50 protein-coding genes and 1 pseudogene (1 of these 51 running past the window's edge) are annotated in these 57671 nt (G+C 71.8%); 30 read left to right on the top strand and 21 right to left on the bottom strand.

The genetic code is table 11. The features are described 5' to 3' along the window. The 10 genes from fabG to AB0O67_RS11695 form a co-directional block, all read left to right on the top strand. Positions 1 to 649, top strand: the 3' portion of a protein-coding gene (gene fabG / locus AB0O67_RS11740) for a 3-oxoacyl-ACP reductase FabG (protein ID WP_365448773.1). 137 nt of this gene lie to the left of the window's left edge; 649 of the gene's 786 nt are visible here — the last part of the coding sequence; the start codon falls outside the window, past its left edge; the stop codon is at positions 647 to 649. Between the two features lie 36 nt (positions 650 to 685). Beyond that, positions 686 to 1630 carry an aromatase/cyclase gene (locus tag AB0O67_RS11735; protein WP_365448771.1) on the top strand — a complete coding sequence of 315 codons (945 nt, stop codon included), beginning with the start codon at positions 686 to 688 and terminating at the stop codon, positions 1628 to 1630. Positions 1631 to 1632: 2 nt separating this feature from the next. Further along, on the top strand, positions 1633 to 3942 hold the full coding sequence (locus AB0O67_RS11730) for an SDR family oxidoreductase (protein WP_365448769.1): 2310 nt from the start codon (positions 1633 to 1635) through the stop codon (positions 3940 to 3942). Positions 3943 to 3946: 4 nt separating this feature from the next. Continuing rightward, complete coding sequence (locus tag AB0O67_RS11725; RefSeq protein ID WP_365448767.1) at positions 3947 to 5365, top strand: MFS transporter; 1419 nt, start codon at positions 3947 to 3949, stop codon at positions 5363 to 5365. Between the two features lie 65 nt (positions 5366 to 5430). Continuing rightward, the gene (locus AB0O67_RS11720; RefSeq protein WP_365448765.1) at positions 5431 to 5880 is read left to right on the top strand and encodes an acyl carrier protein; all 450 of its coding nucleotides are present in this window, start codon (positions 5431 to 5433) and stop codon (positions 5878 to 5880) included. Further along, the gene (locus AB0O67_RS11715) at positions 5877 to 6686 is read left to right on the top strand and encodes a 4'-phosphopantetheinyl transferase superfamily protein (RefSeq protein WP_365448763.1); all 810 of its coding nucleotides are present in this window, start codon (positions 5877 to 5879) and stop codon (positions 6684 to 6686) included. Before AB0O67_RS11720 ends, AB0O67_RS11715 begins: the two co-directional genes overlap by 4 nt. 10 nt (positions 6687 to 6696) lie before the next feature. Continuing rightward, a complete protein-coding gene (locus tag AB0O67_RS11710; protein WP_365448761.1) occupies positions 6697 to 8331 on the top strand; it encodes an acyl-CoA carboxylase subunit beta in 1635 nt (544 codons plus the stop codon). After that, positions 8328 to 8558, top strand: a complete 231-nt coding sequence (locus tag AB0O67_RS11705; RefSeq protein ID WP_365448759.1) for an acyl-CoA carboxylase epsilon subunit — start codon at positions 8328 to 8330, stop codon at positions 8556 to 8558. Before AB0O67_RS11710 ends, AB0O67_RS11705 begins: the two co-directional genes overlap by 4 nt. 69 nt (positions 8559 to 8627) lie before the next feature. After that, complete coding sequence (locus AB0O67_RS11700; RefSeq protein WP_365448757.1) at positions 8628 to 9554, top strand: nuclear transport factor 2 family protein; 927 nt, start codon at positions 8628 to 8630, stop codon at positions 9552 to 9554. A gap of 176 nt (positions 9555 to 9730) precedes the next feature. After that, the gene (locus AB0O67_RS11695; protein ID WP_365448755.1) at positions 9731 to 10687 is read left to right on the top strand and encodes an NAD(P)-dependent oxidoreductase; all 957 of its coding nucleotides are present in this window, start codon (positions 9731 to 9733) and stop codon (positions 10685 to 10687) included. An 18-nt stretch (positions 10688 to 10705) separates the two neighbouring features. Here AB0O67_RS11695 and AB0O67_RS11690 read toward each other — a convergent pair whose 3' ends face one another. The 5 genes from AB0O67_RS11690 to AB0O67_RS11670 form a co-directional block, all read right to left on the bottom strand. Continuing rightward, entirely contained in the window at positions 10706 to 11869 is a 1164-nt protein-coding gene (locus AB0O67_RS11690; RefSeq protein WP_365448753.1) for a serine hydrolase domain-containing protein, read from the bottom strand. An 87-nt stretch (positions 11870 to 11956) separates the two neighbouring features. Beyond that, entirely contained in the window at positions 11957 to 12403 is a 447-nt protein-coding gene (locus AB0O67_RS11685; protein ID WP_365448751.1) for an organic hydroperoxide resistance protein, read from the bottom strand. 122 nt (positions 12404 to 12525) lie between these two features. Then, positions 12526 to 13287 (bottom strand): ABC transporter ATP-binding protein, encoded by a 762-nt coding sequence (locus AB0O67_RS11680; RefSeq protein WP_365448749.1) that lies wholly within the window; start codon positions 13285 to 13287, stop codon positions 12526 to 12528. Continuing rightward, positions 13275 to 14036, bottom strand: coding sequence for a cobalt ECF transporter T component CbiQ (gene cbiQ / locus AB0O67_RS11675; protein WP_365448747.1), 762 nt, complete (start codon positions 14034 to 14036; stop codon positions 13275 to 13277). Before cbiQ ends, AB0O67_RS11680 begins: the two co-directional genes overlap by 13 nt. A 1-nt stretch (position 14037) precedes the next feature. Next, a complete protein-coding gene (locus AB0O67_RS11670) occupies positions 14038 to 15093 on the bottom strand; it encodes an energy-coupling factor ABC transporter permease (protein WP_365448745.1) in 1056 nt (351 codons plus the stop codon). A gap of 167 nt (positions 15094 to 15260) precedes the next feature. On the opposite strand from AB0O67_RS11670, the gene AB0O67_RS11665 reads away from it, so the two are divergent. Further along, on the top strand, positions 15261 to 15620 hold the full coding sequence (locus AB0O67_RS11665; protein WP_365448743.1) for an SsgA family sporulation/cell division regulator: 360 nt from the start codon (positions 15261 to 15263) through the stop codon (positions 15618 to 15620). A gap of 34 nt (positions 15621 to 15654) precedes the next feature. Here the strand turns inward: AB0O67_RS11665 and AB0O67_RS11660 are convergent, their stop codons facing one another. From AB0O67_RS11660 to AB0O67_RS11650, 3 genes are all read right to left on the bottom strand, one after another. Further along, positions 15655 to 17325, bottom strand: a complete 1671-nt coding sequence (locus AB0O67_RS11660; RefSeq protein ID WP_365448741.1) for a penicillin-binding transpeptidase domain-containing protein — start codon at positions 17323 to 17325, stop codon at positions 15655 to 15657. Between the two features lie 136 nt (positions 17326 to 17461). Continuing rightward, a complete protein-coding gene (locus AB0O67_RS11655) occupies positions 17462 to 19093 on the bottom strand; it encodes a penicillin-binding transpeptidase domain-containing protein (RefSeq protein WP_365448739.1) in 1632 nt (543 codons plus the stop codon). 94 nt (positions 19094 to 19187) lie between these two features. Further along, on the bottom strand, positions 19188 to 20933 hold the full coding sequence (locus AB0O67_RS11650) for a phospholipid carrier-dependent glycosyltransferase (RefSeq protein WP_365448737.1): 1746 nt from the start codon (positions 20931 to 20933) through the stop codon (positions 19188 to 19190). 62 nt (positions 20934 to 20995) lie between these two features. On the opposite strand from AB0O67_RS11650, the gene rsmI reads away from it, so the two are divergent. The 10 genes from rsmI (at position 20996) to AB0O67_RS11600 (ending at position 33649) form a co-directional block, all read left to right on the top strand. Then, positions 20996 to 21841: a 16S rRNA (cytidine(1402)-2'-O)-methyltransferase gene (rsmI, locus tag AB0O67_RS11645; RefSeq protein ID WP_365448735.1), complete on the top strand. Its 846-nt coding sequence runs from the start codon at positions 20996 to 20998 to the stop codon at positions 21839 to 21841. A gap of 164 nt (positions 21842 to 22005) precedes the next feature. After that, complete coding sequence (locus tag AB0O67_RS11640) at positions 22006 to 22416, top strand: hypothetical protein (RefSeq protein ID WP_365448733.1); 411 nt, start codon at positions 22006 to 22008, stop codon at positions 22414 to 22416. Positions 22417 to 22453: 37 nt separating this feature from the next. Further along, positions 22454 to 23329 (top strand): TatD family hydrolase, encoded by an 876-nt coding sequence (locus AB0O67_RS11635; RefSeq protein ID WP_365448731.1) that lies wholly within the window; start codon positions 22454 to 22456, stop codon positions 23327 to 23329. Between the two features lie 117 nt (positions 23330 to 23446). Further along, entirely contained in the window at positions 23447 to 24907 is a 1461-nt protein-coding gene (locus AB0O67_RS11630; RefSeq protein WP_365448729.1) for a ubiquitin-like domain-containing protein, read from the top strand. Positions 24908 to 24938: 31 nt separating this feature from the next. Then, positions 24939 to 25838 carry a 16S rRNA (adenine(1518)-N(6)/adenine(1519)-N(6))-dimethyltransferase RsmA gene (rsmA, locus tag AB0O67_RS11625; RefSeq protein ID WP_365448727.1) on the top strand — a complete coding sequence of 300 codons (900 nt, stop codon included), beginning with the start codon at positions 24939 to 24941 and terminating at the stop codon, positions 25836 to 25838. Further along, a complete protein-coding gene (locus AB0O67_RS11620) occupies positions 25835 to 26734 on the top strand; it encodes a 4-(cytidine 5'-diphospho)-2-C-methyl-D-erythritol kinase (RefSeq protein WP_365448725.1) in 900 nt (299 codons plus the stop codon). The genes rsmA and AB0O67_RS11620 overlap by 4 nt, the downstream gene beginning before the upstream one ends. A gap of 194 nt (positions 26735 to 26928) precedes the next feature. Next, a complete protein-coding gene (locus tag AB0O67_RS11615) occupies positions 26929 to 28734 on the top strand; it encodes an ABC-F family ATP-binding cassette domain-containing protein (protein WP_365448723.1) in 1806 nt (601 codons plus the stop codon). A gap of 251 nt (positions 28735 to 28985) precedes the next feature. Next, a complete protein-coding gene (locus AB0O67_RS11610; RefSeq protein WP_365448721.1) occupies positions 28986 to 30791 on the top strand; it encodes a PQQ-binding-like beta-propeller repeat protein in 1806 nt (601 codons plus the stop codon). 49 nt (positions 30792 to 30840) lie between these two features. Beyond that, positions 30841 to 32661, top strand: a complete 1821-nt coding sequence (locus tag AB0O67_RS11605) for a PQQ-binding-like beta-propeller repeat protein (RefSeq protein WP_365448719.1) — start codon at positions 30841 to 30843, stop codon at positions 32659 to 32661. A 301-nt stretch (positions 32662 to 32962) separates the two neighbouring features. Continuing rightward, positions 32963 to 33649 (top strand): LuxR C-terminal-related transcriptional regulator, encoded by a 687-nt coding sequence (locus AB0O67_RS11600; protein WP_365448717.1) that lies wholly within the window; start codon positions 32963 to 32965, stop codon positions 33647 to 33649. 272 nt (positions 33650 to 33921) lie between these two features. Here the strand turns inward: AB0O67_RS11600 and AB0O67_RS11595 are convergent, their stop codons facing one another. Then, the gene (locus tag AB0O67_RS11595) at positions 33922 to 34242 is read right to left on the bottom strand and encodes a hypothetical protein (protein ID WP_365448715.1); all 321 of its coding nucleotides are present in this window, start codon (positions 34240 to 34242) and stop codon (positions 33922 to 33924) included. Between the two features lie 19 nt (positions 34243 to 34261). Beyond that, positions 34262 to 35941 (bottom strand): sodium:solute symporter family protein, encoded by a 1680-nt coding sequence (locus AB0O67_RS11590; protein ID WP_365448713.1) that lies wholly within the window; start codon positions 35939 to 35941, stop codon positions 34262 to 34264. A gap of 177 nt (positions 35942 to 36118) precedes the next feature. Here AB0O67_RS11590 and galT point away from each other — a divergent pair, with 177 nt between their 5' ends. Genes galT through galK form a run of 3 tightly spaced genes read left to right on the top strand, consistent with a single transcriptional unit; the run spans position 36119 to position 39340 of the window. After that, a complete protein-coding gene (gene galT, locus AB0O67_RS11585; RefSeq protein WP_365448711.1) occupies positions 36119 to 37180 on the top strand; it encodes a galactose-1-phosphate uridylyltransferase in 1062 nt (353 codons plus the stop codon). Further along, positions 37177 to 38139 (top strand): UDP-glucose 4-epimerase GalE, encoded by a 963-nt coding sequence (gene galE, locus AB0O67_RS11580; RefSeq protein WP_365448709.1) that lies wholly within the window; start codon positions 37177 to 37179, stop codon positions 38137 to 38139. Before galT ends, galE begins: the two co-directional genes overlap by 4 nt. Before the next feature lie 28 nt (positions 38140 to 38167). Continuing rightward, positions 38168 to 39340, top strand: a complete 1173-nt coding sequence (gene galK, locus AB0O67_RS11575; protein ID WP_365448707.1) for a galactokinase — start codon at positions 38168 to 38170, stop codon at positions 39338 to 39340. 11 nt (positions 39341 to 39351) lie between these two features. Here the strand turns inward: galK and AB0O67_RS11570 are convergent, their stop codons facing one another. Further along, complete coding sequence (locus AB0O67_RS11570) at positions 39352 to 39813, bottom strand: N-acetyltransferase (protein WP_365448777.1); 462 nt, start codon at positions 39811 to 39813, stop codon at positions 39352 to 39354. A gap of 297 nt (positions 39814 to 40110) precedes the next feature. Between AB0O67_RS11570 and AB0O67_RS11565 the strand changes: the two genes are divergently transcribed. After that, positions 40111 to 40881, top strand: coding sequence for a response regulator transcription factor (locus tag AB0O67_RS11565; protein WP_365448705.1), 771 nt, complete (start codon positions 40111 to 40113; stop codon positions 40879 to 40881). Between the two features lie 259 nt (positions 40882 to 41140). Here the strand turns inward: AB0O67_RS11565 and tamR are convergent, their stop codons facing one another. Continuing rightward, entirely contained in the window at positions 41141 to 41638 is a 498-nt protein-coding gene (tamR, locus tag AB0O67_RS11560) for a MarR family transcriptional regulator TamR (RefSeq protein ID WP_351835048.1), read from the bottom strand. A gap of 73 nt (positions 41639 to 41711) precedes the next feature. Here tamR and AB0O67_RS11555 point away from each other — a divergent pair, with 73 nt between their 5' ends. Next, a complete protein-coding gene (locus tag AB0O67_RS11555; RefSeq protein ID WP_365448702.1) occupies positions 41712 to 42512 on the top strand; it encodes a trans-aconitate 2-methyltransferase in 801 nt (266 codons plus the stop codon). 190 nt (positions 42513 to 42702) lie between these two features. Here AB0O67_RS11555 and AB0O67_RS11550 read toward each other — a convergent pair whose 3' ends face one another. Together AB0O67_RS11550 and AB0O67_RS11545 are read right to left on the bottom strand one after the other, a co-directional pair. After that, entirely contained in the window at positions 42703 to 43377 is a 675-nt protein-coding gene (locus tag AB0O67_RS11550; protein ID WP_365448700.1) for a TetR/AcrR family transcriptional regulator, read from the bottom strand. Next, positions 43374 to 44393 (bottom strand): fatty acid desaturase, encoded by a 1020-nt coding sequence (locus tag AB0O67_RS11545; RefSeq protein WP_365448698.1) that lies wholly within the window; start codon positions 44391 to 44393, stop codon positions 43374 to 43376. Before AB0O67_RS11545 ends, AB0O67_RS11550 begins: the two co-directional genes overlap by 4 nt. Positions 44394 to 44708: 315 nt before the next feature. Between AB0O67_RS11545 and ppc the strand changes: the two genes are divergently transcribed. After that, on the top strand, positions 44709 to 47441 hold the full coding sequence (ppc, locus tag AB0O67_RS11540) for a phosphoenolpyruvate carboxylase (protein WP_365448696.1): 2733 nt from the start codon (positions 44709 to 44711) through the stop codon (positions 47439 to 47441). A gap of 66 nt (positions 47442 to 47507) precedes the next feature. Here ppc and AB0O67_RS11535 read toward each other — a convergent pair whose 3' ends face one another. The 5 genes from AB0O67_RS11535 to glmU form a co-directional block, all read right to left on the bottom strand. Further along, entirely contained in the window at positions 47508 to 47996 is a 489-nt protein-coding gene (locus tag AB0O67_RS11535; protein WP_365448694.1) for a hypothetical protein, read from the bottom strand. Between the two features lie 54 nt (positions 47997 to 48050). Further along, on the bottom strand, positions 48051 to 48653 hold the full coding sequence (gene pth, locus AB0O67_RS11530; RefSeq protein WP_365448692.1) for an aminoacyl-tRNA hydrolase: 603 nt from the start codon (positions 48651 to 48653) through the stop codon (positions 48051 to 48053). A 78-nt stretch (positions 48654 to 48731) separates the two neighbouring features. Further along, the gene (locus tag AB0O67_RS11525) at positions 48732 to 49343 is read right to left on the bottom strand and encodes a 50S ribosomal protein L25/general stress protein Ctc (protein ID WP_365448690.1); all 612 of its coding nucleotides are present in this window, start codon (positions 49341 to 49343) and stop codon (positions 48732 to 48734) included. A gap of 193 nt (positions 49344 to 49536) precedes the next feature. Then, on the bottom strand, positions 49537 to 50517 hold the full coding sequence (locus tag AB0O67_RS11520) for a ribose-phosphate diphosphokinase (RefSeq protein ID WP_365448688.1): 981 nt from the start codon (positions 50515 to 50517) through the stop codon (positions 49537 to 49539). Between the two features lie 134 nt (positions 50518 to 50651). Further along, on the bottom strand, positions 50652 to 52100 hold the full coding sequence (glmU, locus tag AB0O67_RS11515) for a bifunctional UDP-N-acetylglucosamine diphosphorylase/glucosamine-1-phosphate N-acetyltransferase GlmU (RefSeq protein WP_365448686.1): 1449 nt from the start codon (positions 52098 to 52100) through the stop codon (positions 50652 to 50654). Positions 52101 to 52568: 468 nt separating this feature from the next. Here glmU and AB0O67_RS11510 point away from each other — a divergent pair, with 468 nt between their 5' ends. After that, positions 52569 to 53903, top strand: a complete 1335-nt coding sequence (locus AB0O67_RS11510) for a histidine kinase (protein ID WP_365448684.1) — start codon at positions 52569 to 52571, stop codon at positions 53901 to 53903. A gap of 29 nt (positions 53904 to 53932) precedes the next feature. Here AB0O67_RS11510 and AB0O67_RS11505 read toward each other — a convergent pair whose 3' ends face one another. Both AB0O67_RS11505 and AB0O67_RS11500 read right to left on the bottom strand, forming a co-directional pair. Further along, positions 53933 to 54427, bottom strand: a complete 495-nt coding sequence (locus AB0O67_RS11505) for an SUKH-3 domain-containing protein (protein ID WP_365448682.1) — start codon at positions 54425 to 54427, stop codon at positions 53933 to 53935. A gap of 100 nt (positions 54428 to 54527) precedes the next feature. Beyond that, positions 54528 to 55043 carry a YwqJ-related putative deaminase gene (locus tag AB0O67_RS11500; RefSeq protein WP_365448680.1) on the bottom strand — a complete coding sequence of 172 codons (516 nt, stop codon included), beginning with the start codon at positions 55041 to 55043 and terminating at the stop codon, positions 54528 to 54530. Between the two features lie 319 nt (positions 55044 to 55362). Between AB0O67_RS11500 and AB0O67_RS11495 the strand changes: the two genes are divergently transcribed. Further along, positions 55363 to 56391 carry an SMI1/KNR4 family protein gene (locus tag AB0O67_RS11495; protein ID WP_365448678.1) on the top strand — a complete coding sequence of 343 codons (1029 nt, stop codon included), beginning with the start codon at positions 55363 to 55365 and terminating at the stop codon, positions 56389 to 56391. A gap of 7 nt (positions 56392 to 56398) precedes the next feature. Then, positions 56399 to 57583 (top strand): annotated as a pseudogene (locus AB0O67_RS11490) (hypothetical protein); the annotation flags it as partial. Positions 57584 to 57671 lie beyond the last annotated feature (88 nt).

Raw genomic sequence — 57671 nt, 5'->3', positions numbered from 1 at the left:
CGTCAAGGAGCTGACCGCCGAGGGCCTCGACGTCGACGGGGGCACCCTCGACGTGCGCTCGGCGCTGTCCATCGAGAGCTTCGTCCAGGCCGCCGTGGACCGCTTCGGTCCGGTCGACGTCCTGGTCAACAACGCGGGCCGGTCGGGCGGCGGCGTCACCGCCGACATCGACGACGAGCTCTGGTACGACGTCGTCGAGACCAACCTCAACAGCGTATTCCGGCTCAGCCGCGCGGCCCTCACCACCGGCGGCATGCGGCACAAGAACCGTGGCCGGATCATCAACATCGCCTCCACGGCCGGCAAGCAGGGCGTCGTCCTCGGCGCCCCCTACTCCGCCTCGAAGCACGGCGTCGTCGGCTTCACCAAGGCCCTCGGCAACGAGCTCGCCCCCACCGGCATCACCGTCAACGCGGTCTGCCCCGGCTATGTCGAGACGCCCATGGCGCAGCGGGTGCGCGCCGGTTACGCGGCGGCGTACGACACCACCGAGGACGCGATCATGGAGAAGTTCACGGCGAAGATCCCGCTCGGCCGCTACTCCACGCCCGAGGAGGTCGCCGGGCTGGTCGGCTACCTCGCGTCCGACACCGCCGCCTCCATCACGGCGCAGGCCCTCAACGTCTGCGGCGGCCTCGGCAACTTCTGATCCGCCCGCCACCCGTACTTTTCGAGGAGTTCACGCATGTCCGCATCCGAGCTGCGGGAAGTCGAGCACGACATCACGATCTCGGCCCCGGCCGCCGACGTCTACCGCCTGATCGCCGACGTGGCGAACTGGCCGCGGATCTTCCCCCCGACCATTTATGTCGACCACCTGGAGCGCTCCCGCGACGAGGAGCTGATCCGCATCTGGGCCACCGCGGGCGGCGAACCCAAGAACTGGACCTCGCGCCGCGTCCTGGACCCGGACGCCCTGCGGATCACCTTCCGCCAGCAGGTCTCCACCCCTCCGGTCGCCACCATGGGCGGCACCTGGATCATCGAGCCGCAGGACGAGGGCACCTCGCGCGTGCGGCTGCTGCACGACTACACGGCCGTCGACGACGACCCGGCGAGCCTGAAGTGGATCGACGAGGCCGTGGACCGCAACTCGCGCTCGGAACTCGCGGCCCTGAAGAGCAACGTCGAACTCGCCGCCGCCTCCGAGGAGCTGACGTTCTCCTTCGAGGACACCGTCGAGGTCGAGGGCTCCGCCAAGGACGCCTACGACTTCGTCAACGAGGCCGGTCTGTGGTCCGAGCGGCTGCCGCACGTGGCGACCGTCCGGCTCACCGAGGACTCCCCGGGCCTGCAGACCCTGGAGATGGACACCCGCGCCAAGGACGGCTCCACGCACACCACCCGGTCGTACCGGGTGTGCCTGGAGGGCCGGAGGATCGCCTACAAGCAGACCACACTGCCGGCCCTGATGAACCTGCACACCGGCTACTGGACGTTCACCGACACCGGCACCGGCAGCACCGCCTCCTCGCAGCACACCGTCGTGCTGCGCCCGGAGAACATCGAGAAGATCCTCGGGCCCGGGGCGGGCGTCGCCGAGGCCCGGGAGTACGTGCGCTCGGCGCTGAGCACCAACAGCCGGGCCACCCTCGGCCACGCCAAGGCGTACGCCGAGGCGAGGCGCTGACCATGGCCGGCGCCGACGCTGCCGTGACGGACGTCGTCGTGGTCGGCGCCGGACCCGTGGGGCTGATGCTCGCCGGGGAGCTGCGGCTCGGCGGCGCCGACGTGACCGTACTGGAACGGCTGGACGTCCCCACCACCGAGTCGCGGGCCTCCACCCTGCACGCACGGACCATGGAGCTGCTGAGGCAGCGCGCACTGCTCGACGGGCCGGACGGCTTCGGCGACCCGCTGCCGCCGCACGAGCCACGCGGCCACTTCGGCGGGCTGCCGATGGACCTCACGCTGCCGAGCCCCTACCCCGGGCAGTGGAAGGTGCCGCAGGTGCGCACCGAGGAACTCCTCGGCGCCCGCGCGGCCCGCCTCGGCGTCCGCGTCCTGCGCGCCCACGAGGTCACCGGACTGACCCAGCACGAGGGTCAGGTGACGGTGACGGCCCGGCACGCCGGGCGGGAGGTGGCGTTCACCGCGCGGTACGTCGTCGGCTGCGACGGCGAGCAGTCGGCTGTACGGCGGCTCGCGGGCGTCGACTTCCCCGGCGACGACGCCGGGCGGGAGCTGATCCGCGCCGACGTCGACGGCATCGACATACCGGCCCGGCGGTTCCAGCGGCTGCCGAAGGGGCTCGCCGTCGCCGCCCGGCGCGGCGACGGTGTGACCCGCGTGATGGTCCACCGCTTCGGCACCCCGCCACGGGCCGGCGAGGCACGCTTCGCCGACATCGTCGACGCCTGGCGGGAGGTCACCGGCGAGGACATCGCCCACGGCACCCCGCTGTGGGTCAACTCCTTCGGCGACGCCTCCCGGCAGGCGGAGCGCTACCGCCTGGGCCGTGTGCTGCTCGCCGGTGACGCCGCCCACCAGCAGATGCCGATCGGGGGCCAGGCCCTCAACCTCGGCCTCCAGGACGCCGTCAACCTCGGCTGGAAACTGGCGGCGACCGTGCGCGGGCGCGCCCCCAAGGGACTGCTCGACACCTACCACGAGGAACGGCACGCGATCGGCCGCCGGGTGCTGTCCGACATCCGTGCCCAGTCCCGGCTGCTGCTGGGCGGGCCGGAGGTGGAGGCGCTGCGCTCGGTGTTCGGCGAGCTGACCTCGTACGAGCGGGTGCGGGCGCACCTGGCGGGCGTGATCAGCGGCCTCGACGTGCGGTACGGCCCGGACGGTGAGGGCGCGCTCGTCGGGGCGCGGCTGCCCGACGCGGACCTCGTGGGCGCCACCGGGCCGTGCTCCACCCTGGACCTGCTCCGCGAGGCACGCGGCGTGCTGCTCGTCCTGACCGGCGCGGGGGAGCCGTACGCGGAAGTGGCGCGGGCCTGGTCCGGCGCCGTCGACACCGTGACGGCCCGCCCCGCCGTGGGCGGCGCTCTGCCCGACGTGGCCGCCCTGCTCGTACGCCCCGACGGATACCTCGCGTGGGCCGGCGACACCCCGGACGGCCTCGCGGCGGCGCTCGCCCGATGGTTCACGCCGGACGCACCCGCCGTGCCCACCACCAGCACCTCCCGCATCCCGCACCCCACCCGTCAACACAACGTCAGGAGAAGGAAGATGGGCAACCTGACCGGCAGGACGGCGCTCGTCACGGGCGCCAGCCGAGGCATGGGCCGGGCCACCGCCGAGCGGCTCGCCCGCGACGGCGCGCTGGTCGCCGTGCACTACGGCACCAACGAGGACGCGGCCGCCGACGTCGTCGCCGGGATCGAGCGGGACGGCGGCCGGGCGTTCGCCGTACGCGCCGAACTCGGCGCCCCCGGCGACGTGCACGAGCTGTTCCTCGCCCTGGAGGAGGGCCTGAAGGAGCGCACCGGCTCCACCGAGCTGAACATCCTGGTCAACAACGCGGGCGTGATGGGCGGGGTCAAGCCCGAGGACACCACGCCGGACATGTTCGACCGGATCTTCGCCGTCAACGCCAGGGCGCCGTTCTTCATCGTCCAGCGGGCCCTGACGAACATGCCCGACGGCGGACGGATCGTGAACATCTCCTCGGGCCTGACCCGGTTCGCCAACCCCGACGAGATCGCCTACGCCATGAGCAAGGGAGCCGTCGAGCAGCTCGCGCTGCACTACGCCAAGGCCCTCGGCCCGCGCGGCATCACCGTCAACAGCGTCGCCCCCGGCATCACCCGCAACGGCAACGCGCTGTTCGACATCCCCGAGGCCGTCGAGGCGATGGCGGCCCTGTCCACCTTCAACCGGGTCGGCGAACCGCAGGACGTCGCCGACGTGGTCGCCTTCCTCGTCTCCGACGACGCCCGCTGGGTCACCGGCTCCTTCGTCGACGCGAGCGGCGGCACCCTCCTGGGGTGACGCCATGACCAGGACGCACCCCGCGCCCGCGGTCGGCACCGGGGACGGGCGGTGGAGCCCCCGGCTGTGGGGGCTCCTGCTCGTGCTCGCCGGCAACATGCTCATCGACGCGCTCGAGGTGTCCGTGGCGGTCGTGGCACTGCCCTCGATCGGCACGGACCTCGGGCTGCCGCTGACGGACGTGCACTGGGCGATGACCGGCTTCGCCGTCGGCTTCGGCGGTCTGCTGCTGTTCGGCGCCCGGGTGGTCGGCCTGCTGGGGCGCCGCCGGGTCTACCTGGCGGCGCTGCTCGTCTTCGCCGCCGCCTCCGCCCTCAGCGCGCTCGCCCAGGAACCGGCACTGCTCGTCGCCACCCGTCTGGTCAAGGGCTTCTGCGCGGCGCTGACCGCCCCCACCGGTCTCGCCATCATCGCCACCGCCTTCCCGCAGGGCCCGGCTCGCGACCGGGCGGTGTCCGTCTACGCCCTGTTCGGCGCCGGCGGCTTCACCGGGGGACTGCTGCTGTCCGGCTGGCTCACCGAGACCAGCTGGCGGCTGGCCTTCGCGTTCCCGGCCCCGGTCGTGCTGATCCTGTTCGCCCTCGGCCTGGTGCTGATCCCCGACGAGGAGCGGGCCCCGGCGAGGAGCACCCCACGCCGCTACGACCTCACCGGCGCCGGCACCTTCACGGCGGCGCTCCTCGCCCTGGTGTACGGCATCGGCGCCGTGCCCGCGCACGGCTGGACCGCGCCCCGGGCCGCCGGGCCGCTCACCGCGGCCGTGCTGCTGCTCGTGGCCTTCGCGGTCGTCGAACGCACCACGCCAGAACCCCTGGTGAGACCGCTGCGCGACGCCGCGCTGATCCGCTCGGCGCTCGGCGCGGCCTGCCTCAACGGCTCCTACCTGGGGCTGCTGTTCGTGCTGACCTACCAGATGCAGACCATCGCCGGCTGGCCGCCGTCGACGGCCGCGCTGGCCCTGGTCCCGGCCGCCGCCCCACCGGCGCTCACCGCGCTCGCCTCCGGGCGCCTGGTCGCCCGCTTCGGCGCACCCCGGCTGATCGCGGCCGGCGCCGCCTGCGCGTTCGCCGGGTACCTGCTCCAACTCGCTCCCGCCTGGCCGCTCAACTACCCCGCCCGGCTGCTGCCGACCCTGCTGCTGGTCGGGGCCGCCTTCGTGCTGTCCTTCGCCGCGCTGAACATGCAGGCGACCTCGGGGCTGAGCCCGGGCGAGCGGGGCGCGGCAAGCGGCCAGTACCAGACGGCCGTACAACTGGCCGCGGCGATCGCGGTCGCCGCGGTCGCCGCGCTGCTCGCCTCCGCGGCGGTCCCCGGCGCCACCGCGGCCGAGGCCGTCGAGGCCTGCCGGCCCGCGCTGCTGCTCGTGGCCGTGCTCGGCGGACTCGGAACCCTCGTCGGCCTCACCGGCCTCAGGCGCCGCTGAGCCTCCCGGCCCGGCCGCACCACCCCCCCCCTCCCTCCAACCACCACTCCCAACGGGGCACGCCCATGGACCAGACAACGAAGACCTGGGTCTTCGACGACCTCGACGATTTCGACGACCTCGACTACGAGTTCGAGCAGGACACCGTCGTCGACGTGGACCCGCCGGACCCGGCGCACCTGGCCGCCTGCGGCGAGACCGAGCGGGTCCGGCTGATCGACTCCTACGTACGGGCCGAACTCGCCCGGGTGCTGCGGGTGCCGCCGCACACCATCGACACCGAGGGCCGCCCGATGAACAGCCTCGGCATCGGCTCCATCAACGGTCTCGAACTCCAGCGCCGGATGGAGGCGGCCCTCCACCTCGACGTCAACCTCAACATGCTGCTGCGCGCCAACAGCGCCGCCGAACTCATCGAGTGCCTGTCCGGGCAGCTCGGCCCCGGGGACAGCCCGCACAAGCGCGGCGGGCAGGGCGTCCACATGGTGTCGCACGACGGGCCGGGCACGACGTGATCCCCCAGCTGGTGGTCCGCGAGGGCCCCGAGACCGCGAGGACGCGGCTGCCGGCCCCGGGGCAGCTCGACGTGTGGCTGGTGCGCCGGCCCCGGCTGGAGACGGCGGCCGAGCTGCTGGACCTGTCCGAGCTGGACGACGCGGAACGCCGGCGCACCGCCTCCTTCGTCCGCCCCACCGACGGCATCACGTACGCGTCCGCGCATGTCGCGCTGCGCCGGCTGCTCGGCGTCTACCTGGGCCTGGCGCCGCGTGCGGTGCCGTTCGTGCGGGAGCCCTGTCCCGGCTGCGGCAAGCCGCACGGACGGCCCGCCGTCGCCCACCCCGACCCGCCGCTGCACTTCTCCCTGGCGCACAGCCACGGCGTGGCCGTGGTCGCCGTCGCCGCCACGGTGCTCGGTGCCGACGTGGAGCGGCTGCCGAGGGACGAGACCGTCGAGGTGTGCGCCCCGGCGCTGCACCCGGGGGAGCAGCAGGAGCTGGCGGGCCTGCCCGTCGAGGAGCGGCGTGAGCTCTTCGGGCGGATGTGGACCCGCAAGGAGGCCTACCTCAAGGCGCTGGGCACCGGCCTGTCCCGGGACCCGGGCCAGGACTACCTCGGGGCCGACCGGCGCCGCCGCCCGTCCGGCTGGACGCTGCTGGACCTGCCGTCCGGGCCCCGCCACAACGCCGCCGTCGCGGTGCTGGGCGGGCCCCCGGAGCGGGTCACCGTGCGCTGGGTGCCGCCCACCGCGCTGTACGCCGGCGGGACGGTGGACCTGGACGCCGACGGCATGACCACGCATGAACGTGACTGGGGAGCGTGAGAGGCACCACATGACGACCGACCAGAAACCCGACAGTAAACCCGATCAGAAGGCCGCCGAGCGGCCGAGCCTGCACGACCGTGAGCACCGCGGTCAGTGGAGCGCCGCGGAACGGCTGGAGGAACTCGGCCTGATCAAGCAGGCCGCCCGGCACGGCGATCCACTGGCCACCGAGCGGCAGCACGCCAAGGGCAAGCTCACCGCCCATGAGCGTATCGAACTCCTGCTCGACGAGGGGTCGTTCACGGAGGTCGAGATGTTGCGCCGGCACCGGGCCACCGGCTTCGGGCTGGAGAAGAAACGTCCCTACACCGACGGTGTGATCACCGGCTGGGGCACGGTCCACGGCCGTACCGTCTTCGTCTACGCGCACGACTTCCGCATCTTCGGCGGCGCCCTCGGCGAGGCCCACGCCCAGAAGATCCACAAGATCATGGACATGGCCATGGCGGCCGGCGCGCCGCTGGTGTCGCTCAACGACGGCGCGGGCGCCCGGATCCAGGAGGGCGTCAGCGCGCTCGCCGGCTACGGCGGCATCTTCCAGCGCAACACCCGCGCGTCCGGCGTCATCCCGCAGATCAGCGTGATGCTCGGCCCGTGCGCGGGCGGCGCCGCCTACAGTCCCGCCCTGACGGACTTCGTCTTCATGGTCCGCGACATCGCCCAGATGTTCATCACCGGACCCGACGTGGTCAAGGCGGTGACCGGCGAGGAGATCTCCCAGAACGACCTCGGCGGCGCCGACGTCCACGCCACCACCTCCGGCGTCGCCCACTTCGCCTACGACGACGTTCGTACGTGCATGGAGGACGTGCGTCACCTGCTCTCCCTGCTGCCGGCGAACAACCGCGATCTGCCGCCCCGGGCGCCGAGTGCCGACCCCGCCGACCGGCGCACCGACCGGCTGCTGGACCTGGTGCCCGAGGACCCGAGCCGGGTGTACGACATCCGGTCCGTGATCGAGGAGATCGTCGACGACGGCGACTGCTTCGAGGTCCACCCGGGCTGGGCGACCAACGTGGTCTGCGCGCTGTCCCGGCTGGACGGCGAGGTCGTGGGCATCGTCGCCAACCAGCCCGCCTCCTACGCCGGGGTGCTCGACATCGACGCCAGCGAGAAGGCGGCGCGGTTCGTGCAGTTCTGCGACGCCTTCAACATCCCGATCGTCACCCTGATCGACGTGCCGGGCTTCCTGCCGGGCGTCGACCAGGAGCACAACGGGATCATCCGGCGCGGCGCCAAGCTGCTGTACGCCTACTGCAACGCCACCGTGCCGCGCGTCTCGCTGGTGCTGCGCAAGGCGTACGGCGGCGCGTACATTGTTATGGACTCCCGTTCCATCGGCACCGACCTGGCGCTGGCCTGGCCGTCCAACGAGATCGCGGTGATGGGCGCGGAGGGTGCGGCGAACGTCATCTTCCGCCGGGAGATCGCCGGCTCGGACGACCCGGACACCACCCGCGCGCAGAAGATCAAGGAGTACCAGGCGGAGCTGATGCACCCCTACTACGCCGCCGAACGAGGCCTGATCGACGATGTGATCGACCCCCGGGACACCCGCGGGGCCCTCGTCCGCGCCCTGTCGATGCTGCGCAGCAAGCAGGCCGACCTGCCGTGCCGCAAGCACGGCAACCCGCCGCAGTGAGCACGCGCGACGCGCTGGTCATCAAGGTCGTCAAGGGCACGGCGACACCGGCCGAACTCGCGGCCCTGACCAGCGTGCTGCTCTCCCGTGCCGCCGCCCTCGCGGCCGTCGGCCCCGGCCTGCAGGACCGGGCCCCCCACCCCACGGCGGCCTGGCGCCGCCCGGAACGCGTCCCGGCGCACCGCGACCCACGGGGGTGGCGGGTGTCGGGCAGCCGGGCGGCGTAGGCGCTCCGCCACAGGTGCCGTAGACCGCCCCCTCAGCAAGGGGCGCTGCCGAAACGGAGCTTGTTCCCCATGACCTCCCCGCACCACGAACAGACCGACACCGTCACCCTTCCGCGGGCCGAACTCGGCGCGATGCGGGAGCGGTTGGGCGAACTGGCCGACCGGGCCGAGATCGCCGAGCTCATCGACCGGTACGTCACCCTGCTCGACGCCCAGGACGCCGACGGGTACGACGAGAGCTGGCCCCGCACGGTCTTCACGGACGACTGCCGGCTGGAGTTCCCGGTCGGCACGGTGCGCGGCCTGGACACCGCGGCCGCCTTCCACTTCGACCGGAAGTCGCGCTTCGCCCGCACCCACCACCTGGCCTCGAACTACGGCATCGCGCTGGACGGCGACACGGCCCGAGTCAGGGTCCACCTGTTCGCCTCCCACGTCCACCACGACGACGGCCCCGACCCCGGCGGCCGCTTCGACATCGGTGGCTACAGCGAGGGCGAGACCGTGCGCACCCCGGAGGGCTGGCGGATCAGCCGCTGGCGGTTCCACCTGGTGTGGTCCGACGGGGCGGGGCCGCGCCCGGGTCCCGCGCCCACCGCCCTGCGCAGCTCCCAGCCCCGCCCGCGCACCGCCCCCACACCCCGAAAGGACGACACCGTGTCACGCACTTCCGCCGTCACCCTGGACCTCGGCGCCCTGCGCACCGCCTCGGGCGAGGACCGGCTGCGGGCCATCGAGGCGTTCGTCTCCCGCACCCTGGAGACGTACCTCGACGTCCCGCCCGCCCACCGCGTCCACCGCGACCGCCCGCTCTACGCCCAGGGCATCGACTCCCTCACCGCCCTGGCCTTCCAGCGCAAGCTGGAGAACGCGCTGCGGATCCCGGTGCCCACCCACCACCTCCTGCGCGAGCAGTCGGTCAGCGAGCTCGCCGCCACGCTGGACGACCTGCTCACCCACGCGGAACGCCGGGAAGCCGCCCCGGCGTCCGTGTAGGCGCTCCGGCACGCGGGCGTGCCGCCACCGACGGGCGGCGGCATCCGCCCCCGCCCAAGTCCCCTTGCCCACCGGGCCGTCGGTGTAGAAGGGTGACGCGACGGGACCGGCGCGAGGAATCCGGCGCGACGGTACGTCCTGATCACCGCTCACCGACCCCCGGCGGAAGGCCGCATTTGAGCCCCGAACGCATCCTGGTGACCGGCGGCACCGGTTTCATCGGCTCGCACGTCGTGCCGCTGCTGCGGGCCGCCTGCCCCGCCCCGCACGGCCCCGCCCTCCGTCTGCTCACCCATCGCCGCCCCGGCCCCGGGGACACCGGCGCCGGTCTGGAGAGCGTGCACGGCGACCTCGCCGACCCGGCGTCACTGCACGGCGTCTGCGACGGCGTCGGCACCGTCCTCCACCTCGCCGCCCGTGTCGGCGGCACCCCCGAGGAGTGCCGGACCGTCAACGAGGAGGGCACCCGCGCCCTGCTGGCCGAGGCGGAAAGGGCGGGCGTACGCCGGATCGTGCAGCTCGGCACCGCCGCCGTCTACGGCGACGGACCGCACCGCGGCGAGCGCGAGGGCCGGATCGCCGAGGCACCGGTCTCCCCGACGAGCGAGACCCGCCTCGCCGGCGAACGGCAGGTCCTGGCCGCCGGCGGCACCGTCGTACGCCCGTTCCTCGTCTACGGCGAGGGCGACACCTGGGTCGTGCCCGGCCTCGTCCAGCTGCTGCGCCGCGTGCCGTACTGGGTGGACGGCGCCGGCTCCCGGCTCTCCCTGATCTCGGCGCCCGTCCTCGCCCGCGTCCTGGCCGAGCTGGCGCTCGCGCCCGAGGCGCCGGCCTCCGGTGTCCTGCACGCCGCGCATCCCGAGCCCGTGACCCTGCGGGAACTGCTCACGACCGTCTGCGGTGCCCTGGACCTGCCCCTGCCCGGCGGCGAGATCACTCTCGACGAGGCGCTGGCCCGCCTCGACGCCCACGGCCCCGGCGCCCGGCGTCCCCTGGCCCTGGTCACGGTCGACCGCTGGTACGACACCAGCGCCCTGTGGTCCCGCCTGACCACCACCCCGGGAGCCGCCTTCCCCGTGGCGTTCAAGGAGTGCGCCCCCTGGTACCGGCGGGCCCTGGCGGACGCGCCGTAGCCCCCGCCCCGGGGGGCCTCAGCCGGTGACCACGCCCCGCAGCGCCCGCACCAGGGCCTGTGCGCGCGGGTCGGCCGTCACGCTCTTGCGGAAGCCGTTGGTGACATAGCCGAAGGCGATGCCCGACTCGGGGTCGGCGAAGCCGAGCGAGCCGCCGCGGCCGGGGTGGCCGAAGGAGGCGTCGGACAGCAGCGGGGACGCGCTGCCGTGCAGCATGTAGCCCAGCCCGAAGCGGGTCCCGACGACGAGCACCCGGTCCGGCCCAGCCGACTGCTCCCCGCGCGCCAGCTCCACCGTCTCCGGCGTGAACAGCCGCACCCCGTCGTCCACCTCGCCGATCAGCGAGGCGTAGAAGCGGGCGAGCCCGTCCGCCGTCGCGATGCCGTTGGAGGCGGGCAGGACGGCGGCCCGGTAGACGGGGTCGTTCTCGTCCGGCAGCGGCGATATCGCGCCGAAGGCCCGGCGGGTGACGGACTCCGGGTCCGCGTAGGCGTCGGACACCGCACGCTTGGGCCGCGTCCTGAGCGCGTTGGCCGCGTCCTGGCCCTCGACCTTGCCGACCCGGCCCACGCGCGACGCCTCCCGCTCCGGCAGCCCGAGCCACAGCTCGGCCCCGAGCGGCCCGGCGATCTCGTCGGCGATCCACTCCCCGGCCGACCGCCCGGTGACCCGCCGCACCACCTCACCCACCAGCCAGCTGTACGTCTGCGCGTGGTACCCGTGCGCGCTCCCCGGCGCCCACACCGGCGCCTGGGCGGCCACCGCCGCCGCGCCCAGGTCCGGGTCGGCGGCCTCGGCCACGGTCAGCGGCCGGTCCAGGACGGGCACCCCGGCCCGGTGCGAGAGTAGATGCCGTACGAGGGTGCGCTCCTTGCCCGCCGCCTTGTACTCCGGCCACAGCGCACCGACCGGCGCGTCCAGGTCCAGCTCGCCCCGCTGCCGCAGCAGCAGGAGGACGGCGGCGGCGACGCCCTTGGTCGCCGAGCGCACGACCTGTGCCGTGCCGTGTTCCCAGGGAGCCGTACCGTCGACGTCCTTGGTGCCGCCCCACAGGTCGACGACCTTGCGTCCCTCCCGGTAGACGGCCACGGCGGCGCCCCGGTCGCCGAGCGCCTCGAAGTTCCGCGCGAACGCCGCCCTGACCGGCTCGAAGCCCTCGGCCAATGTGCCGTTCACGTCCACGTCCGTACTCCGTCCACTCCACTGGCCCTGACACGCGGTGCAACGCCGACGGCCGGCCCGCGATTCCTGCCCCCGGGCCGCTCCGCCTCAGCCCAGCAGGATCGTGACGTCGATGTTGCCCCGGGTGGCGTTGGAGTACGGGCAGACCTCATGGGCCTCGTCCACCAGCTTCGCCGCGATGTCCGGGTCGAGGACCGGCAGCGAGACGCTCAGGGCGACGGCGAGACCGTAGCCGCGCCGGTTGTTGGGGCCGATGCCCACCTTCGCGGCGACCGTGGATCCGGCCAGGTCGTAGCCCGACCGGTTGCCGACCAGGATCAGGGCGTTGTGGAAGCAGGTGCTGTAGCCGGCCGCGAACAACTGCTCCGGGTTGGTGCCGTTGCCGTCGCCGCCCAGCTCCGGCGGCATCGCCACCTTCAGCTCGATCTGCCCGTCCTGGCTGGTGACATAGCCCTCACGGCCGCCGTGCGAGGTGGCCTCAGCGACGTAGGTGATCTTCCGTGGGCGGGTGTCGGTGGCGGTGCCGTCGGTCAAGGGTGGCCCTCCCCAGGCGAAGAACGTGAACCCGGCAACTACTTCGTGCACAAAATACTGGCCGGGGGCCCGACATTGTTACCTGGGGGTAGCAGCCCGGTGCACCCCGGGCGGGCCCCGCCTCACGCGCCCGTCGTCACCGAGCGCGGGTCGAAGCCGAAGGGCAGCTCCAGGCGGTGGGCGCGCATCAGGGAGTCGTCGGAGAGCAGTTCGCCGGTCGGCCCGTCCGCCGCGATCACGCCCTCGCTGAGGACCAGCGCACGCGGGCAGAGCTCCAGGGCGTACGGCAGGTCGTGGGTGACCATCAGCACGGTCACGTCCAGCGCGCGCAGGATGTCCGCGAGCTCGCGCCGCGAGGCGGGGTCGAGGTTGGACGAGGGCTCGTCCAGCACCAGGATCTCCGGCTCCATCGCGAGCACGGTCGCCACGGCCACCCGGCGCCGCTGCCCGAACGAGAGATGGTGCGGCGGGCGGTCCTGGAACCCGGCCATCCCGACCTGCTCCAGCGCCCGCTCCACCCGGGCCTGGAGCTCCGCCCCCTTGAGCCCTGCCGCGGCCGGCCCGAAGGCCACGTCCTCCCGGACGGTCTGCATGAAGAGCTGGTCGTCGGGGTCCTGGAAGACGATTCCGACCTTGCGCCGGATCTCGGCCATGTGGGCGCGGTCCACGGGCAGCCCGGCGACCCGCACCGAGCCCGTGCCCCCGCCGAGGATGCCGTTGAGGTGCAGCACCAACGTGGTCTTGCCGGCGCCGTTCGGCCCGAGCAGCGCGACCCGCTCGCCGCGCCCGATGCGGAAGTCCACGCCGAACAGGGCCTGATGCCCGTCGGGGTAGGCGAAGGCGAGGCCGGAGACCTCCAGGGAAGCTTCAGTCACAGCACCCATCCCAGCAGACAGACGACCAGGGCGGCACACGGCAGGGCGAGGGCGTACGACCACTGCGCCCGGGACGCGGTCACCTCGTCGATCACCGGCATGACACCGGAGTACCCCCGGCTGACCATCGCCAGATGGACCCGCTCGCCGCGCTCGTAGGACCGGATGAACAGCGCGCCCGCCGACTTGGCGAGCACCCCCCAGTGCCGCGGGCCGCGCGCCTCGAAGCCGCGCGACTCCCGCGCGATCCGCATCCGCCGCATCTCGCCGCTGATGACATCGCCGTACCGGATCATGAAGGACGCGATCTGCACCAGCAGCGGTGGCAGCTTCAGCCGCTCCAGGCCGAGCAGCAGCTCCCGCAGCTCGGTGGTGGCGGCCAGCAGGACGGACGCGGCGACGCCCAGGGTGCCCTTGGCGAGCACGTTCCAGGCGCCCCACAGTCCGCTGACGCTGAGCGACATGCCCAGCACCTCGACCCGCTCACCCTCCGCCACGAACGGCAGCAGCACGGCGAACGCGACGAACGGCACCTCGATCAGCAGCCGCTTCGTCAAGAAGAGCGGGGGCACGTGCGCGATCCCGGCCACCACCGCCAGCAGCACGGCGTACGCCCCGAAGGCCCACATCGCCTCGCGCGGGGTGGACACCACGACCACCACGAAGGCGAAGGTCGCCGCGAGCTTGGTGTGCGGCGGCAGGGCGTGCACGGGTGACGATGCCCGCCGGTAGAGCTTGTGGGCGTGGCCCGCACCCATGTCAGACGCTCGTGCTGGCGGGCGAGACGCCGTCCGTCTCGTCCGTACGGCGCCGGCGCACCGCCCAGAAGATCGCGCTGCCCGCGACGACGGTGACGCCGACGCCGATCACACCGGCGAGGCCGCCGGAGATCCGGGCGTTGTCGACGTCCTTGACGCCGTAGTCGGCGAGCGGGGAGTCGGCGTTGTGGTGTTCCTCGGCGGACTCGGCGAAGCCCTTGTCCTCGGCCACCTTCTCCAGCCCGTCGGGGCTGGCGGAGGCGTAGAAGCTGACGACCCCGGCGAGCACGAGGGAGGCGGCGAGTCCGCCGAGCAGCAGCGTGCGGTGCGAGGTCCGGGGGGCGGGCGCGGGCGCCTCGGCGGCCGGGACGTCGACGAGTTCGCCGCCGACCCGCAGCTTCAGCGGCCGGTGCAGGTCCCGCGCGCCGTGGACGAGGTCCGGCCGTACGGCGATGACGGCGCCTACGGTCAGCGCGGTGATCACGGCCTCGCCGACGCCGATGAGGACGTGCACGCCGACCATGGCGGTGGCGACCTTGCCGATCGGGACGTCGGTGGTCCCGCCGATCGCGTAGAACGCCGTGAAGGCGAGCGCGGCGGCCGGCACCGACACCAGCGCGGCCACGAAGGAGGCGGTGGTGATCGAGCGCCGGGTGCGGGGCAGGAGTTTCACCAGCCCGCGGAAGACGAGGTAGGCGACGCCGACGCCGACCACCGACATGTCGGTGATGTTCACGCCGAGCGCGGTCAGGCCGCCGTCCGCGAACAGGATGCCCTGCATGAGCAGGACGACGGATATGCACAGGGCCCCTGTGCAGGGACCGACGAGGATCGCCGCGAGGGCGCCGCCGAGCAGATGGCCGCTGGTCCCGGCCGCGACCGGGAAGTTCAGCATCTGCACCGCGAAGATGAACGCCGCCACCAGTCCGGCGAGTGGCGCCGTCCGCTCGTCGAGTTCGCGGCGCGCGCCGCGCAGGCTCACCGCGATGGCGCCGGCGGCGACGACTCCGGCCACGGCGGACGTGGGCGCGTTGATGAATCCGTCAGGTACATGCACGCTTCGATGATGTGGCTTAATGCGAACCCCTTGCAAGAGCGAGGCTCTCCCCGTTGTGGAGATGAGATAAGCCGCTCCGCCGGGCGTAATCCAGGAAATATGGGACATTGGATGGGTAGCGGATCCATACTTTCCGCTCTCGTGACGCACGGTGAAAGGGCCGTCCGATGTCCGTAGTGGAGCAGTACGCACGCGCCCATATCGTCACGGACACGGATGTCCAGTCGCTCGACGAGCGGGGAGCGATTCCGGTCGTTCTGCGCTACGACGCCGACCGCGCCCCCCGCGACGTACGCATATGTCTGCCCGGTCCGCACGAGTGGACCTTCACCCGTGAGCTCCTCGAACGTGGCCTGCGTGCCCCGGCCGGCTCCGGCGAGGTCCGGGTGTGGCCCTGCGGGCGGGTGCAGACCGTCATCGAGTTCCACTCCGCGCAGGGCACCGCGGTCGTCCAGTTCGACACCAAAGCGCTGATCCGCTTCCTGCGGCGCAGCTATATGGCCGCCGCCACCCCCGTCGGAAGCTGACGGCACAGACCTTCGGCCCGCCCCCCCCCGGCCGTCAGCCCTGCTTGAGCAGCGCCGCCACGATCGGCCCCGCCGTCTCCCCGCCGTGCCCGCCCGACTGGACGACACCGGCGGCGGCGAGATCGCCCCGGTACGCGGTGAACCAGCCGTTGGGCTTCTTCTGCCCGTCGACCTCGGCGGACCCGGTCTTGGCGCCCACGTCACCGGTGACCCCCGCCATCGCCTCCGCGGCCGTGCCGTACGCCGCCGTGTAGGCCATCAGAGCGCGCAGCTTCGCCAGCGTGTCCGCGGACATCGTGCGGGATGCCGTGGCCAGGGTGCGGTCGTCCACGGACGGGGCGACCAGGTACGGCTGGTGGAAGACGCCCGCCTTGACCGTCGCCGACACCGACGCCATGTTCAGCGGGTTCATCCGCACCCCGCCCTGGCCGATGAGTGACGCCGCCATCGACGCGGCCGACTGCACCGGCACGGCACCGTCGAAGGTGGGCACACCGATCGCCCAGTTGTTCTGCGACAGGCCGAACACCTGCTGCGCCTGCTTGGTGAGGTCGTCGTCGTCCAGCTCCGGCGCCTGACTGATGAACGCCGTGTTGCAGGACCGGGCGAAACTCGCCTTGAACGTGCCGCCCTTGATCTCGAACTTGTCGTCGTTCTGGAACTTCCAGCCGCCGTACGTGAAGTACTTGGGGCACGGATGCGCCTTGTCCGGCGAGGCCAGCCCCTTCTCCAGGAGCAGCGACGAGGTGATGACCTTCATCGTCGAACCGGGCGCCAGCGAGCCCTGGAACGCGGTGTTGAAGTGCGGGTTGGAGTTCGCCACCGCCAGGATCTCGCCCGTCGAGGGCCGCAGGACGACCACCGAGGCGCGGGAGCGGGAGCCGACCTGCTGCTCCGCGGCCGCCTGCATGGTCGCGCTGAGCGTCGTCTTCACCTCGCCCGGCGTGCCCTCGCTCAGTTCCAGGACCGTCTTGTCGGACAGCTTCTGCTTCTCGGAGGCCTTGCCGCGGACCACCCGGAGTTCGACGCCGGCCTTGCCGCCGGCCGTCTTGCCGTACTTCTCGCGCAGCCCGTCCAGGACCGGGCCCAGCGAGGCGTACTTCTCCGTGGACAGCTCGTCGCCGTCCCGGTCCAGGGCCGTGACCGGCGGCGTGCCCGCCTCGCCGGTGACCAGCCGGTCGCCCTCGCGCAGATCGGGGTGGAGGACCGACGGCTGCCAGCCCACCAGCGGCTCGCCGTCCGCGGCCCGGCGCACGACCTTCAGCGAACTTCGGTAGGCCAGCGGTTTGCTGACGCCCTGGTACGACACCGTGCCCTTCACCGTGAACGGCACGGTGTCGCCGGTACGCGCCCCCGGGGTGAGCGTGAGGTCCTTGATGTGGGCGTCCTTGCCGTACGCGGCCAGCAGCGCCTTCGCCGCCGCGGCGTCGTCGGTGGCGTCCGCCGCGCCGGTCACCTTGCCCTGCTGCCAGGCCGTGAGGAACGCCTGGGCCGTCGTGCCGACCTCCTTGGCCGACAGCGGGCCCGTCTTCACGGACCTCTCCCGCCCGGCGGCCGTCGTGGACGCGCCGTCCTCGGTCGAGGAGCCGGCGCCGAACAGCGCGTAGGCACCGACCCCGGCGCCGACGACAGCCACGGCGATCACACCGCCGATGACGGCGGGACTCGTCTTCCGTCGCTCGGCGACGCGCCTTCTCTTGCCCACTGCTTCCCGATCCTCCGCGCAATCCCCGGGCCCCGCCCCTGACGAGCGGCGCGGCCCTTACGGCCGTACCGGCCGCGTGGTCGTCACAGTCCCCAACGACGGCACCACCCTAGAGTCCCCGCCTGACCGGGTGACGTCAGCCACCCGCGCGCAGCACGGCCGCCACGATCGGACCCGCCGCCTCCCCGCCCCGCCCGCCCTGCTGGGCCATGGCCGCCGCGGCGACGTCGTCGCGGTAGCCAGTGAACCAGCTGTCCGCCTTGGTGTTCCCGTCGACCTCGGCCGAACCGGTCTTCGCGCCGATGCTGCCGGACAGCCCCGACATCACGGAGGCGGCGGTGCCGCTGGTGGCGGTGCGGTTCATCATGGCGCGCAGCTGTGCGACGGTGTCCCCGGACAGGCCCCGCGCCTTGGCCAGTTCCCGTCCGTCCAGGCTCTGCGGCACGATCACCGGCTGCCGGAAGGCGCCCGTCATCGCGGTCGCCGTGACCGAGGCCATGTCCAACGGGCTCATCTGCACCTGGCCCTGGCCTATCAGGCCGGCGGCGGTGTCCGGGCCGCCCGCGGCGGGCACCGAGCCGTCGAAGGAGGGGACGCCGACCTTCCAGTCGTCCCGCCCGATCCCGAACCGCTCCTGCGCCTCCCGGGTCAGCGAGTCCCCCCGCACCTCGTCGGCGAACTTGATGAAGGCGGTGTTGCAGGAGCGCGCGAAACTCTCGGAGAGGGTGGCGCCCTCGTTCGGGGCCATGTCCTTCAGGTTGTGGAAGGTCTGGCTCTCCGAGACCGCCTGGGGCGGACAGGGCGCCGGGCCGTTCATGCTGGTGAGGCCGGTGTCGATGAGCATCGCCGCGCTGACGATCTTCATCGTGGAGCCGGGCGCCACCTGGCCGAGGAACGCGGCGTTGAAGCCGTCCGCGCGGTTGTTGGCGACCGCCAGGATCTCGCCGGTGCTCGGCTTGACGGCGACGACCGAGGACTCGTCGTACTGTCCGACCGCCTGCTCGGCGGCGGCCTGCGACGTCGCGCTCAGCGTCGTCCGCAATTTGCCGGACGTGCCCTTGGAGAGGGTGAGCAGGGTGGTGTCGGCGGCCTCGGACGCGGTGTGCCGGACGGCGAGTTCGACGCCGGGGGTGCCGCCGGCCTGCTCGCCGTAGCGGGCGCGCAGTTCGTCCAGGATCGGGCCGAGGGAGGGGTACTTCTTCGGCGACAGCACCATGCCGTGCCGGTCCACCGCCTCGACCTGCGGGGTCGTCGACTCCCCGGTGACAAGGATGTCACCGTCCTTCAGGCTCGGGTGCACGACGGACGGCTCCCAGTCGACCAGCGCACGCCCGGTGCTCTCCCCGCGCACCACGGTGAGCGTGCTCCGGTACGCCAGCGGCTTGGACTTCCCGTCGTACGACACCGTGGCCTTGACGGAGAACGGCACCGTCCGCCCCTGCGTCGCGCCCGGAGTGATCTTCACGTCGGTGAGGTGCGCGTCCTGCCCGAAGGACGTCAGGACGGGCTCGGCCTCTTCCGCGAAGTTCGTGAGGGACGCCGCCCGCGCGCCCTGCCCCTGCTCCCAGGCCGCGAAGAACTCACGGCTCGTCTCCTGGACCTCCGCGCTGCTCGGCGGCCCGCTCCGCAGCGGCTTGTTCTGCCCCGCCGGCGCTGTTCCCCCGTCGTCGTTCAGCGCGGAGACGAAGTTGAAGGCGCCGTACCCGGCCCCCGCGACCATCACCGTGAACACACTGCCGACGACGGCAGCCTTGACCCCCTTGCGCATGACGCGCCCCTCCCCGTGTACAGACCTCCGCACTCTAAGTGCGCACTGTGACGAGCGGGGCGGGAGTTCCCAGATTGTTAGCGCCCAGTAGGTGTCAGACCCACGTATCCAGCCACATCCGCGACCGCCAGTCGTCCATCGGGATGGACTGGCCGGTGTAGATGGGCCAGAAGTAGATGAAGTTCCAGGCGATCAGCAGGACCAGGACGCCCGCTCCCGTGGCGCCCGCCACCCGGCGGGTGTCGGTGGAGCCGGGCGGGCCGACCAGAGCGCCGATCAGCATCGCGACCGCCAGGCACAAAAACGGCACGAAGACCACGGCGTAGAAGAAGAAGATCGTCCGCTCCTGGTACAGGAACCAGGGCAGATAGCCCGCCACGATCGCGCAGGCGATGGCGCCCGCGCGCCAGTCGCGGCGGAAGAACCAGCGCCACAGCACGTACAGCAGCGCGAAGCAGCCCACCCACCACAGCATCGGCGTGCCCAGCGCCAGCACCTCGCGCGCGCACTTGTCGCCCGCGTCCACCGGGCAGCCGTCCGCGCCGGGGGCGGGGGACTCGTAGAAGTACGACACGGGGCGGCCGGTGACGATCCAGCTCCACGGGTTGGACTGGTAGGTGTGCGGCGAGGACAGTCCGACGTGGAAGTCGTACACCTGGCTCTCGTAGTGCCACAGGCTGCGCCACCAGTCCGGGAACAGCCACGACCAGCCGCTGTCCTTGCCGTCGGTCGTCGCCCAGTTGCGGTAGTAGCCGCCCGAGCCGTCGCCGGCGGAGAGGATCCAGCCGGTCCAGGAGGCGATGTAGGTGACGATCGCGACCGGGACGGTGGACAGGAAAGCCCAGCCGAGATCGTGCTGGACGACCGCCTTGTACGGGTGCCGGGCACCGGCCACCTTGCGGGCGCCGACGTCCCACAGCACCGCCATCACACAGAACGCCGCCAGGATGTACAGGCCGTTCCACTTGGTGCCGATGGCCAGGCCCAGCATCAGGCCCGCCGCGATCCGCCACGGTCGCCACCCGATGCGGGTGTCCTCCGCCGTCCGCGCGTCCGGCCGGACCCGGCCGTCGGGATCCGCGGGCAGCGCGGCGGCCAGTTTCGCCCGCGCCCGGTCCCGGTCGACGAGCAGACAGCCGAACGCCGCCAGCACGAAGAACATCAGCACGCCGTCCAGCAGCGCGGTGCGGCTCATCACGAAGTGCAGCCCGTCCACGGCCACCAGCGCGCCCGCGAGGCAGCCGAGGAACGTGGAGCGGAACAGCCGGCGGCCGATGCGGCACAGCAGCAGGACCGACAGCGTGCCGAGCAGCGCCGTCATGAACCGCCAGCCGAACGGGTTGAACCCGAACATCAGCTCGCCGAGCCCGATCACGTACTTGCCGACCGGCGGATGCACGACGTACGCCGCGTCCGTCGGGATGGGCACATCGCCGTTCTGGGACAGGATGAGGTCGTTGACGTCCTTGTCCCAGTTGACCTCGAAGCCGCGGTGGACGAGCGCCCACGCGTCCTTGGCGTAGTACGTCTCGTCGAATATCACCGCCTTCGGGCTGCCCAGGTTCCAGAACCGCAGCACACCCGCGAACAGCGTCACCAGCAGCGGCCCGCCCCAGCCCGACCAGCGGGCGATCCGCGCGGCCGCCGGATACCGGATGCCGAGCGCCGCCCACAGCCGCGGGCCCGGCTCGGCGTACGGCGGCACGAGGCGGTCCCGGACGTCGCTGCGGGGCCCGGCGGGCGAGTATCCGAAACGGCGCAGCCGCTGCTGCCACGAGGGCCGCTGCTCGTGCGAGGCCTGGTCCTGCCGGATGTCCGTGGAGGACGCGGTACTGGTCACCGCGCCATCGTAGGGAACCCGTCTGTGGGAGTCCCGTGGACGGCCCCTGCGAGGATGGAAACGTGACAGGAACCCTTGTTTTGGCAGGCACCCCCATCGGAGACATCGCGGACGCGCCGCCCAGACTCTCCGAGGAACTGGAGCGGGCCGACGTGGTCGCCGCCGAGGACACCCGGAGGCTGCGCCGGCTGACCCAGGCGCTGGGCGTGACGCCCAAGGGCCGGGTGGTGTCGTACTTCGAGGGCAACGAGGCGGCGCGTACGCCGGAGCTGGTCGAGGAACTGGTGGGCGGAGCGCGGGTGCTGCTCGTCACGGACGCCGGGATGCCCTCGGTGTCGGACCCCGGGTACCGGCTGGTGGCCGCGGCGGTGGAGCGGGACGTCCGGGTCACCGCCGTGCCGGGGCCGTCCGCCGTGCTGACCGCTCTGGCGCTGTCCGGGCTGCCGGTGGACCGGTTCTGCTTCGAGGGGTTCCTGCCGCGCAAGGCGGGGGAGCGGCTGTCACGGCTGCGGGAGGCCGCCGGGGAGCGGCGGACGCTGGTCTATTTCGAGGCACCGCACCGCCTCGACGACACGCTGGCGGCGATGGCCGAGGCGTTCGGGGCGGAGCGGCGGGCGGCCGTCTGCCGGGAGCTGACCAAGACGTACGAGGAGGTACGGCGAGGGGCTCTGGGCGAGTTGGCCGAGTGGGCGGCCGAGGGGGTGCGCGGAGAGATCACCGTGGTGGTCGAGGGTGCCGCCGACAAGGGGCCGGAGGACGTCGGCCCCGAGGAGCTGGTGCGGCGGGTGCGGGTCCGGGAGGAGGCCGGCGAGCGGCGCAAGGAGGCCATCGCGGCGGTGGCCGTGGAGGCGGGAGTGCCCAAGCGGGTGGTCTTTGACGCCGTGGTTGCCGCGAAACGCGTGCCCTGAGCCGCGAACCAGTGCCAACCGCCGGTAAAGGGTGACGGGCCTTACGGCAAGACACCTCCAAGTCCCTCCCAATACTGGACAGACGGCGTGCTTTCGGTCTCCTCCGGGAGTCCACTGGGTGACGGAACGCAACCCCGTTCCTCCAGCGGACAACAGGAGCTGGCATGAGCGAGATCGCAGGGCACACCGGCCTTCGCAACGGGGCGACCGCCGTGGTCAACGAGTCGTATTCCTTCGCCTGCATGCGATGCGGGCACGGATGGGAACAGTCGTACGAGATAGAGCACCACGTCGATGGCGAGGGCCACGAGTTCGTCCTGTACGTGGCGGACGGGCGGGTCGTGCCGTCACCGCTGAGCCGGCCGGGCTGCCACCACTGCGACGGCCATGTGGTGCGGATCATGCGGGCCGGCCAGGTCTCGTCGGCGCGTGACGGAGGGCGGCGGCAGCCGGCCGCCGGGGCGGCCGGGCCGGTCTCGGTGCCCCGGCCTGCCGGGGAGGCCGGGGTGCACGACGAGCAGCATCACTGGCACCTGTCCGACCTGCTGCACGTCTTCCAGCGCAAGGCGGGCTGACCTGATCGTGGGCGTGTCCCTCTCGTACGATCGGGGCATGCCCACCTCCGACAAGAACGCCGCACCGCCCCTCCCGCCGCCCCTGACCGTGCCGGTCGCCGACTCGCACACGCACCTCGACATGCAGTCGGGCACCGTGGAGGAGGGCCTCGCGAAGGCCGCGTCGGTCGGGGTCACGACGGTCGTGCAGGTCGGTTGCGACGTGAACGGCTCCCGGTGGGCGGCCGAGACGGCGGCGGCGTACGAGAACGTGCACGCGGCCGTCGCCCTGCACCCCAACGAGGCCCCGCGCATCGTGCACGGTGATCCAGACGGCTGGTCCCGGCAGGGGGCGCGTGAGCCCGGCGGGGACGCGGGGCTCGACGAGGCGCTCGCCGAGATCGAGCGGCTGGCCGCGCTGGCCCACGTGAAGGCGGTCGGCGAGACGGGACTGGACTACTTCCGCACCGGCCCCGAGGGCAAGGCGGCACAGGAGCGGTCCTTCCGCGCCCACATCGAGATCGCCAAGCGGCACGGCAAGGCGCTGGTCATCCACGACCGCGACGCCCACACGGACGTGCTGCGGGTCCTGAAGGAGGAGGGCGCGCCCGAGCGGACGGTGTTCCACTGCTACTCCGGGGACGCCGAGATGGCCGAGGTGTGCGCCCGCGCCGGGTACTACATGTCCTTCGCCGGCAACGTCACCTTCAAGAACGCCCAGAATTTGCGGGACGCGCTGGCCGTGGCCCCGCTGGAGCTGGTCCTGGTGGAGACGGACGCGCCGTTCCTGACGCCCGCGCCCTACCGCGGACGGCCCAACGCGCCGTATCTCGTTCCGGTCACGGTGCGCGCGATGGCCGCCGTGCGCGGCATCGACGAGGACGCCCTGGCCACCGCCCTCGGCGCGAACACCGCACGCGCGTTCGGCTACTGACCCGTGACGCGCCACCCTGGGTAGTCGCGTCGCTTTGGAGAGTGACGAACGCTCCGCTAGGTTCTGGGGGCCCGATCCGGACCCCTCTGGACCCCTCGGCCCCTGGAGCGTGTCGGCGTGAGCAACTCGCAGTACGAGACATACGGGACCAACCAGCCGTACGAGACCTTCGACACCTTCGAGGCGTACGAGCCGTCGCCTGCGTACGACGGGCCCGACCGGTACGACGGCCCCGACCGGTACGACGGGCTCGACGGGTGGGACGTGCACAGCGCGCCGACGCTGCCCTACGGCACCACCCACGCCGCCTATGCCCCGTACGACCCGTACGGGGCAGCGGCCGGCGACACCTACCGGCCCGCCTACGAGACGGCCGAGCCGCTGGTGCCCCGGCAGAGCACGCCGGAGACGGCGGTCCCCGTCGCCCGCCCCCGGGTCGCCGGGCGTGCCGCGCGCCGGCGCAGGGGACGGTCCGCCGACCGCCCGGACACCTCCGTGCGCCGCCTGCTGCCGCGGGCGCTGGTCGTCGCCTTCCTCGCCGGCGGCACCACCGCCTTCGTCGCCGAGGACAAGGCCGTCGAGCTGACCGTCGACGGCGAGCCCCGCGAACTGCACACCTTCGCCGACGACGTCGGTGAGCTGCTCGCCGAGGAGGGCGTCGAGGTCGGCGCGCACGACATGATCACGCCCGCGCCGGGCGCCGAGATCGGCCACGGCGACGAGATCGCCGTGCGCTACGGCCGCCCCGTGCGGCTCACCCTCGACGGCCACCGGCAGGAGGTGTGGACGACGGCACGGACGGTCGAGGAGGCGCTCAGACAGCTCGGCGTGCGGGCGGAGGGCGCGTACCTGTCCGCCGCGCGCTCGCAGCACATCGGACGTGCCGGTCTCGCCCTCGACGTGCGCACCGAGCGGTCCGTCACGGTCATGGCGGACGGCCGGGCCCGCACCGTCCGCACCAACGCCGCCACCGTCGACGAGGCCGTCCGGGCCGCCGGGGTCACCCTGCGCGGCCAGGACACCACCTCCGTCCCGCCGGGCAGCTTCCCGCGCGACGGGCAGACGGTCACCGTGCTGCGGATCACCGGCGGCAGGGAGACCCGGGAGGAGGAGATCCCCTTCGAGGTGCGGCGGGTCGAGGACCCGGCGGTCTTCAAGGGCACGGAGGTGGTCGAGCAGGCGGGTCAGCCGGGGCTGCGCCGGGTCACGTACTCCCTGCGGACCGTCAACGGGGTCCGGCAGAAGCCGCGCCGGATCAGGACCGAGCTGGTGCGCGAGCCGACCGCGCGCATCGTGAAGGTCGGCACGAAACCGATGCCCACCTCGGTCCAGGGCGCCGACCACCTCGACTGGCAGGGCCTCGCCGTCTGCGAGTCCGGCGGCGACCCGGGCGCCGTGGACCCCTCCGGGACGTACGGCGGCCTCTACCAGTTCGACACCGGCACCTGGCACAGCCTCGGCGGCACCGGCCGCCCCCAGGACGCCCCGGCGGCGGAACAGACGTACCGCGCGAAGAAGCTGTACACCCGACGCGGCGCCGGCCCGTGGCCGCACTGCGGAGCGCGGCTGCACGGATAGCCACGGCGACAGCCACGGATAGGCTGTCGCCGTGAGCAGCCCCACCCCCGACGCCCTCCTGGGTCCCGCCGACATCCGTGAGCTGGCGGAAGTCCTCGGCGTACGGCCCACCAAGCAGCGCGGCCAGAACTTCGTCATCGACGCGAACACCGTCCGCCGTATCGTCCGGACCGCGCAGGTCCGGCCCGACGACGTGGTCGTGGAGGTCGGGCCCGGGCTCGGCTCGCTCACGCTGGCGCTGCTGGAGGTGGCCGAGCGGGTCACCGCCGTCGAGATCGACGACGTGCTGGCCACCGCGCTGCCCGCCACCGTCGCGGCACGGATGCCGGAGCGTGCCGACCGGTTCGCGCTGGTGCACTCCGACGCGATGCGCGTCACCGACCTGCCAGGGCCCGCGCCGACCGCGCTGGTGGCGAACCTGCCGTACAACGTGGCGGTCCCGGTTCTGCTGCACATGCTCGACACCTTCCCGAGCATCGAGCGCACCCTCGTGATGGTGCAGGCGGAGGTCGCCGACCGGCTGGCGGCCCCGCCCGGTTCGAAGGTGTACGGCGTGCCGTCGGTGAAGGCCAACTGGTTCGCCGAGGTCAAGCGGGCCGGTTCCATCGGCCGCAACGTCTTCTGGCCCGCGCCGAACGTGGACAGCGGGCTCGTGTCCCTCACCCGGCGCGCCGAGCCGATCGCGACCACCGCCTCGCAGCGTGAGGTCTTCGCCGTCGTGGACGCGGCGTTCGCCCAGCGCCGCAAGACCCTGCGGGCGGCCCTCGCGGGGTGGGCCGGTTCCGCGGCGGCCGCCGAGGCGGCGCTCGTCGCGGCGGGCGTCTCGCCGCAGGCGCGCGGCGAGTCCCTCACGGTCGAGGAGTTCGCCCGCATCGCGGAGGCCGCGGCGGCGCGCGAAGCGGCCCCCGCATCCCCGAAGGAGAGCGTGTGAGCGTCACGGTACGTGTCCCCGCCAAGGTCAACGTCCAGCTCGCGGTAGGCGCCGCCCGCCCCGACGGGTACCACGACCTGGCCAACGTCTTCCTGGCGGTCGGGCTCTACGACGAGGTCACGGTCACCGCGGCCGACGAGCTGCGCGTCACCTGCGACGGACCCGACGCCGCCCAGGTCCCCCTGGACCGGACGAACCTCGCGGCCCGCGCGGCGCAGGCGCTCGCCGCGCGTCACGGCCGCAGCCCCGACGTCCACGTGCACATCGCCAAGGACATCCCCGTGGCCGGCGGCATGGCGGGCGGCAGCGCGGACGGCGCGGGTGCGTTGCTCGCCTGTGACGCGCTGTGGGGCACCGGCGCCTCCCGCGAAGAACTCCTCGAGATCTGCGCAGAGTTGGGCAGTGATGTGCCGTTCAGCCTGGTCGGCGGGGCGGCGCTCGGCACCGGGCGGGGCGAGAGGCTGACGGCGCTCGACGTCGGCGGCACCTTCCACTGGGTCTTCGCGATGGCCGACCGCGGGCTGTCCACCCCGTCCGTCTTCCGCGAGTTCGACCGGCTCGCCGAGGGCACCCACGTCCCCGTGCCCGTCGCCTCCCCAGACCTCCTCGACGCCCTCGCCAAGGGCGACCCCGACGCGCTCGCCGCCACGGTCTCGAACGACCTTCAGCCCGCCGCCCTCTCCCTCTTCCCCGCCCTCGCCGACACCCTCGCGGCGGGCCGCGCCGCCGGCGCCCTCACCGCGCTGGTCTCGGGCTCCGGCCCGACCACCGCCTTCCTCGCCCGCGACCCCGGGTCCGCGGCGAAGGTGGCGCGGGCGCTCAGCGCGTCGGGCACGTGCCGGACGGTGCGCACGGCGTCGGGGCCGGCCCCGGGCGCGACGGTCCTCGGCGGCTGACCCGGGGCGCGGCAGGCCCTGTCGATCGCCGACTCCTCCACACTCGGCTTCGCTCGCGCGGGCGGGACCTCCCTCGCGTCGACTCCCTCCTCCGCCTTGCGGCTGCACGCACCGGACGCCGCAGGGCGGACGACGGCCGTTTGACGACAGGGCCTAGGCTGGGAGGCTGACCGATCCCCGCGAGCAGGAGCGAAATGGCCGTCAACCTGGTCAATGTCGAGAACGTCAGCAAGGTGTACGGCACCCGCGCGCTCCTCGACGGCATTTCCCTCGGCGTCTCCGAAGGGGACCGCATCGGTGTCGTCGGCCGCAACGGCGACGGCAAGACCACGCTCATCAGGATGCTGGCCCGCCTGGAGGACGCCGACACCGGCCGCGTCACCCACTCCGGCGGGCTGCGCCTGGGCGTCCTCACCCAGCATGACTCCCTCGACCCCGCGGCCACCGTGCGCCACGAGGTCATCGGCGACATGGCCGACCACGAGTGGGCGGGCAACGCCAAGGTCCGCGACGTGCTCACCGGCCTGTTCGGCGGGCTCGACCTGCCCGGCTTCCCGCAGGGCCTCGACACCGTCATCGGCCCGCTCTCCGGTGGTGAACGGCGCCGCATCGCGCTCGCCAAGCTGCTCATCGACGAGCAGGACCTGATCGTCCTCGACGAGCCCACCAACCACCTCGACGTCGAGGGCATCGCCTGGCTCGCCCAGCACCTGCGCGAGCGCCGCTCCGCGCTCGTCTGCGTCACCCACGACCGGTGGTTCCTCGACCAGGTCTGCACCCGCATGTGGGACGTGCAGCGCGGAGACGTCTACGAGTACGAGGGCGGCTACTCCGACTACGTCTTCGCCCGCGCCGAACGCGAGCGGATCGCCGCCACCGAGGAGGTCAAGCGGCAGAACCTGGTCCGCAAGGAGCTGGCCTGGCTGCGCCGCGGCGCCCCCGCCCGTACCTCCAAGCCGCGCTTCCGCGTGGAGGCCGCCAACGAGCTGATCAAGGACGTGCCGCCGCCCCGGGACAGTTCCGAGCTGATGAAGTTCGCGTCCTCGCGGCTCGGCAAGACCGTCTTCGACCTGGAGGACATCACGGTCCAGGCCGGTCCCAAGGTGCTCCTCAAGCACGTCACCTGGCAGCTCGGCCCCGGCGACCGCATCGGCCTGGTCGGCGTCAACGGCGCCGGCAAGACCTCGCTGCTGCGGGCCATGGCCGAGGCGGCACGCACGGAGGGCGAGGCGCAGCCCGCGGCCGGCCGGATCGCCGTCGGCAGGACGGTCAAGCTCGCCTACCTCTCCCAGGAGGTCACCGAGCTGAACGCCGCCCTGCGGGTCCTGGAGGCCGTTCAGCAGGTGCGCGAGCGCGTCGACCTCGGCAAGGGGCGCGAGATGACCGCGGGGCAGCTGTGCGAGACGTTCGGCTTCAACAAGGAGAAGCAGTGGACGCCGGTCGGGGACCTGTCCGGCGGTGAGCGGCGCCGGTTGCAGCTGCTGAGGCTGCTGATGGACGAGCCGAACGTCCTCTTCCTCGACGAGCCCACCAACGACCTCGACATCGAGACGCTGACCCAGCTGGAGGACGTCCTCGACGGCTGGCCCGGCTCGATGATCGTGATCTCCCACGACCGGTTCTTCGTCGAGCGCACCACGGACCGTGTGTTCGCCCTGCTCGGCGACGGCACGCTGCGGATGCTGCCGCGCGGGATCGACGAATACCTGGAGCGGCGACGGAAGATGGAGGAGGCCGCCGCGGCCGCCTCCCCGGCGGCCCCCGTGAAACAGGTCGCCGAGAAGAGCGCCGCCGACCAGCGCGCGGCCAAGAAGGAACTCCAGAAGATCGAGCGCCAGTTGGACAAGGTCTCCGAACGCGAGACGAAGCTCCACTCACGGATCGCCGAGAACGCCACGGACTTCGCGAAGGTGGCCGAACTGGACGCCGAGCTGCGCGAGTTGGCCGGGGAGCGCGAAGAACTGGAGATGCGGTGGCTGGAGCTGGCCGAGGACGCCTGAGTCCCGGCACGGCATGCGCGTTCCCGTCGCTGCGCGCAGGGCGCGCGCGTCGCGTGAAGGGGGCGTGAAGGCGCGTAACAAGGGCATCACGGGCCGGTGCTCCCTTGGGAACAGGGGCGCATCCGGCCCGGCTCGTCGTGGGCCCCGGGTGATAGAAATGGGCGGTCTGAGAACCGTCTGAGAATCGTGGGTGTGGCGGAAACGCAGCGCCAGGGGCGCGGCGCCACATCAGTCACAAGGGGGAACCACTGATGACCCAGCCGCCCAACCAGCCGCCGGGTGGCGGCTTCGGCGCGCCACAGGACCAGCCGCCAGGCGGTGGCTTCGGCGCTCCGCAGGATCCGCGGCAGTCCGGTGGTTTCGGCCCGCCGCAGGATCCGTCGCAGGGCACGCCCCCGCCGCCGGCGCAGCCACCCCAGCCCCCGCCCCCGCAGGGCCCGCCCCAGCCGGGATACGGCGATCCCCAGCAGCCCGGCCCGTACGGCCAGCCTCAGCAGCCCGGCCCCTACGGCACCCCGGGCCCCTACGCCCAGCCGCAGCAGCCGGGCCCCTACGGCCACCAGCCCGGCTACGGCTACCCGCAGCCCCAGTACCCCGGCGCCCCCGGCACGCCCCCGGGTTCCGGCTCGCGCAACCCCTTCCGGGGCAAGCCCGCGCTGGCCGTCGGTGCGGCGGTGGCGGCGCTGCTGCTGGTCGGCGGCACCGTCTACGCCGTGACCGGCGGCGACGGCGACGACAAGAAGCCGGTCGCCCAGCAGAGCGACGACCCCAAGCCGTCCGCGTCCGACGCCCCGGTCAACCCCGGTGACGGCAGCGGCGACGGGGGCGCCGACCCGGACGACCTCAACGAGGGCCGCAAGGCGGGCGAGGCGAAGGTGCTCTGGTACAAGGAGGCGCCCGACGCCCCCGGTTCCGGCGCCGACGCCCCCGGCATGTGGGTCACCGACAAGACGGCGGTGAAGGCCGCGTACAAGGAACTCGTCGCCTACGACGTGGGCGACGGCAACCCCACGTGGGAGACGATCACCTTCCCGCAGGAGATCTGCTCGGTCACCCCCGGGAAGACGGCCGACGACAAGATCGTCGTGGCGTACATGAACGGCGCCAGCGACCGCGCCAAGTGCAACCAGATCCAGCTGATCGATCTCAACACCGGTGAGAAGGGCTGGAGCGGCGAGGTCGCGGACGGCGCGCTCTTCGACAGCGCGCTCAGTGTCGAACTCTCCCTGACCGGCGACACGTTGATGGTGGGCCGCTCGCAGTCCGGCACGGCCTACGACGTCCGGACCGGCAAGAAGCTCTTCGACAAGAAGAAGTACGGCGACTCCTGCTTCCCGAGCGCGTTCGCGGGCGGGGCCCGGCTGATCTCCGTCGCGTCCTGCGGTGCGGCCACCGACAACGAGCACGACGAGATCCAGGAGCTGGACCCGAGGACCGGCAAGGTCAAGTGGACCCAGGCCTTCGGCAAGGGCTGGCGGGTCATGCGTACCTACTCCGTCGACCCGCTGGTGGTCTACAGCACCAACGAGGACAAGGACGCCTGGAACATCTCGACGCTGGACGCCAAGGGCGGCTTCCGCTCCCAGGTGAAGATCGACGAGAGCTTCGCGCCCGAGTGCGGCTGGTCCGTCCTCCAGCGCGACCTGACCGGCTGCGAGGGCGTCGCCGCCGACGCCAACACGCTCTACCTGCCCACCGAGGCCTCCGGCGGCGCCAACGAGATCGTCGCCATCGACCTCGCCACCGGCAAGGAGAAGTGGCGCGTGAAGTCCCCGGCGGACGAGTCGATGCTCCCGCTCCAGGTCGAGGGCGGCAAGCTCGTCGCCTACGTCCAGCCGTCGTACGACGCGGGCGGCCAGATCGTCTCCGTCCCGACGACCGGCAGCAGCCACCGGCCGACCAAGCTGCTGCAGAACCCCACGGGCGCGGCGGAGGTCGAGGACAGCTTCTTCTCGCGGGACATCGCCTGGGTGGACGGCCGCTTCTACATCTCCACCACCCGGCTGTCCGGCGAGGACGAGGCCAAGGAAAAGCTGATGCTCGCCTACGGCAAGTGACGCGCCCCCACGACTCGTTCCGTCCCCATCCCCCCGAGGTACCCACGTCATGACGCAGCCGCCGCCTCCGCCGCCCAACCAGCCTCCGCAGGGGGGTGGGTTCGGCTCACCCCAGCCCCAGCCCCAGCCCCAGCCTCAGGACCAGCCGCCGCAACAGCCGCCCGCCTTCGGAGCGCCGCAGCAGCCTGCCGGGCCGCCCACGCCGCCGCAGCAGCCGCCGGGCTACGGCTACCCGCAGCCGCCGCAGGCCCAGCCCGGGTACGGCTACCCTCAGGGCCCGCCGACTCCTCCGCAGCCGCCGCAGGCCCAGCCCGGGTACGGCTACCCCGGGGCGCCGCCGCAGCCCCATCCGTACGGGCAGCCCGGTCCGGCCTACGCGCAGCCGACCGTGCCGATGCACCCGCAGCCGGGTCAGCCGGGCGGCGGCGGGGGGAAGTTCAACGCGCAGGTGGCCATCATCGTGGCCGCCGTCGTGGCGATCGCGCTGATCATCGGCGGCGGCGTCTGGTACTCGAAGTCCTCCGCCGACGGCGGCAAGGACGACACCGCCAGCTCCAGCGGCGGCAAGGGTGACGGCAAGGGCGGCGGCGACGAGGGCTCCTCCAAGGGCTCCGAGAAGGTGCCGGCCGACCCCGACTCCAGGGTGCTGTTCCAGATTCCGGCGCCCAAGGTCGACAAGGACGACTCCGTGGTCGTCTCCGGCTCCTGGCTCACCGACAAGGTGTACGCCAAGGCCGGTGTCGCCGAGATCGTGGGCTACGACCGGGAAAAGGGCACCGAGCTGTGGACGATCCCGCTGCCCGGGCCGGTCTGCGAGGCCACCCCGCACGCGACCGCGGACGGGAGGACGGCTGTCGTCTTCCAGCCCCGGATGCCCGCGAAGAACTCCTCGGAGGGGTGCAGCCAGGTCGCCGCGATCGACCTGAACGCGGGCAAGAAGCTGTGGACGAAGACCGCCAACTCCGGTGACCAGCCGATCAATTTCGACAACGTCACCGTGAGCGCGAGCACGGTCGCCGTGGGCAGCACGAGCGGCGGCGCCGCGTTCGACATCGCCAGCGGCAAGTCGCTGTGGTCGCCGAAGCCCGGTGACACCTGCTACGACGCCGGGTACGGCGGCGGCGCCAAGCTGGTCGCGGTGCGCAAGTGCGGGCAGTACGAGGCGCGTGAGCTGCACATCCAGACCATCGACCCGAAGTCCGGGAAGGTGATCTCCGAGTACAAGATGACCAAGGGCATCGAGTACGCCAGCGTCGTGTCGACCGAGCCGCTGGTGGTGGCGGCCGACGTGGGTGACTCCGCCGGGGACGGCAGCGGCATCTCGGACTTCTTCTCCGTCGACAACAAGACGGGCAAGCTGCGGGCGCGGATCTCGGCGCCGGGTGACTCCTACGCCGCCGAGTGCGACGGGATCTCGCGGGTCGAGGACTGCACCGGGCTCGCGGTCGGCAACGACCGGATTTACGTGCCGACGGAGGAGCAGGACACCACCGGTGACTTCGGCCGGATGAACTCGGTCGTCGCGTTCGACCTGGCTTCCGGGAAGCAGACCGGGCAGCGGGCGGACGCCGGGGACGGGTACACGATGACGCCGCTGCGGATGGACGGCGGGAACGTGATCGCGTACAAGAGCGGGCCCTACAACAAGGGCGGGCAGATCGTCAGCATCGACGGCGGCAGCTTCAAGCAGGTCAAGCTGATGGAGAACCCGGGGACCGACTCGGTGCGGGACGTGGAGTCCGGCAAGGCGCCGCAGTACGGCGAAGTCCTCTACGCCCAGGGGCGGTTGTACATGTCCGAGGTGTACGTCAGCGGGTCGACCGCGAGTGGGGACGAGTACCTCGCGATCGCGTTCGGTGTGAGTGGCTGACGTCTCGGCAACTCGCGATGGTGGTGTGTGGCCCCGTCCCCGTCCAGGGGCGGGGCCACATGCTTGAGGCTCAACACCCCTCGAATGAGCGGAATTTCGGCGATCCGGGGCACTTCTCACGAGTAGAGGCAGCGCGACGTCGAACAAGCGTGTAGCTTCCGGGGGCATGGCGGACGTCGATGCCGGGGGGCTGTCGTCCGGGGGGCTGGACTTGGTGTGTTCCGTGTTTGTTCTGGGTCTGTCCGTGGGGACCTTTGGGCATCCATAGTGGGCGTCCATTGGGGGGACTGGGGGGAGCTCGATGGGAGTGCGGCTGATGGTGGTCGACGACCACCGATTGCTCGCCGAGGCGCTGGCCTCGGCGCTGAAGCTGCGGGGGCACCGGGTGCTGGCCGCGGCGGCGCCGGCCGCGGGGGCGGCGGAGCTGGTGATCGCGCGGGCGCCGGAGGTGTGCCTGTGGGGGACGGCGACGCCGGCCGAGGCGGGAGCGTTCGATCCCGTGCTGCGGATCAAGCGGGAGCGGGGGCAGGTGGCGGTGCTGGTGCTGGGGCCGGTGCCGAGTCCGCGGGGCATCGCGGCGGCGTTCGCTGCGGGGGCGTCCGGGTATGTGCGGCACGACGAGCGCATCGAGGGCGTGGAGCGGGCGATCATGAAGGCGCGGGCGGGGGAGGCGGCGGTGGCGCCGCAGTTGTTGCAGGGGGCGTTCGGTGAGCTGCTGAACCCTGCGGCGCAGCCGGACGACGAGGGGCAGCGGCTGCTGCAGATGCTGACGCCGAGGGAGGTGGAGGTGCTGGTCCGGGTGGCCGAGGGGGAGGATACGCGGCTGATCGCGGCCGGCATGGGCATCGCGCCGTCCACGGCGCGCACGCATGTCCAGCGCGTTTTGATGAAGCTCGGCGTGGGGTCCCGCCTGGAGGCAGCGGCCCTGGCGGCCCGCACCGGGCTGCTGGACCGGGCGGGGCCGTTGCCGGACCGTGGCGAAGGCTGAATGCCTGCGGCGCCCCTGGCTGTTCGGCGGCGGTGCGTGGAGCGCCTGCGGGTGGGAGGTGGGGGCGGGGTCGTGCCGGGGGTGTCCGTCCTCGGAACGGCGCGGAATCGGTCACTTACCAACTCGCCCGTGTTGTCGCGCCGACCGCTGCGGGCGGACACCCCCGACACGACCCCTTCTCGCCGTACGCGACCGCGGCTCCGTGGCTCAGCCGCGCAAGCCGCGGTCATGTGTGCCGCCTGGGGCCGGGGGCCGCCCCAGGCGTGGTGTGGTTAGTGGTTTTCGGGGGTTTTCTGGGGAGGCGGGGGTGCTGTGGGGCGGAGTTTCAGCCAGGTGAGGAAGAAGAGGCCCAGGAGCAGCATGCCCAGGCCGGTCCAGAGGTTGATGTTGATGCCCTCGGCCTTGTCGATCGCGGCGTCGCCGTCGGTGAGGCCGGTGATCGTGACGATGACGCCGTAGAGGACGAACAGGCCGCCGATGATGCGGCGGATGTCGAAGAGGCGGGCGGCCGTCGCGGACCTGCCCTCCAGTTCGGTGACCTCGCGCTGGACGTCGTTCTCGGAGTACTCGGGGTGTTCGGGGTGCTCTGACATGTTTTGTGGTCCTTCGCGGTCAGAACGAGAACGGGATGTAGCAGGCGGCAGCCAGGATCACCGCGCCCCAGCCGAGCAGCGCCGGCCTGCGGTACCAAGCGTCGTCGCCCTCCGCGGGCGGCTCCGCCATGCCGGGCGAGCGGGTGCCGTAGACGAGTCCCTGGAGTTCCCGTTCGGGCTTGGGGGCGGTGAACAGGGAGACGGCCACCATGACCACCGCGCCGGCCACGAAGCCCGCGATCGCGGAGACGAAGTTGGCGCCCTGGTCGGAGGGGATGTCGATGATGCCCTGCTTGTAGATGACGAAGTAGTTGACCATCGCCGCCGTCGTGCCCGCCAGCAGGCCCCAGAATCCCGACTTCATCGACGCGCGCTTCCAGAACATGCCGATGATGAAGACGACGAACATCGGGACGTTGAAGAAGGAGAACAGCGTCTGGAGGTAGGCCATGATGTTCGAGAAGGACGACGCCAGGAACGCCGTGCCCACGGAGGCCATGACGCCGATCGCCGTGATCAGGCGGCCGAAGCGCACGTAGTACGTGTCCTCCCGGCCCCGTTCCACGTACTTCGCCCAGATGTCGTTCGTGAACACCGTGTTGAACGACGACACGTTGGCCGCCATACCGGCCATGAAGGCCGCCAGCAGGCCGGTCACCGCGATGCCGAGGACGCCGTTGGGGAGCAGGTCCTGCATCAGGTAGGGGATCGCGTCGTTGTACTGGTAGCCCGACTCGGGTGTGCCGAACCGGGGGATCAGCGCGGCGGCGACCAGGCCGGGGATCATCACCAGGAAGACGATGAAGATCTTCGGGAACGCGGCGATCAGCGGCGTGCGCTGGGCCGCGGAGAGGTTCTTGGCGGACAGCGCGCGCTGGACCTCGGCGAAGTTCGTGGTCCAGTAGCCGAAGGAGAGGACGAAGCCGAGGCCCAGGACGATGGTGAGCCAGTTCGCGCCGAGTGGGTTGGGATCGCCGATGCCCGTGCCGCCCCAGGCGGTCACGAAGTCGTCGCCGTGGCTGGCGGTGAGTGTGTTCGTCAGGCCGTCCCAGCCGCCGACCTTCTTCAGGCCCAGCACTGTGATCGGGATCAGCGCGGCGAGGATCACGAAGAACTGCAGGACCTCGTTGTAGATCGCCGAGGAGAGGCCGCCGAGGGTGATGTAGGCGAGCACGAAGAAGCCCGCCACGACGATCGCCACCCACTCCGGCCAGCCGAGCAGCGCCTCCACGACGATCGCGAGCGCGTAGAGGTTGACGCCCGCGATCAGGATGGCGGCGAAGGCGAACAGGACCGAACTGAGAAGGTGCGCCGCCTTGTCGAAGCGGAGCAGGAGGAACTCCGGGACCGAGCGGACCTTGGAGCCGTAGTAGAACGGCATCATCACCAGACCCAGGAAGACCATTGCCGGGATGGCGCCGATCCAGTACCAGTGCGTCGTGTAGACGCCGTACTGGGCGCTGTTGGCGGCCATGCCGAGGATCTCGGTGGCGCCCAGGTTGGCGGCGATGAACGCGAGGCCCGTGACCCAGGCGGGCAGCGAGCGGCCGGACAGAAAGAAGTCGAGGCTGGTCCTCACCGACCGGCGGGCGGCGAAGCCGATGCCGAGGACGACGACGAAGTAGATGCCGAGGATCGTGTAGTCGAGCCAGTTGGTGGGGAGCCGTAGCTCGGCGGACAGATATGTGGGGGTTTGCATACGCACTCGCTTCGTTGCGTGAACTGATCCGGACCGGAACCTACGCCTGAGCGTTTGCTAATTGAACACTTCTGATGTCGAGCTTTGATTGATTGTGATGTTGACTGGCGTGGTGAGTTGTGTTTTGGTGTGTTGGGTTCTGTTGAATGAGTGAGTGGCTCGAATGAGGAGTCCGCGGTGAAGAAGACCTCGACCCGGCTGGCGGACGGCCGCGAGCTGATCTACTACGACCTGCGTGACGACGCCGTACGGGACGCGGTCGACCGCCGCCCGCTGGAGCGGACCGTGACGACCTCCGAGATCCGCCGCGACGACCTGCTGGGCGACTCGGTCGCCATCGCCTCGCACCGCCAGGGCCGCACCTACCACCCGCCGGCCGACCAGTGCCCGCTGTGCCCGTCGCAGGGCGATCGGCTGAGTGAGATCCCGGACTCGTCGTACGACGTGGTGGTCTTCGAGAACCGTTTCCCCTCGCTCGCCGGTGACTCCGGGCGCTGCGAGGTCGTCTGCTTCACCTCCGACCACAACGCGTCCTTCGCCGACCTGGGCGAGGAGCAGGCGCGGCTGGTCCTGGACGCGTGGACCGACCGTACGTCGGAGCTGTCCCATCTGCCCTCCGTAGAGCAGGTCTTCTGTTTCGAGAACCGGGGTGCGGAGATCGGTGTGACACTGGGTCACCCGCACGGGCAGATCTACGCCTACCCCTTCACCACCCCTCGCACCGCACTGATGCTCCGGTCCCTCGCGGCCCACCAGGAGGCCACGGGCGGGGAGAACCTCTTCGACGCCGTCGTGGAGCGCGAGCTCGCCGGCGAGCGCGTCGTCCTTGCGGGTGAACACTGGGTGGCCTTCGTGCCGTACGCCGCGCACTGGCCGTACGAGGTCCACCTGTACCCGCGGCGCCGGGTGCCCGACCTGCTCGCGCTGGACGAGGCGGCACGCTCGGAATTCCCCCAGGTCTATCTGGAACTCTTGAGGCGCTTCGACCGGATCTTCGGCGAGGGTGAGCCTCCGACGCCGTACATCGCCGCCTGGCACCAGGCGCCGTTCGGCCAGCTGCTGGAGTTCGAGGGCGTCAGCCGTGACGACTTCGCACTTCACCTGGAGCTTTTCACCATTCGCCGAACTTCCGGCAAGCTGAAGTTTCTCGCGGGTTCCGAATCCGGCATGAGCGTGTTCATCAACGACGTGCCGCCGGAGCGCGCGGCCGAGCGACTGCGAGAGGTAGCTAGTTCATGAGCGGGAAGTACCTGGTCACCGGTGGAGCGGGATACGTGGGCAGCGTGGTCGCCCAGCATCTGCTGGAGGCGGGCCACGAGGTCGTCGTCCTCGACAACCTCTCCACCGGCTTCCGCGAGGGTGTGCCCGCCGGTGCCTCCTTCGTGGAGGGCGACGTCCGCGACGCCGCGAAGTGGCTGGACTCCTCGTTCGACGCGGTGCTCCACTTCGCCGCCTTCTCCCAGGTCGGCGAGTCCGTCGTGAAGCCGGAGAAGTACTGGGACAACAACGTCGGCGGCACCATGGCGCTGCTCGCCGCCATGCGGGCGGCCGGGGTGCGCAAGCTGGTCTTCTCCTCCACGGCCGCGACCTACGGCGAGCCGCGGGAGGTCCCGATCGTCGAGTCCGCGCCGACCGCGCCGACCAGCCCCTACGGCGCCTCCAAGCTCGCCGTCGACCACATGATCACCGGCGAGGCGAAGGCGCACGGGCTCGGCGCGGTGTCGCTGCGCTACTTCAACGTCGCCGGCGCGTACGGCGAGTTCGGCGAGCGCCACGACCCCGAGTCGCACCTCATCCCGCTGGTCCTCCAGGTGGCCCGGGGCAGGCGCGACGCGATCTCCGTCTACGGCGACGACTACCCGACGCCGGACGGCACCTGCGTTCGCGACTACATCCACGTCGCGGACCTCGCGGAGGCGCACCTGCTGGCCGTCGGTGCGGCCGTCCCCGGCGAGCACCTGATCTGCAACCTCGGCAACGGCAACGGCTTCTCGGTCCGCGAGGTCGTCGAGACGGCCCGGCAGGTCACCGGCCACCCGATCCCCGAGGTCGCGGCCCCGCGCCGGGGCGGCGACCCGGCGGTGCTGGTGGCGTCGGCGCGGACCGCCCGCGAGCGGCTCGGCTGGAACCCGTCCCGCGCGGACCTCGCCGGAATCGTCGCGGACGCCTGGGAGTTCGCGCAGCGGCGCGGCAAGTAGAGACGTACGGAAGGTCAGGGGTCAGGGCATGAGCGAGGCCAGAGAGACGGTCGCCGGGGCTGTCGCAGAGCGGTTCCGGGAGCTGTACGGGGCCGATCCGCAGGGCGTGTGGGCCGCGCCGGGGCGGGTCAACCTCATCGGCGAGCACACCGACTACAACGACGGCTTCGTGATGCCGTTCGCGCTGCCGCACACCGCGGTCGCCGCGGTCTCACGGCGCACCGACGGCGTGCTGCGGCTGCACTCGGCGGACGTCGAGGGCGGCGTGGCCGAGCTGCGCGTGGACGCCCTGGAGCCGGAGTCGGACCGGAACTGGACGGCGTACCCGGCGGGCGTCGTCTGGGCGTTGCGCGCCGCGGGCCACGAGGTGACCGGCGCGGACGTCCACCTGGCCTCCACGGTCCCGGCGGGCGCGGGGCTGTCGTCCTCGGCGGCGCTGGAGGTGGTGATCGCCCTGGCCCTGAACGAGCTGTACGAACTCGGCCTGAAGGGCTGGCAGCTGGCCCGCCTGTGCCAGCGCGCCGAGAACGTCTACGTCGGCGCCCCCGTCGGGATCATGGACCAGACCGCGTCCGCCTGCTGCACCGCGGGCCACGCCCTGTTCCTCGACACCCGCGACCTCTCCCAGCGACAGATCCCCTTCGACCTCGCCGCCGAGGGCATGCGCCTGCTGGTGGTCGACACCCGGGTCAAGCACGAGCACAGCACCGGCGAGTACGGCAAGCGCCGCGCCGGCTGCGAGAAGGGCGCCGCCCTGCTGGGCGTCGACGCCCTGCGCGACATCCCGTACGACGGGCTGGACGCGGCGCTCGACCGCATCGGCGACGACGAGGAGGTGCGCCGTCTGGTCCGGCACGTGGTCACCGAGGACGAGCGCGTCGAACGCGTCGTCTCCCTGCTGGAGTCGGGCGGGACCCGGGCGATCGGCCCCGTCCTCACCGAGGGCCACGCCTCTCTGCGCGACGACTTCCGCATCTCCTGCCCGGAGCTGGACCTGGTCGTCGACACCGCCCTGTCGGCCGGCGCGCTCGGCGCCCGGATGACGGGCGGCGGCTTCGGCGGCTCGGCGATCGTGCTCGCGGAGGTGGCGGACGTCGACGGCGTCACCAAGGCGGTCCAGGAGGCGTTCGCGGCGGCGGGCTTCACCGCGCCCCGGGTGTTCGAGGCCGTGCCTTCGCCGGGGGCGCGGCGGCTTCGGTAGGGCGGCCGCCGTCAGCGGGTGACCAGGCGCTTCGTCAGCGTGAACTCCGTGATGCCGGGTGGGTAGTCGGGGATCGTGCCCACCACCTCGTACCCGTGTCTGCGGTAGAAGTCCGGGGCCTGGAAGTCCCAGGTCTCCACGCGGGCGGCGGTGCAGCGGCGCTTTTCGCGGGCGATGCGCTCCGCCTCCGTCAGCAGGCGCGAGCCCAGGCCGCTGCCCCGGTGGCGGCCGTCGACCCAGAGGTACGTCACGTGCAGCCAGGTCGCCCAGGTGTGCCCGACCAGACCGCCGGCCAGGTCGCCGGTCGCGTCCAACACCCATACGTGCAAGGGGGCTTCGCGCGCGGCGGGGGTTCCGCGCAGGGCGCGCAGGACGGGTGAGGCTGCCGTATTGGTGTCGCGGAGCCGCGAACGGAGAAGATCGCGCCGGGTCCTGTCGACTTCTGTCTCAATACGAAACATGCGGCTCACCATAAACGCGCCGGACAGCCAGTTCTGCAAATTGGCTTCCGCTCCTGGCCCCCGCCCGTACTCTGATGAAAGCACCGGTGGGGGCCGGTGCTGTTCAGGGGGCGAGACAAGTCGGGTACGACGCCCGAAGTGGGGGTAGCAGTTCCTGCACGGCGGCGGCCGTGCGGCTGCGGCGACCCCGTCCTGGGGGAACGGCTGAGACAACAACCCAGGACTGCTTCGGGCGTCGTGCCCGCACCGGTCACCGGCTCCCGTCGATGGGCGTCCCCTGCTCTTCCAGAGCTCGGGGAAGGGGGTTTCGTGGTACGCATCCGAGTCCTGGTCGTCGACGACCACCGCATCTTCGCCGAGTCCCTCGCGGCGGCACTCGCCGCCGAGCCGGACGTCGACGTCTCCGCGGCCGGCAGTGGTCCCGCCGCGGTACGCAGCCTGGAACGCGCGGCCGCCGAGGGCCGCCGTTTCGACGTGCTGCTCGTCGACGCCGACCTGGGTGGCACCGCGCCCGGGATACGGCCCGCCGTGCCCGTCCAGGAGGGCGGCGACGGGGTCGTGGACGGGATCTCCCTGGTCGCGGGGGTCCGTGTCGCACAGCCCGGCGTGCGGGTCGTCGTGCTCGCCGAGAAGGACGATCCACGGCGGGCGGCGCTCGCCCTGCAGGCCGGCGCGGGCGGCTGGGTCGCCAAGGACTGCTCGCTGTCCCGGCTGCTCACCGTCATCCGGGGGGTGCTGCGCGACGAGACGCATCTGCCGCCCGCCCTGCTCACCGGCGTGCTGCGCGAGCTGACCGCGGCCCGCAGGCACCGCACCGAGAGCGAACGGCTGGTGGAGTCCCTCACGCCGCGCGAGCGGGAGGTGCTGCGCTGCATGGTCGCGGGCCTCGGCCGCAAGGCCGTCGCCGAGCGCCTCTACCTCTCCCCGCACACCGTACGCACCCACATGCAGAACGTCCTCGGCAAACTCGGCGTCCACTCCACCCTCGCCGCCGTCGCCCTCGCCCGGCGCGCGGGCGTGGGCCCGGCCGACCTGGGCCCGACGGGCCGCATCACCCCGGAGGAAAGCAACAGCGCCTGAGAGCCCGCACCGGTCACGACCGTGCAACCCCCTCAGGCGCACGCCCCCCCGCGGCCGGGCAGCCTCCCAGCGGCGCATGATCGCCCGCGGCCGGGCAGCCTGCCTCAGGGGCACGTGATCGCTCGCGGCCGGGCGCCGCCTTCAGGGGCGCGTGTTCGTCGGCGGCCGGGCAGCTTCCTTCAGGGGCGCGGGGAACTGCGCGCTCAGCCACCCCCGGCCCGCGGACGACGCACGGCCGGTCCCCCGTGTCCCGGCGGCCCTATCCGGGAATGTTGTCGAACGGCGCCGTCAACTGACGCAACAACGCCGCCAGTTCAGCCCGCTGCGCACGAGACAGCTCCGCAAGGATCGCCCGCTCCTGGTCGAGCAGCCCCGCCAGCGCCTGGTCCGCACGATCCCTGCCCTCATCGGTGAGCCGGACCAGCACGCCCCGCCGGTCGCTGGGATCGGGCAACCGCTCGACCAGGCCCTTCTTCGCCAGCCGGTCGATACGGTTCGTCATCGTGCCCGAGGTGACCAGCGTCTGGGTCAGCAACTGCCCCGGCGACAACTGATACGGCGTCCCCGCCCGGCGCAGCGCCGTCAGGACGTCGAACTCCCACGGCTCCAGACTGTGCTCGGAGAAGGCCAGCCGACGCGCGCGGTCCAGGTGCCGGGCCAGCCGGCTCACCCGGCTGAGTACCTCAAGCGGTTCCACGTCGAGGTCCGGGCGCTCCCGGCGCCACGCTGCGACCAGCCGATCGACCTCGTCCTCCATGACGATCAGTGTAGTGGTTGTGTCGACATGAAGTCTCTTGACGTCGAGATACTTGGGTTGCCAAGCTGAGGGCATGGCCGACCCCACCTGGGACCCTGCCCAGTACCTGCGGCACGCCGGACACCGCGCCCGCCCCTTCGCCGACCTCCTGGCCCACGTCCCCGAGCCGCCCAGCGAACCGCCCCGAATCGCCGACCTCGGCTGCGGACCCGGACACCTCACCGCGCTCCTCGCCGCCCGCCGGCCCACCGCCCGCGTCACCGGCTACGACAACTCCCCGGAGATGCTCCAGCGCGCCCGCGCCGAGCACCCCGGCACCGCCCGCCTCGACTTCGCCCACGCCGACCTGCGCACCTGGACGCCAGGTGAGCCGTACGACCTGATCCTCAGCAACGCCACGCTCCAGTGGATCCCCGGGCACGAGAACCGGTTCGCCGACTGGATCGCCGGACTCGTCCCGGGCGGCACCTTCGCCTTCCAGGTCCCCGGCAACTTCGCCGCCCCCAGCCACCGCCTGATGCGCGAGCTGGCCACGTCCCCGCGCTGGGCGGACCGCCTCGTCGGCACCCTGCGGCACGACGACGCCGTCCTCACCCCCGAGGCCTACCTGGAACGGCTCACCGACCTCGGCTGCACGGCCGACGTCTGGGAGAGCACGTACATCCATCTCCTCGCCGGCGAGGACCCGGTCCTGGACTGGGTGAAGGGCACCGGCCTGCGGCCCGTCCTGACCGCCCTCGCCGACGACCCGGAGGCGACCCGCGCCTTCGAGGACGAGTACCGCACGGCCCTGCGCGAGGCCTATCCGCCGAGCAGCCACGGCACCCCGTTCCCGTTCCGCCGCATCTTCGCCGTGGCCCACAAGGAGCCCTGATGATCACAGCCGGGAGCGCCTGCGCGCGTACCGCGTGGACGTTCTCGGCATCACGGAGATCCAGGCCGCCGGCGCTCGCGGCGCGCGGCGGCTCTCGGACCCTGATCCGCCGACGGTCCAACGAGGAGGGGGATCCCGGCAGCGGCGGCGGCCGCTTCCGAGATCCCCACTCCTGTTCCGGCCAGCGGCCTCAGTTCTTGCGATGCCCGATCAGCCGCGGCTTCTGCTCCAGGCCGTCCAGCCCGTGCCACGCCAGGTTCACCAGGTGCGCCGCCACCTCGGCCTTCTTGGGCTTGCGCACCTCCAGCCACCACTGCCCGGTCAGCGCGACCATCCCGACCAGCGCCTGGGCGTACAGCGGGGCCAGTTTCGAATCGAAGCCGCGACTCTTGAACTCGCGGCCCAGGATGTCCTCCACCTGGGTGGCGATGTCCGAGATCAGCGAGGCGAAAGAACCCGTCGACTGGGGGATCGGGGAGTCACGGACCAGGATGCGGAAACCGTCCGTGTACTCCTCGATGTAGTCGAGCAGCGCGAACGCCGCCTGTTCGCACAGCTCGCGCGGGTGGCCCGCCGTCAGTGAGCTGGTCACCATGTCCAGCAGGCGGCGCATCTCACGGTCCACGACGACCGCGTACAGCCCTTCCTTGCCGCCGAAGTGCTCGTACACCACCGGCTTGGAGACCCCGGCCTTCGCCGCGATCTCCTCCACCGACGTGCCCTCGAAGCCCTTCGCGGCGAAGAGGGTGCGACCGATCTCCAGCAACTGCTGGCGCCGCTCCGCACCGGTCATACGGGTACGGCGCGTCCGCCGCGGCTTGTCGTTGCTGGGGGTGCTGGAGTCGGTCGCCACGGCGTCAATCATGCCGCCTCGGCCGTCTCCCTCCCGCGCGGGGAGCCGCCTTCCCCGTCCTGACGGCGGGAATCGATACGCGAGCGTGACGGCCAGCGCACGTCGTACGCCCAGCCGGCGAGCTCGAACCAGCGGATCAGCCGGGCGGAGGAGTCGATCTGGCCGCGCTCCACACCGTGCCGCGCCGAGGTCGGGTCGGCATGGTGGAGGTTGTGCCAGGACTCACCGCAGGACAGGACCGCCAGCCACCACACGTTGCCCGAGCGGTCCCGCGACTTGAACGGCCGCTTGCCCACCGCGTGGCAGATCGAGTTGATCGACCAGGTCACGTGGTGCAGCAGCGCCACCCGGACCAGCGACCCCCAGAAGAACCCGGTGAACGCCCCCCACCAGGACATGGTCACCAGACCGCCGATCAGCGCGGGCAGCGCCAGGGACAGCATCGTCCAGACGATGAACTGCCGGGAGATCGCCCGCAGCGTCCGGTCCTTGATCAGATCCGGCGCGTACTTGTCCTGCGGGGTGCGCTCCTCGTCGAACATCCATCCGATGTGGGCCCACCACAGGCCCTTCATCAGCGCCGGGAGCGTCTCGCCGTACCGCCACGGCGAGTGCGGGTCACCCTCCGCGTCGGAGAACTGGTGGTGCTTGCGATGGTCGGCCACCCAGCGCACCAGGGGACCCTCGACCGCCATCGACCCGGCGATCGCCAGCGCGATCTTCAAGGGCCGCTTGGCCTTGAACGAACTGTGGGTGAAGTGCCGGTGGAAACCGATCGTGATGCCGTGGCAGCCGAGGAAGTAGAAGAAGACCAGCAGACCCAGGTCCAGCCAGCTCACTCCCCAGCCCCACGCCAGCGGCACCGCCGCGAGGAGAGCGAGGAACGGGACGACGATGAAGAGCAGGAGCGCGCCCTGCTCGACGGAACCCTTGCGGTCGCCGCCGAGCGTGGCGGGCGGGTGCGAATCGGCGGTGTCCTGTGAGGTCGACTTCGGGGCGTCGTCGATCACATCGGAACTCGTGGTCATGGGGCGTCCCCTGTGGGGTCGTGGATTGTGGCAGGTGCCGGGCTGTGGGTACCGCGTACGACTCGGGGCGAGACATCCCTACGGTTCCGTAACCTACGGCGTCGTAAGTATGGCAGCGCGTCGCGCGGCGGCAAGAGCCCGTGATCCTGCGCGTCCCGGCCGACACCTATCCTGGGAGTCGGTCGGACAGCGCGGTCCGCTCTGATTCCTTCCCCGGAAGTCCGGCTCGTAATACGGCTCCCGCCGTGCGACGGTCACCGGGTTCCCTCCCACACGAGCTTCAGACGAGCTTCAACACTGCAAGGAGCCGCACCTGTGAGCAGTGCCGACGACCAGACCACGACGACCAGCAGTGAGCTGCGCGCCGACATCCGCCGGCTCGGCGACCTCCTCGGTGAGACCCTTGTCCGCCAGGAGGGCCCTGAGCTGCTGGAACTCGTCGAAAGGGTACGCCGCCTCACCCGGGAGGACGGCGAGGCCGCCGCCGAGCTGCTGCGCGGCACCGAACTGGAGACCGCGGCCAAGCTGGTCCGCGCCTTCTCCACCTATTTCCACCTGGCCAACGTCACCGAGCAGGTGCACCGGGGCCGCGAGCTGCGCGCCCGCCGCGCCGCCGAGGGCGGGCTTCTGTCCCGCACCGCCGACCGGCTGAAGGACGCCGATCCCGAGCACCTCAGGGAGACCGTCCGCCATCTCAATGTTCGTCCGGTGTTCACGGCTCACCCCACGGAAGCCGCGCGCCGTTCGGTCCTCAACAAGCTGCGGCGCATCGCCAAGTTGCTGGAGACGCCGGTCATCGAGTCCGACCGCCGCCGCCACGACATCCGGCTGGCCGAGAACATCGACCTCGTCTGGCAGACCGACGAGCTGCGCGTCGTCCGCCCCGAACCGGCCGACGAGGCCCGCAACGCGATCTACTACCTGGACGAGCTGCACGCCGGCGCCGTCGGCGACGTCCTGGAGGACCTGACGGCGGAGCTGGAGCGCGTCGGCGTCAAGCTCCCCGACGACACCCGCCCCGTCACCTTCGGCACCTGGATCGGCGGCGACCGCGACGGCAACCCCAACGTGACCCCCGAGGTGACCTGGGAGGTGCTGATCCTCCAGCACGAGCACGGCATCAACGACGCCCTGGAGATGATCGACGAGCTCCGCGGCTTCCTGTCGAACTCCATCCGCTACACCGGCGCCACCGAGGACCTCCTGGAATCCCTCCGGGCCGACCTGGATCAGCTGCCCGAGATCAGCCCCCGGTACAAGCGCCTCAACGCCGAGGAGCCCTACCGTCTCAAGGCCACCTGCATCCGGCAGAAGCTGGAGAACACCAAGCAGCGCCTCGCCAAGGGCACCCCGCACCAGGCCGGCCGCGACTACCTCGGCACCGGCGAGCTGCTCCACGACCTCAAGCTGATCCAGGCGTCCCTGCGCGCCCACCGCGGCGGCCTCTTCGCCGACGGCCGCCTGGACCGCACCATCCGCACGCTGTCCGCCTTCGGTCTCCAGCTCGCCACGATGGACGTACGCGAGCACGCGGACGCCCACCACCACGCCCTCGGTCAGCTCTTCGACCGGCTCGGCGAGGAGTCCTGGCGGTACGCCGACATGCCGCGCGACTACCGCACGAAGCTTCTCGCCAAGGAACTCCGCTCGCGCCGCCCGCTGGCTCCCAGCCCCGCCCCCGTCGACGCGGCCGGCGCCAAGACCATCGGAGTGTTCCGAACGGTCAAGCGGGCCCTTCAGGTCTTCGGGCCCGAGGTCATCGAGTCGTACATCATCTCGATGTGCCAGGGCGCCGACGACGTCTTCGCCGCCGCCGTCCTCGCCCGCGAGGCCGGCCTGGTCGACCTGCACGCCGGCTGGGCCAAGATCGGAATCGTGCCGCTGCTGGAGACCACGGACGAGCTCAAGGCCGCCGACTCCATCCTGGAGGACATGCTCGCCGACCCGTCCTACCGGCGGCTCGTCGCACTCCGCGGGGACGTCCAGGAGGTCATGCTCGGATACTCCGACTCCTCCAAGTTCGGCGGCATCACGACCTCCCAGTGGGAGATCCACCGGGCGCAGCGGCGCCTGCGTGACGTCGCCCACCGCTACGGCGTACGACTGCGGCTCTTCCACGGCCGCGGCGGCACCGTCGGCCGTGGCGGCGGCCCCACCCACGACGCGATCCTCGCCCAGCCCTGGGGCACCCTGGAGGGCGAGATCAAGGTGACCGAGCAGGGCGAGGTCATCTCCGACAAGTACCTGATCCCGTCCCTGGCCAGGGAGAACCTGGAGCTGACGGTCGCCGCGACCCTCCAGGCCTCCGCCCTGCACACCGCGCCCCGCCAGTCCGTGGAGGCCCTCGCCCGCTGGGACGCCGCGATGGACCTGGTCAGCGACGCGGCGCACGCGGCGTACCGCAGGCTGGTGGAGGACCCGGACCTGCCGGCGTACTTCTTCGCCTCCACCCCCGTCGACCAGCTCGCGGACCTGCACCTCGGCTCCCGCCCGTCCCGCCGCCCCGACTCCGGCGCGGGCCTCGACGGGCTGCGGGCCATCCCGTGGGTGTTCGGCTGGACCCAGTCCCGGCAGATCGTCCCCGGCTGGTTCGGCGTCGGCTCCGGATTCAAGGCGCTGCGCGAGGCGGGCCTCGACACCGTGCTCGACGAGATGTACGGACAGTGGCACTTCTTCCGCAACTTCGTCTCCAACGTCGAGATGACGCTGGCCAAGACAGACCTGCGGATCGCCGGCCACTACGTCGACACCCTCGTCCCGGACGAGCTGAAGCACGTCTTCGACACCATCCGCGCCGAGCACGCCCTCACCGTCGCCGAGATCCTGCGGATCACGGGCGGGGGCGAACTCCTCGACGCCCAGCCGGTGCTGAAGCAGACCTTCACCGTCCGCGACGCCTACCTGGACCCGATCTCCTACCTCCAGGTCGCCCTCCTCAAGCGCCAGCGCGACGCCGCCGCCGCGGGCGCCGAGCCGGACCCGCTGCTCGCGCGGGCCCTGCTCCTCACCGTGAACGGCGTGGCGGCCGGCCTGCGCAACACGGGCTGAGAACCGCGGGCACAGGTGTGCCCCCGTGCTCCTCACGAGCACGGGGGCACACCCACGTCCTGGGCCCTACACGACGACGAAGGCCGCGGTGATCAGCGCCAACCCCGAGCCGGCCATCACCCAGGCCGCCCGCACCCGCCCCAGCCCGCCCGCGACCACGACCGAGCCGAGCAACAGCGCGCCGCCCAGCGGCACCCAGGAGTACAGCACGCCACCGGGCCCGGACCGCACGGCCTCCCTGCCGCCGGGCTTCATCACCACGGTGTACGTCTGCCCGTCCCGCACGGCGGCGGTCTTCTCGATGACGACCCGGTCGCGGGCCTGCGACCCCGCGGAGATCGGCGTGTAGGGGCCCGAGCAGGTGGCGTCCCCGCAACCGGTCACCCTGACCGTCCCGCTCTCCCGCCCCTTGGTGAGCATCACGTACTGGGCGGTGCTCCAGGACGCCCACACCCCCGCGATCAGTATCAGCGCCGCGACGACACCCATCGCCGCGAGCCGCCCGAACCGCAGCGCGACGGACGCGCCCTGACTGGAGACGACGGCAGAAGGCATGGCCGCGATCCTTGGCCATGGCTGCACGGGCAGTCAACCGAGGTGGGGGACAAGTCAGGAGTTGTACGAACTCTGCGCCCGCTCCAGTCCCTCGCTCAGCAGACACTCCACTCCGTCCGCCGCCCGGTCCACGAAGTAGTCCAGCTCCTTGCGCTCGGCGGACGAGAAGTCCTTGAGCACGAAGTCGGCCACCTGCATACGCCCCGGAGGCCGCCCGATCCCGAACCGCACCCGGTGATAGTCCGGCCCCATCGCCTTCGTCATCGACTTGAGCCCGTTGTGTCCGTTGTCGCCGCCCCCGAGCTTCAGGCGCAGCGTCCCGTAGTCGATGTCCAGCTCGTCGTGGATGGCGACCACTTGGGCGAGCGGCACCTTGTAGAAGTCGCGCAGCGCGTTCACCGGGCCGCCCGAGAGGTTCATGAACGACATCGGCTTCGCCAGGATCACCCGGCGGCTCGCAGGCCCCGGCGGACCGATCCGGCCCTCGACGACCTGCGCCTGCGCCTTGCCCGCCCGCTTGAACCTGCCCCCGATCCGCTGCGCGAGCAGATCCGCCACCATGAAGCCCACGTTGTGCCGGTTCATCGCGTACTCGGGCCCCGGATTGCCCAGCCCCACGATCAGCCAGGGGGCACCCGCGTCGGTCGTCACGTCCATATCTCCTTAGATACGCCGCCAGCCGCCGCCTCCGCGAGGGAAGCAGCGGCTGGCGAGCTACCGGCGATCAGGCGTCGATCAGGCCTCGGCAGCGGCCTGTTCGCCCTCGCCGCCCTCGGCGGCCTCCTCGCCCTCCGGGGCCTCCTCGGCCTGCGCGGCCAGGACCTGCAGGACGACAGCGTCCTCCTCGACGGCCAGCGTGACACCGTTCGGAAGCTTGATGTCCTTGGCGTGGATCGAGGCACCGGCCTCCAGACCCTCCACGGAGACGGTGAAGCTCTCCGGGATGTGGGTGGCCTCGGCGTCGACCGGAAGCGCGTTCAGTACGTGCTCCAGCAGGTTGCCACCCGCCGCCAGCTCGCCCTCGGCGACGACCGGGACCTCGACGGTGACCTTCTCGCCGCGCTTGACCAGCAGCAGGTCGACGTGCTCCAGGAAGCCCCGCAGCGGGTCACGCTGCACGGACTTCGGGATCGCCAGCTCGTTGGACTTGCCGTCGATGTCCAGGGAGATCAGGACGTTCGGCGTACGCAGCGCCAGCAGCAGCTCGTGACCCGGGAAGGTCAGGTGCAGCGGGTCGGAACCGTGGCCGTAGAGCACACCGGGAACCTTGTTGTCGCGGCGGATACGACGGGCGGCACCCTTGCCGAACTCCGTACGGGACTCGGCGGCGAGCTTCACCTCGGACATGACGATCACTCCTCGTAGAACTAGCAACGGACGTGGTCACCCGGCCACGAACGGCCTGCTACGAAGAGCGCGTCGATAACGGACCGCCGTGTTCCGTCCGGAAACGGACTACGGCCTCCCTCGCCGAGCAACCTCAACAGAGTACTCGGCGGGGAGGCCGTAGAAAAATCGATCAAGACTGGGCGCTAGCGGCTCACTGCTCGTCGAACAGGCTCGTCACCGAACCGTCCTCGAACACCTCACGCACCGCGCGCGCGATGGTCGGCGCGATCGACAGCACCATGATCTTGTCCATGTCCCGGGCCAGCTCACCCGGCGTCGGCAGCGTGTTCGTGAACACGAACTCGCTCACCTGCGAGTTCTTCAGCCGGTCCGCCGCCGGACCCGACAGCACACCGTGCGTCGCCGTCACGATCACGTCCTCCGCGCCGTGCGCGAACAGCGCGTCGGCAGCGGCACAGATCGTCCCACCCGTGTCGATCATGTCGTCGACCAGGACACACACCCGGCCCTTGACCTCACCCACGACCTCGTGGACCGTCACCTGGTTCGCGACGTCCTTGTCCCGCCGCTTGTGCACGATCGCCAGCGGCGCACCCAGCCGGTCGCACCAGCGGTCCGCGACCCGCACCCGGCCGGCGTCCGGCGAGACCACCGTCAGCTTCTCGCGGTCCACCTTCCTGCCCACGTAGTCCGCGAGCAGCGGCAGCGCGAACAGATGGTCCACCGGACCGTCGAAGAAGCCCTGGATCTGGTCCGTGTGCAGATCCACGGTCAGGATCCGGTCCGCCCCGGCCGTCTTCATCATGTCCGCGATCAGACGCGCCGAAATCGGTTCACGACCCCGGTGCTTCTTGTCCTGCCGCGCGTAACCGTAGAACGGCACGATGACGGTGATGGAGCGCGCCGACGCCCGCTTCAGGGCGTCGATCATGATCAACTGCTCCATGATCCACTTGTTGATCGGAGCCGTGTGGCTCTGGATCAGGAAGCAGTCGGCACCGCGCGCCGACTCCTGATACCGCACATAGATCTCGCCGTTGGCGAAGTCGAAGGCCTTGGTCGGGACAACCCCGACACCCAGCTGCTCGGCGACCTCCTCGGCAAGCTCGGGGTGGGCGCGGCCGGAGAAGAACATCATCTTCTTCTCGCCGGTCGTCTTGATCCCGGTCACAGCACTGTCTCCTCAGAGGTGTCTCAGCTGGATGTTGACACGACGTCTCAACTGGACGAAAAGCGTCGTCTCAGCTGGTGGGGTGCGGGTGTGCACTTATCACGGTACGCCGTCCCAGACGCATCTGTTTCCGGTCAGCCTTCGCCTTCCGGCTTCCGGGAAGCCGCCTCGGCCGCCTTCGCGGCCGCACTCCCCGGGCGCTTACGAGCCACCCAACCCTCGATATTCCGCTGCTGACCGCGGGCCACGGCCAGCGAACCGGGCGGTACGTCCTTCGTGATCACGGACCCGGCGGCGGTGTAAGCACCGTCCCCGATCGTGACAGGCGCCACAAACATGTTGTCCGAGCCCGTCTTGCAGTGCGATCCGACGGTGGTGTGGTGCTTCTCCTCACCGTCGTAGTTCACGAACACGCTCGCGGCGCCGATGTTGGAGTTGTCGCCGATCGTCGCGTCCCCGACGTACGACAGATGCGGCACCTTCGTGCCCTCACCGATCGAGGCGTTCTTGGTCTCGACGTACGTCCCGATCTTGCCCTTGCGTCCCAGCCGCGTCCCGGGACGCAGATAGGCGTACGGCCCCACCGTCGCCTCCGGACCGACCACCGCCCCGTCCGACACGGTGTTGTCGACCCGGGCGCCGGTCCCGACCCTGGTGTCCTTCAGCCGGCTGTTCGGGCCGACCTCGCAGCCCGCGCCGAGGTGCGTCGAGCCCTGCAGCAGCGTGTTCGGGAGCACCACGACGTCCTGCTCGAACGTCACGCCCGCATCGACCCACGTCGAGCCCGGATCCACGACGGTGACACCGTCCAGCATGGCGGCGGTCAGCAAGCGGTCGTTCAGGATCCGGCGGGCCTCGGCGAGCTGCACACGGTTGTTGATCCCCGCGATCTCACGGTGATCACCGGCCACGGAGGCACCGACGCGGTGCCCGGCCTCACGCAGGATGCCGAGGACGTCCGTCAGATACTCCTCGCCCTGACTGTTGTTCGTCCGGACCTGCCCCAGCGCCTCGGCCAGCAGCCGACCGTCGAACGCGAACACACCCGAGTTGATCTCCCGGATCGCCCGCTGCGCGTCGGAGGCGTCCTTGTGCTCGACGATCGCCGTCACCGCGCCCGAGGCGGGGTCCCGCACGATCCGCCCGTACCCGGTGGCGTCCGGGACCTCGGCGGTCAGCACGGTGACCGCGTTGCCGTCCTCGGAGTGGGTGCGGGCGAGGTTCTTGAGCGTCTCGCCGGTCAGGAGCGGGGTGTCACCGCAGACGACCACGACGGTCCCGGCGAGGCCGCCGCCCAACTCCTCCAGGCCCATGCGGACGGCGTGCCCGGTGCCGTTCTGCTGCGCCTGGACGGCGGTGCGCACGTCCGGGGCGACGTCACCGAGGTGAGCGGTGACCTGCTCCCGGGCGTGCCCGACGACCACGACGAGGTTCTCGGGCTTCAACTCACCGGCGGCGGCGAGGACATGGCCCACCAGGGAACGTCCGCAGATCTCGTGCAGGACCTTCGGTGTGGCCGACTTCATACGGGTGCCCTCACCCGCTGCGAGTACGACGACGGCTGCCGGGCGAATGGCGCTCACGGGATGCCCTTCGGCTGTGGAGGGGGTGTGGACAACCGCAGGATACCGGGGTGGCTGTGGGGCGGGACGAGAGCGGGCCCTGACGTGGTCGTCAGGGCCCGGCCGGGGTCTTGCGCAGGAGCTCCCCCATCAGGATTCGAACCTGAACTTAAGGGACCAAAACCCTTAGTGCTGCCTGGTTACACCATGGGGGATGGAACTCGGCCGAACCGGACATCAGGTCGGGCCGCCGAGTCGGCACCCAACACTATGCCGTACCAGGGGCCTTCCACGCGACGGTACGGCTCGCCGCTGGATGCCGTACGGGTACCACCCGGCGGAATCAGGTGTTCCGGCGATGAACGTTCCCGGTTCGGCAGTTAGAGGGATTCCGGCTGGTTTCGTTGTTGTTCGGCTACGGAGTGTGGTGTGGCCAAGTCGTCGAAACTCACCGGAAAAGCAATGGCCCCCGCCCGTAGGCTGGAGGGCATGACCACGACGGGGGAAGAGCGCGCCCAGGGCCTGTCCGGCCCGTGGTGGTGGGCGAGATGGCGCAGTGCCGTACTGGACGGGACGCTCGCGCTGCTGTCCGCGGTCGAGTGCGGTGTCGAAGGCGTGCCGTTCGCGCGGGACGCGGGAATCCCGGTCGCCGCGGGTGTCGTCTTCGGCCTGCTGGCCGGCTCGACGCTGCTGCTGCGCCGGATGTGGCCGATCCCCGTCGTGCTGGTGTCGATCGCGATCTCACCGGCCCAGATGGGCTTCCTGCTGACCATCGTCGGCCTCTACACCCTCGCCGCGTCGGAGCTGCCCCGCCGGATCATCACGGCGCTGGCGGGCATGTCGCTCGTGGGCACGCTGGTGGTGACGTTCGTCCGCGCGCAGCAGGACATGGCGCGGGGGGATGTGGGGATCGGCGAGTGGGTCGTCCCCTTCGTCTCCATCACCGCGTCGCTGGGCGTGACCGCGCCGCCGTTGCTGCTGGGCCTGTACGTGGGGGCTCGGCGCCGGCTGATGGAGAGCCTGCGGGAGCGCGCCGACAGCCTGGAGCGGGAGCTTCAGCTGCTCGCGGAGCGGGCGGAGGAGCGGGCCGAGTGGGCCCGCAACGAGGAGCGGACGCGGATCGCGCGGGAGATGCACGACGTGGTCGCGCATCGGGTGAGTCTGATGGTCGTGCACGCCGCCGCGTTGCAGGCCGTCGCCCGGAAGGATCCCGAGAAGGCCGTGAAGAACGCGGCGCTGGTCGGCGACATGGGGCGGCAGGCGCTGACCGAGCTGCGGGAGATGCTCGGGGTGCTGCGCAGCGGGGACGGCGGTGCGGGGCGGCGTGAGCAGGCGTCGGTGCCGCTGGCGGCGGTGGGGGCGGCCGCGGCTGCCGCCGCCGCGGCCTCGCGGGCGGTTCCTCTCGACGAGGGCCCGGTGGGGGAGGGGCCCTGCCTGTCCGAGCTGGACGAGCTGATCGGGCAGTCGGCCGCCGCGGGGATGGCGGTCGACCTGTCGGTGGAGGGAGAGGCGCGGGCGTATGCGCCGGCGGTGGAGCAGACGGCGTTCCGCGTGGTGCAGGAGGCGCTGACGAACGTCCACAAGCACGCGGCGGGGGCGAAGACCCATGTGCGGTTGGCGCATCGGGTGTCGGAGATCGCGATGCAGGTGGAGAACGAGCCGCCGCCGGAGGCCGCGTCCGCTTCCTCGGCCCGGTTGCCTTCGGGGGGCAACGGTCTGGTGGGGATGAGGGAGCGGGTCGTCGGCCTGGGTGGGGTGTTCGTGTCCGGGCCGACGGACGCCGGGGGCTTTCGGGTGTCGGCGGTGATTCCGGCGTCGTCGTAGGCCGGACCGGTGCGGTCGGGAGACCGTGATCAGGCCGCTGTCAGGCGTACCGGTTCCATGCCGGAGACGAGGCCGGTGAGGGCCTTGTCGATGTCGGGGCCGAGGTACCAGTCGCCGGTGTGGTCGAGGGAGTAGACGCGGCCCTCGGTGTCGATGGCGAGCAGGGCCTGGGTGTCGGGTTCGGCGCCGAGGGGGCTGACCTCGGTGCCCAGGGCGCGGCCGAGGTCGCCGAGGGTGCGGGCCATGTGCAGGCCGTGCAGCGGGTCCAGGTGGAGGTGCGCGGGGGCGATCTGGCGTCCGGGGCCGGTGGGGGCGATGTGCAGACCGCCGAACTCCGCCCAGGCCTCCACCGCGGCGGGGAAGACGGCGTGCCGGTGGCCGGCCGGAGAGGCGTGCTCGCGAAGGGTGTCGGCCCAGATCTCGGCCTGCTTGATGTCCCAGCGTCCGGGTTGCCAGCCGGCGTCGCGCAGGGCGGCGTCGACGGGTACGGCGAAGCGGGTGGTCGAGGTGCGGTCGGTGTGCATCTGCCCTTCGTTCGTTGTGCGGCTCGTGCGGTGCGGGTGTGTGGTGCGGCACGTGAGGTCAAGAAGCCCTGGCCGCCGTCCGTCGGCCGTGCGTCGGTCGTCAGTCGTCCGTTGTCGTCGGGTCGATGACGCGGACGCCGAAGTGGGCGGTCAGGGCGGCGCAGGCGCGGCACGGGGCGGCGAAGCTGCCGTGCAAGGGATCACCGTCCTCGCGGATGCGGCGGGCGGTGAGCTTGGCCTGCTTGAGGGCCTTTCGGGCCTCGCCGTTGGTCATGGGTTTCCGGGCCGCGCGTTTGCTGCGGGCGGCGTCGGCGGCGGCGATGTGCCGGGAGATGAGGATGGCCTCGGCGCAGCGGCCGGTGAAGCGGTCGCGTTGGGCGCTGGTGAGGGTGTCGAGGAAGTCCTGCACGAGGGGGTGGAGAGCGGGAGGCTGGTCGCCACGGGCGGCGGTGCCGGTGAGGGTGGCGCCACGGACGGAGAGGGCGGCGGCGACGGTCGGGAGTATGCCGTCACGGCGGTGGTGGAGGGTGGGCGCGGGGCGGCTGTCGGTGGCGCTCCAGCCGATGCGAGGGTCGCCGGAAGTACCGGCGTGTGGCCCTGTTTGTGTCGCGTTCATGATCGTATTTCCCCTCCCGTGCATCCCCCCGGCGGACACAGAGTGCCAAATGCCGTGGCCCGTGCGGAAGCTGGGGCACCGCGACACGCCCGGGTTTGGGCAGGCTGTCACGGTGGGGTGACGGCTGGTCACCGTGGGCCGAGTGAGGGTTGCCGGTGCTGTGACGTGCGCCGGTGACCGGTTTCGTCGTACCGCATAGGCTGTTGGCACCACGAGGCGCGGGCAACGCGTTGGAGACAGTCGATACGGGGCGTAGCGGGCCGAAGGGTTCAGAAGGTCCGCTACGGGTCGTACCAGAGTGCCGCAGGGGGCAACCGCCATGACGACAGGTCGGCTCGGGCTGGGGGCACCTCCCGGCCGCCAGGCCGGGGGACAAGCCGCGCCGCCGAACGCGGCCTACGCCGGGCAGGTCGTGCATTTCCCGGATCCGGTCCGGGCGGCCCGTCACCCGGGAGGGGTACGGGTGGACGAGCACGGCTACCCCGATTTCTCGGCCTACGCGCGTGCGGCCGCCGAGATCGCGGATCCGCCGGCCGGTTTCGGCGTCGACGAGCTGCGGCTGACGGACTACGTGTCGGCGAACGCGGCGCTGTCGGCCTCCGGGCACGACCTGTGGGACACGGTGGCGCCGGTGGCGACGCCGCACGGGTGGACGTGGCACCACGTGGTGGGTACGCGGCGGCTGGAGCTGGTGCCCGTCGAGGTGAAGGCGCTGCTGCGGCATCACGGCGGGATCGCCACGGCCCCGGTGGACCAGACGAAGCGGGGCACGCGGCCGCTCCAGGAGACGCGGCCGGCGCACTTCGGGTTGCCGAAGTCGGGGCTGGCGGTGACGGAGCCGCAGGTGCTGGGGGTCGAGGAGGACCTCGGGTACCGGTTGCCCGGCGCGTACCGCTCGTTCCTGAAGGCGGCGGGTGGCTGTGCGCCCGTCGGGACCGCCCTGGACGCGGAGTTGGGGCTCCTGATCGACCAGCCGTTCTTCACGGTGCGGGACGAGGCGGCGGTCAACGACCTGGTGTACGTGAACAAGTGTTTGCGTGACCACCTCACCAAGGACTACCTGGGTGTCGGGTTCGTGCAGGGCGGTCTGCTGGCCGTGAAGGTCAAGGGCGAGCGGGTCGGTTCGGTGTGGTTCTGCGCCTACGACGACGCGCGCGACGTCGATCCCTCGTGGCCGCCGGCCGAGCGGGTGGAGCGGTTGCTGCTGCCGTGCGGGGAGGACTTCGACGTCTTCCTGTCGCGGCTCGCGGGGTCGCCGCCGGAGTTGGACACGGTGGCGAATCTGATGGTGGACGGCGGTTTCGCGCGGGCGGTCGACGTCTCGTCCTCGGTGTCTGTGGGGGAGTGAGCTGACGATGGTGACCTTCGCGCAGGCGCAGGAGCGCGCCGAGGAGTGGATCAACGGGGATGTGCCGTCGTACCAGCATCGTGAGGTGCGGGTGCGGGAGTTCGAGCTCGGGTTCGTGGTGTGGGCCGAGGACCGCTCGGACGGACCGCGTTCGGACGGCGGCACGCAGCGGCTGGTGATCGCGCGGGACAGCGGGGAGGCCACGCTGTGGCCGTCGCTGCCGGTGGGCGAGGTCATCCGGCGCTACGAGGAGGAGTACGGGCGTCCCGACGGGGCGTCCGCGCCGGTGGCCGCGCCCCCGGAACGGGTGGATCTGAACCAGACGTCGTTCCTGCTGAGTCCGCCGGAGTGGTTGCAGGAGGCGGCCGACAGGCTGGGGATCCCGGATCGGCGGGCCACGGCCGCGGCTTCCGGGAGTGACACCGGCGCGGGTGCGCCGGGCGCCGCTGGAGGCAGTGGTGCGGCCTGGCCCGCGGCTGCGGGTGCTGCCGAGGGCGCGCCGGCGGCGGGGTCCGGGGCGGGCGCGGGGGCGCCGGGTGGGTCCGGCGCGCCGAGTGCGCCGAGTATGCCGGGAGCACCCGCGGGGGCGACTCCGTGGGCCGGGACGGACACCAACGCGGACGCCGGTGAGGACCGTTCGGTGCCGCTGCCGGCGACCGTGTTCGCGCCGCCGCTGAGCGGGGCCGACGAGGAGGAGTCCCGGGTGGCTCCTCCGGAGGCCCGGACGGCGTTGATCGCGGGGGGAAGCCAGCTTCCGCCCACGACGGTCGCGCCGGTGATCGACGAGGGGGGTTCCCAGGGGGCGGGAGTGCCTCCGCGGGCCCCGCTCGCACAGACGTACGGCTACCCGCAGGGGGTGGGTGGCGCGGCGACGGCGGGTACGCCGACGCCGCCGCCCGGGCAGGGAGCGGCTACGCCTCCGCCGGTGCCGGGTACGCCTGCGCCGGGTGCGCCCGCGTCGGCGCCCGGGGCTTCGGGGGGATCGGGTGCGGAGGGTGTCCCCGGTGGTCCGGGCGACCCGTCGTACGGCTCCGGGCAGACGCCGGGTGCGCCGCAGCCGCCGGCCGTTCCAGGGCAGCCGCTCGCTCCGCACGCCGGGGACATCGCCGACGCCGCCACGAGCAAGGCGGCACCTCCGCCCCGTCGTGCGCGGGGTGGAGGCGCGACGCCGCCTCCGCCGCCGGGTGCTCCGGTTTTTGTGATGGATTGCAGGTGCATCTGCAGTACGGAGCGTATGAGCTGAGGCGGTATACGTTCGGGCTGCACGATTCCATTCAATG

The organism is Streptomyces sp. NPDC086077 (assembly GCF_040686175.1).
In the GTDB taxonomy this organism is placed as follows: Bacteria; Actinomycetota; Actinomycetes; order Streptomycetales; family Streptomycetaceae; genus Streptomyces.
Note: the sequence above shows the minus strand (reverse complement) of the source record. Positions and strands in the feature narration are given on the sequence as shown.

Excerpts from the sequence above, each read along its gene's own strand:
- AB0O67_RS11735 (WP_365448771.1), top strand. The coding sequence starts at position 686 with ATGTCCGCATCCGAGCTGCGGGAAGTCGAGCACGACATCACGATCTCG.
- AB0O67_RS11730 (WP_365448769.1), top strand. The coding sequence starts at position 1,633 with ATGGCCGGCGCCGACGCTGCCGTGACGGACGTCGTCGTGGTCGGCGCC.
- AB0O67_RS11725 (WP_365448767.1), top strand. The coding sequence starts at position 3,947 with ATGACCAGGACGCACCCCGCGCCCGCGGTCGGCACCGGGGACGGGCGG.
- AB0O67_RS11720 (WP_365448765.1), top strand. The coding sequence starts at position 5,431 with ATGGACCAGACAACGAAGACCTGGGTCTTCGACGACCTCGACGATTTC.
- AB0O67_RS11710 (WP_365448761.1), top strand. The coding sequence starts at position 6,697 with ATGACGACCGACCAGAAACCCGACAGTAAACCCGATCAGAAGGCCGCC.
- AB0O67_RS11700 (WP_365448757.1), top strand. The coding sequence starts at position 8,628 with ATGACCTCCCCGCACCACGAACAGACCGACACCGTCACCCTTCCGCGG.
- AB0O67_RS11680 (WP_365448749.1), bottom strand. The coding sequence starts at position 13,287 with ATGGGTGCTGTGACTGAAGCTTCCCTGGAGGTCTCCGGCCTCGCCTTC.
- cbiQ (WP_365448747.1), bottom strand. The coding sequence starts at position 14,036 with ATGGGTGCGGGCCACGCCCACAAGCTCTACCGGCGGGCATCGTCACCC.
- AB0O67_RS11665 (WP_365448743.1), top strand. The coding sequence starts at position 15,261 with ATGTCCGTAGTGGAGCAGTACGCACGCGCCCATATCGTCACGGACACG.
- AB0O67_RS11655 (WP_365448739.1), bottom strand. The coding sequence starts at position 19,093 with ATGCGCAAGGGGGTCAAGGCTGCCGTCGTCGGCAGTGTGTTCACGGTG.
- AB0O67_RS11640 (WP_365448733.1), top strand. The coding sequence starts at position 22,006 with ATGAGCGAGATCGCAGGGCACACCGGCCTTCGCAACGGGGCGACCGCC.
- AB0O67_RS11635 (WP_365448731.1), top strand. The coding sequence starts at position 22,454 with ATGCCCACCTCCGACAAGAACGCCGCACCGCCCCTCCCGCCGCCCCTG.
- AB0O67_RS11615 (WP_365448723.1), top strand. The coding sequence starts at position 26,929 with ATGGCCGTCAACCTGGTCAATGTCGAGAACGTCAGCAAGGTGTACGGC.
- AB0O67_RS11610 (WP_365448721.1), top strand. The coding sequence starts at position 28,986 with ATGACCCAGCCGCCCAACCAGCCGCCGGGTGGCGGCTTCGGCGCGCCA.
- AB0O67_RS11605 (WP_365448719.1), top strand. The coding sequence starts at position 30,841 with ATGACGCAGCCGCCGCCTCCGCCGCCCAACCAGCCTCCGCAGGGGGGT.
- AB0O67_RS11600 (WP_365448717.1), top strand. The coding sequence starts at position 32,963 with ATGGGAGTGCGGCTGATGGTGGTCGACGACCACCGATTGCTCGCCGAG.
- AB0O67_RS11595 (WP_365448715.1), bottom strand. The coding sequence starts at position 34,242 with ATGTCAGAGCACCCCGAACACCCCGAGTACTCCGAGAACGACGTCCAG.
- AB0O67_RS11590 (WP_365448713.1), bottom strand. The coding sequence starts at position 35,941 with ATGCAAACCCCCACATATCTGTCCGCCGAGCTACGGCTCCCCACCAAC.
- galE (WP_365448709.1), top strand. The coding sequence starts at position 37,177 with ATGAGCGGGAAGTACCTGGTCACCGGTGGAGCGGGATACGTGGGCAGC.
- galK (WP_365448707.1), top strand. The coding sequence starts at position 38,168 with ATGAGCGAGGCCAGAGAGACGGTCGCCGGGGCTGTCGCAGAGCGGTTC.
- AB0O67_RS11570 (WP_365448777.1), bottom strand. The coding sequence starts at position 39,813 with ATGGTGAGCCGCATGTTTCGTATTGAGACAGAAGTCGACAGGACCCGG.
- tamR (WP_351835048.1), bottom strand. The coding sequence starts at position 41,638 with ATGGAGGACGAGGTCGATCGGCTGGTCGCAGCGTGGCGCCGGGAGCGC.
- AB0O67_RS11555 (WP_365448702.1), top strand. The coding sequence starts at position 41,712 with ATGGCCGACCCCACCTGGGACCCTGCCCAGTACCTGCGGCACGCCGGA.
- AB0O67_RS11550 (WP_365448700.1), bottom strand. The coding sequence starts at position 43,377 with ATGATTGACGCCGTGGCGACCGACTCCAGCACCCCCAGCAACGACAAG.
- AB0O67_RS11545 (WP_365448698.1), bottom strand. The coding sequence starts at position 44,393 with ATGACCACGAGTTCCGATGTGATCGACGACGCCCCGAAGTCGACCTCA.
- AB0O67_RS11535 (WP_365448694.1), bottom strand. The coding sequence starts at position 47,996 with ATGCCTTCTGCCGTCGTCTCCAGTCAGGGCGCGTCCGTCGCGCTGCGG.
- pth (WP_365448692.1), bottom strand. The coding sequence starts at position 48,653 with ATGGACGTGACGACCGACGCGGGTGCCCCCTGGCTGATCGTGGGGCTG.
- AB0O67_RS11525 (WP_365448690.1), bottom strand. The coding sequence starts at position 49,343 with ATGTCCGAGGTGAAGCTCGCCGCCGAGTCCCGTACGGAGTTCGGCAAG.
- AB0O67_RS11510 (WP_365448684.1), top strand. The coding sequence starts at position 52,569 with ATGACCACGACGGGGGAAGAGCGCGCCCAGGGCCTGTCCGGCCCGTGG.
- AB0O67_RS11505 (WP_365448682.1), bottom strand. The coding sequence starts at position 54,427 with ATGCACACCGACCGCACCTCGACCACCCGCTTCGCCGTACCCGTCGAC.
- AB0O67_RS11500 (WP_365448680.1), bottom strand. The coding sequence starts at position 55,043 with ATGAACGCGACACAAACAGGGCCACACGCCGGTACTTCCGGCGACCCT.
- AB0O67_RS11495 (WP_365448678.1), top strand. The coding sequence starts at position 55,363 with ATGACGACAGGTCGGCTCGGGCTGGGGGCACCTCCCGGCCGCCAGGCC.